Below are 56,511 nucleotides of genomic sequence, written 5' to 3'. Positions count from 1 at the left end.
ACCTCCCACCACCGCTTGCATTGCAGACCGGCAGCAGTACAGAACCTCCGGTCGGTATACACGTGCCCCGTGCTGCTCAGCGAGCGTATCGATCACACGGAGCGCTTGCCCCAATGTTGGCGCTGCTACGAAATCGATCGCCGCAGCCTCGGCCGCGGTCGGAGGCGTTCGGGCCCTTCCTGCACGCAGCGACTCCACGCGCGTTCGCAGGTTTGCTGCACCTACCCCCGTCATTACGCTGGAAGCAAACTCCACAAGTTGTGCCAGAGCATTGGCACCCTGCAAGTCAAAGTTCCTGGCGAAGTTGACGAGATCTCTCAGGTCGACGGCTTCTACGGCCATGGCACCGGGTGTCTGGCTCGTGAGCTGATGGCGACCTTGCACGTTGATGGAGTCCCCGATGATGAGGACGCTACCCTGAGCGTTGGGAGCTTCGGTTCTCGCGGCCACCAGTCGCTGCTGAACTTCGGTTCCGGCGTTTAGCTGCACCCAACGCACTTCTGCTGGAGCCGTGCGCAGATCCACCGGCTGACCAGCTTGAAGTTGTTGCCTTATGGCGAGCAGCCACTGCCCGAGGTTCTCAGCTCCAGCCAGCCGCCAGCGCCACGGTATCCTCAACTCTCCCGCTGCGGGAAACAGGGGTTGCACCTCATTCGCCCAATGCACCAGTCGATTGCCACGGAAGCTGAATATGGCTTGCATCGGGTCACCGAGCACGCAGGTCGGAAGCACCTGGGCCAAACCAGACACGATGGCGTGCTGGACGACGTTGCAGTCTTGGTACTCGTCGACAAGCAACCGTGCATAGGTGGCGCGAAGGGGCTGAGCGAGGTGACCGGCCTGCAACAACTGCATGGCGGCCTCCCGAATTGCCGGGTAGTCAGTATTGGGTTGATGCAGCTGTAGGATCTGCGGGTTATGGCCGCTTCGCGCTGGGAACTTAGCGATCAGGCGCATCGAGAATCCGTCAATGGTGGAGACTCGATATGCGGAGTTAGGAACACCGGCTCGTCTCAGGCGCGCCCGTAAGGCCGCAACGCCGGCGTTCGTATGTGTCAAGACGAGGATGGGTTTGCTCTGCGTATGCGCGATGAGCGTCTCGGCAATCAATTGCGTTTTTCCACAACCTGCGGGGGCCGTTATGGAGCCACGCTCGATAGCGAAAAGATCAATCTCAGGGGGCACTTGTAAACGTCCAGAGCTGATTCGTGACTGCCATGAAGCCCGGTTCGGCGTTCTGTAAAGACGGACCGACGATGTCCCTTGCAACCTCCTGATAGGTTGTCAGCGACTTGAACCAGCCGCTGTTGCGGATACGGGATGCGGTTCCCAGCAGCTCTCGTCTCTCAGGTGAGTACCCATCCACGAGTCGCTTGGCTCGGATATCGTTCAGCGTCACGCGGCCTTGGGACTTCGTCTGAATGTGTGCGTTCATCAGCTCTGCACCCACTATTGTTTCGGCTTTCGCCAGAAGTGCATCGAGTGCTTGCTCACTGAGATGGCGGAAGATCTCGTCCTCCAACGTGAGGCCTGGTCGCCATGTAAGAATTTGCCCGCCGGCGGCCAAGAATGCTTCAGCGAGCCCCGCGGTCGAAGGCTTGTCGGCATCTACAAAAACCATCACGCGGTAACCCAAGTTCAGAAGTGCTGTTCCCCGGATAAGACTGTTATCGGGGCTTCCCCCGCCGGCGTCCACATACGCGCCGCCATGGGCCAGGAATGAGGTAGCGCCAAGACTGACCCACCATTGGTCAAGGCCACGCGCGAAGCCAACCTCGCTGGCCCCCTCGCAAACGATGATGGATTTGGCGAGGAATGCTTCGGGGTCCTTCCGAAGGGTACTTTGTACCTCGTTGGCTTCCCCAGCTGGCATAACACTGTGGCGCTGAGGTGCTGACCGAACAACGAATAACTGGCTGCCGGACAGCTCGCGCAGCGCGACCGGCGAGTGCGTCGTCATGAACACTTGCAACGGAGCGGCAGCGTCCTTTGCACCCAGCGAGTCCAGGAATCGCATGAGCCGATGAGGTTCAAGCCCGTATTCCACCTCATCAACCAGGGCAATTGGCGCGGCGCTGGCCGCAGCCCTTTGAAGCCCTGCCACTAGCAAGCGTGACGAGCCCGTGCCAAGGGAGCGCAGCGGAATACCTGTTTCACTGTGCAGCGCGATCGCCCCCTCGCCAATCGACACAGAATGTGCGTCAAGGAGCGCCTGAGGCATAGCCCCGACCGAAACGCCAAGATGCTGTGCTGTGCGTTGCACGACCTCAAGCGTCTGGGTCAGATGTTCGGCTGCTTGATTGCCAAAGTTCGCTCTTGCTTGCCTAGCGGCGCGCGCCAGTTCAGCACCAAGCTCGGCGCGCTCATCGGTAAGTCGATTGAGCACTGAGCCACGACTCCACGACAAGTTCGAACTCGCAAAGCTGCCGATACGGGCGGGTGCTAGTGCCGCTCGTTCCTTCCAGGGAAGAGTGCGTTCGAGTTGCTGCTGCTCCGCACGCTCAGAAAAAAGTGTCCAGGTAGGTTCCAAATCGGCACCAACTTGCAGGAGCAAGGTGATAACGGTCTCCAGCCCCGCTCGCGGTTCGTCTTCGACTTCTCCCGTTCCTGGATTGAATCCACGCAAGAACTCGCCGTAAACATCGATATCCATCAGCGATACCGGCAAATCGCCAAGCGTCACACTGATGGTGATGGGTGTTTCGACGTTCAGAGCGAAGAAGTCCATGTCGCCGAACGTGCCGCCCCGGCGGGCACCGACGCAAAGGTCAATCGCATCTAGAATGCTGGACTTTCCACTATCGCCAGGACCTATGAGGCAGTTAATTCCTGGGGCCGGCACCCAGTCGAGCGCCTGGATAGATCGGAAGTTGCTGATAATCAGTCTGCGAATGCGGGCCACGGAGAGTCCTCATGGGTTAACGACGACCAGTCTCCTACCCGCAGCGGCAACAGTCCATCGAACGTCACCTCGTCACTATGTGTTGCGACAGATAGGTCGGACCGGAAACTACCGTACGGCATTTTCCGGTCAGATGCGCTTCTGAATAATCACCTGGTCGGTGGTATGGAAGCCTATCCGATGTCCGTTGATTTCAACCTCAGAGCATTGAAGACCACCGACGCCGAGCTGACACTCATCGCCAGCGCAGCAATCAAGGGCGACAGAAGATGCCCCGTCAGCGGGTACAGCAGCCCCGCTGCTAGCGGGATTCCCATCGCGTTGTAGAGGAACGCAAAGGCGAGGTTCTGCCTCATGTTTTTCACGGTTGCCACTGACAGGGTGCGCGCTCGCAGGATGCCCATCAGATCTCCCTTGACCAGCGTCACTTGGGCGCTGTTCATCGCCACATCGGTACCGGTGCCCATGGCGATACCTACGTCAGACCTGGCCAGGGCGGGCGCATCGTTGATGCCGTCACCCGCCATGGCGACACGACGGCCATAGCCCTGCAAATCGGCGACCAGTTTCTCCTTATCCTGCGGTTTGACCTCACCATGCACTTCCTCGATTCCGAGCTGCTTCGCCACGGCTCTTGCTGTGGTGAGGCCATCACCAGTGGCCATGATGACCTTTACGTCTTCGCTTTGAAGCTTGGAGACAGCCTGTTGAGAAGTAGGCTTGATCGGATCGGAAACGGCCAGGAGTCCCGCCAGGCGACCATCAACGGCCAAATAGATGATGCTGATGCCTTCCAGACGCAGTTGCTCGGCGCGATTGCGCAGCGGGGTAATATCGACGCCCGCCTCGTCCATCAGTGCGGTGTTGCCGAGCTGCAGCTGATGGTCATCGACCTGGCCGCGCACACCAATACCCGAGCCAGATTCGAAAGTGTCCGGTTTGACCAGTGCAATGCCCTGACCGCGCGCATGATCGACGATGGCATGAGCCAGCGGGTGCTCACTACCCTGGTCGAGACTAGCAGCCAGGCGCAGCACTTCATTGGAGTCGTAACCGCCTGTCCCTTCCGCACTATGAAATACGGGACGCCCCTCAGTCAGGGTTCCAGTCTTGTCGACGATGAGCGTGTCGATCTTGCATAGATTTTCGATGGCGCTGGCATCGCGGAACAACACACCGCTGCTAGCGGCCTTGCCAGTCGCAACCATGACGGACATCGGGGTTGCCAGACCCAGAGCGCAGGGACACGCAATGATTAGCACCGCCACCGCATTGATCAGGCCAAATACCCAGCCTGATTCCGGCCCTAATAGCCCCCAGCCGAAGAAGGTCAGAATCGCGATCAGGATCACCCCGACCACGAAATACCCTGCCACCGCATCAGCCATACGCTGCATGGGGGCCTTGGAACGTTGGGCTCTGGCCACCATCTGAACGATCTGCGACAGCATGGTCTCGGCACCGACCTTCTGCGCCTCCATCACCAGGCTGCCGTGGGTGTTCAGGGTGGCACCGATAAGGGCATCCCCTACCCGCTTGGTCACGGGTAACGGTTCTCCGGTAAGCATCGACTCGTCGACGGCGCTCTCCCCCTCTAGAACCGTACCGTCCACCGGGACTTTCTCTCCCGGCCGGACACGTAGGTGGTCGCCCTGATGGACATGTGTCAGCGGAATATCTTCTTCCTGGCCATCGGGCTTGATGCGACGCGCAGTCTTTGGTGCCAGCCTCAGCAGTGACTTGATGGCTGCCGAAGTCTGCGAGCGGGCCTTGAGTTCGAGCATTTGGCCCAACAGCGTGAGTGAGATAATCACCGCGGCTGCTTCAAAATAGACGCCGATACGTCCGTCCTGGGCAAAAGCCGCCGGAAACCACTGCGGAACCAAGGTAGCGGCCACGCTGTAGAGGTAGGCAGCGGCCGTTCCCAAACCGATCAGGGTCCACATGTTGGGGCTGCGGTGGCGGATGGAGTCAATGCCGCGGGTGAAGAATACCCAGCCACCCCATAGCGTCACGGGCGTCGCCAGAGCCAGCTCGACCCAGTTCTGGGTCGTGCCATGAAACAGTTGCAAGGAATGGCCGGCCATCGCCAATACGGTCACGATGACGGTCAACGGTAGGGTCCACCAGAACCGCAGCGAGAAGTCCTTCAGCTCTGGATTTTCCTCCTCTTCCAGCTCCGGGATGACAGGTTCCAGCGTCATCCCGCAGATCGGGCAGTTTCCGGGAGCCGGTTGACGGATTTCTGGATGCATCGGGCAGGTGTATTCAGCACCTACAGGTGTCGATGTGGGTGCTGGAGTCGCGTGCTGGTGATGCTCCCCATGAGACTGATGGCTCATGTACTGATGAGGATCTGCTTGGAATTTCTCTAGGCACTTCGCACTGCAGAAATGATAGGCCTTCCCTTCAAAGCTCTCGCGATAAGGGCCATCAGGTTTGACCTCCATGCCACACACCGGGTCGCGCTGGCTCTCGGAGTGGGCGTGCGAGTTATGTGAATGATCCTGGTCATGATGGCAGGAGGTCTTTTGCATGCGATCTATGTCCTTTCTTCGTCCTTGGAAACAGCGGTGCTGCTGGAGTGGGAGTGCCCGCCGTGATTGTGGCCAAACAGATGCATCAGCGGGCATAGCAGCAGGATGAGGTACGGCAGGGCCTGCGAAAGATGACCGTAATGCTCACGCGCTACATAGAAGATGCCGATTACGGCCAGCATGATCAGCGCAATGCCAATCTTGCTCTTCCAAAAAGGCGGCTCAGTGGTACTGGTGTGATGGGTATGGTCCACGACAATAGCCTCGTTTCAATGGCGGCCGGATCACTATAGGTGTCTCAGACTGGACGGAGTTGGCGAGTATCAATAAACGTCAGCGTACGGTCACCTTACCGACCATTCCCGACTGATAATGTCCTGGAATATTGCAGGCGAACTCCAGTTCGGTGGCGGCGGAGAAGGTCCAGATCAACTCTTCGCGTGCTCCAGGTTCGACAAGAACACTGTTGGGGTCATCGTGTTCCATACCGACCATCTTCATGCCGCCCATGGCATGGCCCATATTGCTCATGTCATGTGCACCTGTAGGGGACAGCGTGCCGTTCTGAAACATCGCGGCCATCTCTTTCTGGTGCGCGGCATGGGATGCCGCTTTGCCAAGATTGAATTCGTGTAGCAGTGCACCGTCATTTTTCAGGACGAAGCGAACTGTCTCGCCTGCTTTGATCTCCATTGCTTTGGGTTCGAAGAAGATGTCCCCCATCCGGACTTCGATGGTGCGATCTACTGCCTGACCGTCTCCCGGTTGCCCAATACTGTCTTTCTTGTGGCCCGGGCTGGCCAGCGCATTGGCAGCACTGAGCAGCAAGCCAAGGGTGGTGATTATGAAAGCGGGTCTGAGTTTCATGGTGTGCCTCTGAGGTGTTGAGGAGGGATGAGTCCCGATGCTAATGAGGTGCAGCTGGCGGTACGCTGACGTGAAAACTACATCGCAGTAAGGTTCGTCAGATCGGTGCTACCCAGCTCGCGGCCAACGGGTAGCACCGATGCCGGACTAACGCAGAGCAAACTCACCGACCATCCCCGCCTGGTAATGCCCAGGCAATGTACAGGCGAAGCTCAAACTGCCCGCCTTAGGGAAGGTCCACACGAACTCTTTGGTTGTGCCGGGCTCGACGAGAACCGCGTTCGGGTCGTCATGCTTGGCTTTGATGACTTCCGGATAGCCTGGAGGGTTGGAGTCTCCCATGCCATAACGCTCATGCCAGACAATGCGCTCGGCCATGCCGGTCGGGGTCAGTGTGCCGTCCTTGAACAAGGACGCCATCTTGCGCTGGTGCTCCAGCTGGGACGCTGCCTGCCCGATGTTGAACTCGTGCATCAACGCGCCCTCGTTCTTCAGAACGAAGCGCACGGTTTCACCTGGCTTCACATCGATCGTTTTCTGGCTGTAGTTGATGTCGTCCATCTTTACCAAGATGGTACGAGTCGCTGGCGTCGCCTGGGCCTGCTGCCCAATGCCATTGCTACTGCCGCCGACCTCGGCAAATGCCGGAAAGGTGGTGCTGATGAACAGAGTGCTGATCAGCAGTTTAAGGGGTAAGCGTTTCATGGTGAGACCTCGAGATGGGTGCTGGAAATCTCATGCTATTCCCCGCTTGCTGCCAGGCCGCTGACCCCAAAACTACAATTGCGTCAGCTGGGAAAAAGCACGGCGCCATAAAGGCGCCGCTAGGCCAAAGGAGCAATCACGGAAGGCCTGGAAGATGGGAAAATCCTTATCGATGGCACTCTTTGTCGGCCATCATTAGCTTGTGCTCGCGGATCATTTGAGCCAGCACGTCGTCTACCAGCTTGTCATGCTTTTCCATCCAGGCCAGATGCTCTTCGGCAGACATGTTTGGCGCGGGATGTTCGTTGTGCAGCTGGCTCATGATGTCTTCGAGCATGTTCATATGCTCCTTCATGTGCACATGCCGCTCGCCGACCGGGGCCTTCTCCGCCTGGATCAGCACGGCTTCTGCTTTGTCGCGCATCTGCTGGATGCGCTCGAATACACGGTCGCTGCCCCCTTCGGCCCAAGCCATGGAAGACAGCAGTAGCGAACCAACCAGAAGCAAAGGTTTCAGCGATTTCATGGGCAGTCTCCATCAGTGCAAACTATGGCCGGCACCTCTGCTTTTGGTCTGTCGAGGGCCGAGAGCACAACCTAGTACTCATGCTTGCACCCTAGACAAGCCACCCTGTCAGTGAGCTGAAGTCAGAATTACATTTTCGTAAGCTTCTGGTTGGGGCCGCGGTTTACCTGCAAACTCAGGCCACCCGACTTTTGGAGTCTGCACACATGAAACTACTGGTAGCTGAAGACGAACCCAAAACCGGTACGTACCTCCAGCAAGGTCTCACCGAGGCTGGGTTCAATGTCGACCGGGTTATGACCGGTACAGATGCCCTTCAGCATGCACTTAGCGAAGCCTATGACCTGCTAATTCTGGATGTAATGATGCCTGGGCTGGACGGTTGGGAAGTGCTGCGCATGTTGCGCGCAGCAGGAAAAGACGTCCCCGTACTGTTCTTGACGGCACGCGATGGTGTGGAAGACCGCGTAAAAGGGTTGGAGCTGGGTGCGGACGACTACCTGATCAAGCCATTTGCTTTCTCAGAGCTTCTGGCCAGGGTCAGAACGCTGTTGCGCAGAGGTAATGGTTCGCCGACGCAGACCACCATGAAAATTGCCGATCTGGAAGTCGATCTGATGAAGCGGCGTGCGATCCGTGGCGGGAAAAGAATTGACCTGACCGCGAAGGAGTTTTCACTGCTGGAACTGCTACTGCGCCGGCGCGGCGAGGTGCTCCCGAAGTCGCTGATTGCCTCTCAGGTTTGGGACATGAATTTCGACAGCGACACCAATGTTATTGAGGTTGCGGTACGCCGGCTACGCGCAAAAATCGATGACGATTTCGATCTCAAGCTGATTCATACCGCCCGCGGCATGGGATACATGATGGATGCTCCGGAGTGAATATGAAGCACCTTTCGCTGACCGCACGCATGAGCCTGATGTTCATGTCCGCGGTAATTGCAGTCCTGACGGTAGCAGGGCTGAGTTTCAATATGCTCAGCCAGCACCACTTCAAGATGCTGGATCGGCAGGCCCTGGTGGAGAAACTCGAATCCGCCAAACATATCCTCAACAATGCTCGCGGTGAAGCGAGCCTTTCGGAAGAATTACCGCAGTTGCGAGCTTTGCTGGGAGCCCATCAGGATCTGGCCGCCACTATCCTGGCCAGTGACGGTTCTGTACTGTTTTCCGACCCCAGAGCAGTCGAAGTACCTGAGCGTTTCAGACGTGCAAATGAGCAGAGCATGTGGGAGTGGCAGAACGGCCAACACATGTACCGTGGCATGACGGAGCAAATCTCGGTAGCCGATCAGGCTGAGCCGCTCACTGCGTTGCTGATTCTTGACGTCACCGATCACACACACTTTTTCGACACGCTGCAACGATGGTTTTGGATTGGATTGGTCATCAGCGCCCTGTTCAGTGCCACACTCGGCTGGGTGGTTGCTCGCAGCGGCCTTAGGCCTCTGCGGCAAGTCACTCATGTGGCCTCCGGGATGTCCGCTCGCTCGTTACAGGAACGAATCCCTCTCGAACCAGTGCCGCGGGAACTTCAGCAACTGGTTCTATCCTTCAATGCGATGTTGGCTCGGCTAGAGGATGCCTTCGTTAGGCTCTCCAATTTTTCGGCCGACATTGCCCACGAGCTACGCACGCCCGTTAGCAACCTGATGACCCACACCGAGGTCGTGCTGAGCAAGAAACGCGATATCAATGCCTATGAAGAGAATCTCTACTCCAACCTGGAGGACTTGAAGCGCATGTCTCGGATGATTGATGACATGCTGTTCCTGGCCAAGGCTGATAATGGCCTGATCATCCCCGAGCAGGCCAGGATCGAACTGGCTGACGTAGTCTTCAAGCTGTTTGACTACTACCACCTTCTGGCCGAAGAACATGGCATTGAACTATCGCTCACAGGCACAGGCCAAGTGCTGGGAGATCGGCTGATGCTTGATCGTGCACTCTCCAACTTGCTGTCCAATGCACTGCGCTACACGCCGGCGGGACATACAATTTCGGTTTTGATCCGCGAGACAGCGGGCTCCACAACCTTCAGCATTGAGAACCCAGGGGACACAATCAGCTCAGAGCATCTAGAGAAGCTCTTCGACCGCTTTTACCGGGTAGACCCTGCTCGACGCGAAGGTAGCCCGAGCAATGCCGGGCTCGGGCTTGCCATCACCCGATCCATAATCGAGGCTCACAAAGGCCGCATTTGGTGTACTTCAGTGGCTGGCCTCACGGGCTTTCACATTGAACTTCCCCATCCCAGCTGATGTCGGTCTGCCGGTAAGTAGACTACAGCAGACAGCTAGCCCAACTTGACAGAGCGAGCTCAGGTGCAATTCGACCGAGCGCATATGGCTTTCGCCATCCAGGCAGGCAATGAGCGGTGAGCTGACACTAGAGCCCGCCATTCGCTCTCGGGTAGTAGTTTATGAAGCTTTGAAACGGCATCACCTACGCTTGCCTTGCCCAGCCAATCCAATGCTCGAATGGCATCCCCCGCTCCAGTAGCGCCAAGAGCCATCAGCCATCGAGGCGCATGCCGAATCGATACGGTGGTCTTGCCAACCTGAAGCACCCTAGAACGTCCGGTGGTTAGGAAGACATACCGAACAGGAACCTGTGTTGTCAGCCCCCATTTATTGGAGACGCTAGCCCCAGTGGCGACTATCAGCTCACTCTGCACATTTGCCAATGAGCGGATGATCATCTCCGGTGCCAGTTTGCGCGCGCCGAACCGAGTTTCGACTGCAGCAATATAAAAGCCCCGAGCAACACGAAACAGCTTTCCACCTTCGACCAGGCGAGAGAGCCCTCGCTGCACAGCATGGCGAGGTCCCTGATGCACGAATCTGCCAGGTGTCAGAACTTCGCCTTCTGGAAGCTGTTGAATAATGTCTAGGATTTTCTCGGGAAGAGCCTTCATTGGCCGGCCAAATGCAGTGAGTGGCCCCTACCGAGAACCGAGAGAGCCTGCGCCCATCTTATGCGGGACAGATCATCGAACAATAGACCTGGCGCTTGGCTCCGTCCTGTGAGTACTGGCAGTCCCTGTGCGAGTAGGTCTGGCCTGATGCCGTTTTGAAGTCGTAGCCCAAGACTCGTTCGTCTGGATCATAGACCCTTACCAGCTCGGTCAGCCTCTCCATTGTCCAATCATTGGACCCATTTATCCTTGCGGGCAGCACAACCTGGACTGCCTCGACTAGCGTCCCCTCGGCGCGCTTTTCTAGCATGTGCTCCAGCTCTTCTTCAGTCGGAATCAGAAGCATCGTCCGCCATGAGGTGGTCTTCCGGCGGCGATTGATCACCACGTAAAACCAAGGGCGATGCTCCTCGAGCTCGACGAATCGCCACATTTGGAAGTCATCTCCAAACAACGGCGGATACGCGATTTCAGCGCGCTTGTACGTGAGAAACATCAGTACACCCCTTTTTAAGCTATATATAGCATAGCCCAAGAGACGCTAAAAAGGCTTCATCGTTCCTTTTGCGAGACAGCAAATGGAACTCAATGAAGCGCTTGGTCTGGTGATCAAGAATCTGAGAAATTTGAAGGATCTCCCCCAGGAAGGGCTGGGCCCCAGCCAGAGCTATATCAGTGCAATCGAGCGCGGCAAGTGGAAGCCATCGATTGAAAAGGTTGAGCAGATTGCCGAGGTTGTCGGCATTCATCCTTTGACGCTGCTGGTTCTGGCGTACCAACGGCAGACGCCTGGACTGAAGCCAGATGAGCTGCTGAAAAAGATCCAGCGAGAAATCATGAGTCTTCAGAGCAGCCTGTCACCTGAGTAGGTATGTGCAGATGAAATCGATGCAGGTGGTAATCGAAGACTGGGATGGTGACGGAGCTATTCGCATTCCCGACGAGGTGCTCCAAGAGCTTGGGGTCGACGTCGGGGACAGCCTTTACCTCATTGAAGAGTATGTCGGTACCGCCCGCTGTCTTGTGCTCAGTAAATCGCCACAGATCCCTGATAGGGTTGATGAGCTGGTGAGCACCTGGGAAGCCTCCGCTCCAAAGCCCTCTTCAAAATAATCTGGTTTCGCAATCCCCCTGCAGCTATTCTGTGTGTGCAGCCCAAGAGCTTCCTCTCCCGGGCGCTGTACCGGTGATGAAACTTGGTTCGAGGCGGCCCCTGAGGCCGCCTTTATCATTTCTGCGGGATGAGAACCTAGTCTGTAATTGAGGAGCTGAAAACTGGCCCCATTGCGCCCAGTGGCAAGGTCTCCGACTGCTCTTCTATTCGCCCCGCCAGGAACACATCGTCCTGCGTAGGGAAGTGCCGCAAAAGGAACTTGGCATCTCGCCGTACCTTTTCAGGCAGGCTGCTATCTCGGGACAGTTCAACGAGAAAATCTCGCGTCTTTATCACAGCGCGAGAGCGCTCATTCGGCATTGTCATTTCCGTCTCCATGAATACCAGGACTCCTCTGGCAGCATACGCTTGGAGTCATGACAGGTGGCCGATGCTGACGCAACTGGGCGGCAAGCCAACGCCTAAGATCTCTTGACCGAGAGCAAAAGCAGCGAGTCAGTCAAACCGGTAGTCCGTACTCAATAGAGAGCAACACCTGGTGTACAGCTCGGCCACCGAACTCGGTGCTCAACAGGGAAACGGGCTGCACGTTTCCTAGCGCAATATTTGGCGACGTGAGCCAGCGAGTCGCTGCGGCTTGATCTGCCTCCAAGACGTTCCGAAGCATGTCGACAAGATTCGCGAGCCGACAGAAGGCCTCGCCCTCCGCAGGCGTCATGAGGGAAGCCGCTGGAGTGATGCCGATCCAGCCTGCCACGAGGCAAGAACCAATACCCAGCTCTTCCGCCAAACGCGTGGTTAGCTCAACCGGGAGTCCTGCCATGGTCGCCTGATGCAGGCTCTTATGGCTTTGGGGCAGCCCAAGTCGCTCGATAAGACTTTTCATCATGGCAACCTCTGGTTGTATGTTGGCACCAGCCCGACATCGGCGCTGGTTAATTAATGGACCGTCCAGCACTTTATGTGGAGGTTCATTCGTGCGCTGAGACCGCTCGCGGACCGCAGGTTTTTTTTGCGACACTGCCTCACAGCTCAATCTCTTCGGACAGTATGCTGGGCGGAGAATAAGGCGAATACCCACAACCCATGGAGAAGTAAGCGTGATGGACAACGCTCGTGATCGTGTTACACAGGAAATTGTAGAGGCCGAAGACCTCAAGCTGTTGGCGTCAGTTAACTCGGATGGGTACCTGTGCAGCGGGTGCAATACCCAAGTGTTCCCGCGCTCTTACCGGCCGGAGAATCTATATCGTGCCCACTTTTTTATTCTCGACCCTCACGGCCAGGGTTGTGGGGTCGAGGTAGAAAAGAAGGTCATTGCTCGCGGCAAGCGTGGAAGTGTCCAACACGAGTTGGAGACCTCCCCTGGTTTGTCCCCCGCCCGCTTACAACTGATTGATGCTCGAACGATCGTAGACCCCGCCTTGCCTCGCACGGAACAACGAACGCAGAGCGTTAGTCAGCAGGACGCAACGGGCAACACAGCTCGCAGAGAGGGACGGCGCGCAGCCAACAGTATTCGCCCGATCTGCCGTGCATTTTTGCGCTTCCCCTACGATAGGCATCTCTCGCTTGAAGTCCCCGGCGTCGCCCCGACGACCTATCAAACCGCCTTCAAAAAACTTCGTTCTAAAGGTTTTGAGCGGTTTGCCCAAGCGCGTGTGTTCTATGGCGAGTTGGCATGGTCACAGGCCATCGAGTCACCCGAGCACCTGACCATCTCGCTCAATGCGGGGGAATGGGTAGAAGGAGAGCTTTCGCCTTACCAAGTGCTCGTCCACTGGCGCGAGTGGTCAGCGGTAGCATGCGCGCGCCTCAGGAATGAGCTAGAAGTAGCCCGCAAGGAGGGCATGGACGCCAAGAAAGCCAAGCAAACATCGCGCAGCTATCTCTTCTTTGTTGGTGACCAAGACGATAAGAACCCTGCATTGTTCCATGTGCTAGACCATCGGCTTGTCTGTACCCTGCACGGTGACCTGATGTTCCCTCCGCGAAAGTAATCGCAGCAGGAAGATCGCTGGCGGTGTAGCTACGGCAACTTCTCTGGGCCAGCCAATATTGCACCTCGATGGGCTTGTACCATTGCTCTAACGCATGAAGACAGGCATGGTGCCACTAGTGCAGCTGGTCGACGGGCAAGGAAGGAGTGGTAAGTGGGAAAACCATATCATGCGGAGCTTGATGCTATTCATGCGACCTATGTGTGGGCAACGCAGCAAGTCGTGTTACCCCTCCATCGGTACTTGAGTAGATGGACCGGTGAATACGCCTGCTTCATTGGTTCCGGAGGCTCATATTCAGCAGCGTTCGCAGCAGCTGAGTTACGAGAGATCGCACATGGTTCTCCTACCCGTGCGCTGACCCCGATGGAACTGTCGGCCAAAGCCAGGTTCACTCCTACCTCAAAAGTCATGTTGCTTTCTGCAGAGGGCCGCAATCCAGATGTTCTGGCCGCAGCGACGTACGCAATGCAGTCGGACATGACGTGTGCGGCGCTCACTCTCACCAAAGACAATCCGCTGACCAGGCGCGCTGTTGAGAACCGGGCAACACGAATCTTTTCGCATGAGATGCCCTGGGGCAAAGATGGCTATTTAGCAACGAACAGTCTGATCGCAACAGTCTTGCTTTTGCACAGGGCGCTCTTCCCTGAGGATACCAGTCGTGAGTTTCTAGCGCAGCTGTTTAATGTAGACCGATTGCAGTGGTACCGGGATCAGTGGCGTAGCGATGTGACAGTCAAAGCGATGGGCGGACGTAACTTCATCGTTCTGCACGATCCAATGACTAAGTCTTTTGCTATCGATTTAGAATCTAAGCTCTCCGAGTCCGCAGTGGCCAAGGTCGAGATCGCAGACTATCGTCAATTCGCTCATGGCCGCCATTTACAGTTGGCGGATGGTGCTGACGGTACAGCCGTCATTGCCGCTTATAGTGCAGACTCTAAGGAACTGGCTGAAGCGACTCTAGCTCTTTTCCCCACGGACATATTGACGTTTAAGCTTGAGATTCCTGGTGTCGAACCGAATGAATTGGTTGTTTCTGGGCTAGTTATGGCCACTCTTCTAACCGAAGCCATCGCCCGAGCGGTAGACCGCGATCCAGGGCAACCCACGGTTCCTACTTTTGGCCGGGAAATTTACCGACTGGATAGCAGTCAATATTTCAAGGGATGGAGCCAAGCGGAGAACCGCTACTCGCTTGCGGCTCGCCGAAAGTTCGACCATCGAAGCGTTTCATCAGAAGAGATGGTTCAAGCTGAGGTAGCGGCAAAGATCTATGAAGGCAAGCTGGAAGGAGCCGTCTACAAAGCAATCATCAGTGATTTCGACGGCACATTATGTAATGCAGAGGATCGTTTTAGCGGCATGTGCCCGCGCATAGCAAAGCGGATCCTCCAACTGATCGATGATGGCCTCATCTTCTCAATCGCATCAGGTCGAGGTGGATCGCTTCGGGACGACCTTATTAAGGCTTTCCCTACGGAGTATCACAAAGCAATTTGGGTTGGTTATTACGGTGGTTCGCTACTTCAACCACTTGAAGTAAAAGTCGAGCACCCAACACCGAACACAGATTTTCTGAGCCTTTTGGGCTGGCTAAAAACAACTGCTTACTACCCTCGCTTGAAAAGCTTTGAGGATACTGTAAGAGGCGGACAACTGACCATAAAAGTATCCAGTCCAGAGGAGTCCAGAAAACTCCGCTTGGCACTGCGTACACGTCTCAATGCCGAAGGACTCGGAGACTGGAGAGTTTTTTGCTCTGGCCATTCGATCGACGTATTGGATAGCCGTACCAGTAAGAACAACGTGGTACGGGCGATTGCAGAACGGTTTGGTTTTGACCCACTTACCCAAGCCTTGCGTCTAGGAGACAGTGGCGATGAAGAAGGTAACGACTACGAGTTACTTAGCAAGGGCTGCAGCCTTAGCGCTGACCGTGTTTCTGCATCGTTGACCTCGTGCTGGAACCTCGCGTCTCCGGGCGCTAGTCAAGCAGGGGCCACTCAACAATATTTAGATTTCCTGCAGAAAACTGACAAAGGTTTTGAGCTTCGGTTTTCCAAGGAGGGTGTTGCTTGAAGAGTAAGATTGCCCTGAGGTTGTTAGCTGAACAGCTGGACTGGAGTGACGAGGAGGCAACGGAAGAGTTCTCCGCTCTTCAGTTGATGATCACCCATAAGTACGATGGCTACCAAGGGTTTCAGCCAGCCTCTCGATTCCATGTTGCCTTATTGAACTGGCTTAGTCAGTTCCGGCAGGTTGCCCAGCGTCGTGTTGCCTTCAGCATTATTAAAAAGCAACTGGTGTACATCACTCAGCGCGAGATGCATCACCTCGTAAGCTTGATGATGCCTGAACTGGACAGGCTCATGCGCAAGCAAGTTGCGAAGGAGCTGGGCGTCCAGTTTTACGAGACCTGGACGGATGCTGCCGCAGAACGTCGACTACTGCTTCTCCGTCGCCGAACTATCTTCGTAGGGTTGAGCGATGGTGCGCGCATCGATGTCTTCCGCCGTTATAACGAAGGAAAGATATCCAATGAGCAAGTCGTGCCCTTCAGTGAGATGTCGGACCTGAAATGGGAAAACCTTACAAAAGAGCTCACGGAGTGGTTGATAGAAAAAGAATATAAAGACGAGACACCACATTTTGAGGCCGTATGCTTGGTAGACGACTTTGCTGGCTCAGGTGATTCTCTGCTCCGCCTCGATGAGGAAAAAGGAGAGTGGAAGGGGAAAATAAGCAAATTTTACAATACTAACAAAGCAAAAGTAGGCCAGATCCTCGCCAAAAATTGCCACCTGTATACTCACCATTATTTAGCCTCGTCCCAAGCCGAAAAAACGATCAACGATCGACTTGCGCGCTTTAGCGAGAGCCATGAGGAATTCAGCTACAGCGCCACATATTCCTATGTGCTTCCAGAGTCCATTGTCGTTAATGACAACACGCCCCCTCCAGAGCTAATAGATCTCATCAAAGCTCATTACGACAAGGGTATTGAAGATAAGCATGTGGGGAACGACATCTGGTTTGGGTATAGAAATTGCGGGCTCCCTTTAGTCCTTGAACACAATACGCCAAACAATTCAATTGCCTTGCTATGGGCTGATTCGCCTAATAGCGGCTCTGAAGGCCAACACAAAATGAAGCCCCTTTTCGCTCGACGCAAACGGCACTCGACTAATGGATAATCCATTTAAAAAGCGCGCCACTGAGTATGTGGCCGAGCCAAACACCCTACTCCCTCTTGTCAGCCATGCTCCGCTGGTGGAGTTCTTCACACAAGACGGTACGGAGTTACTGGAAAAGCTCAGCATTGTCGTTGGGACTCCTGGGTGCGGGAAGACCACAATTGCCCGAATCATTGAGTTCGACTCTTTGGCCACGCTTGCGCGCGACCCAGTGGAGATCAATAAGGAATTAGCAATAGCACTTGCTCAGCTCAAAATTTTGCGAGATGGAGCACCGTCGCTGCTGGCCTATCGATTGCCGATGACCACTAACTTCCGAAGCATTTGGGATCTGCCCTATTCGGACTCTATTCGGGCAACGCTTCTGCGGGCCTATGTGCAGTCCAAGGCAGTGCTGGGGTGGTTTAGGCAACTCGAAAGCGTCGAGGAAATAGACCTCGAGCAAATTGTGATTGTGACGCGTAGCGACTCGGAATCTGCGCGAAAAGTCCTTAAGGCCGACTCGCCAAGAGAGTTTCGTGAACATGCGCGGCGAATAGAGCTCGCAGTCTTCAAGGTGATAACCGCGCTAGTAGCACCCAGCGAGCAAGATTTGGCTGAAATCATAAACGAGACATATGACGTTTTTGAATATATAGAGCTTTTCAGGATAAAAGGCTGGCTAACTGGAAAGTCGGATGAATATGTAGACTTACTGCCTATGGCAATAGTCGATGACGCGCATGAGCTTCACCCGCTTCAGTTTGCACAACTCCGCGATTGGCTTAAGCGGCGCAACATAAAAATTGGCCGCTGGGTAATGTGCCGTCCTGATGTTGTGTCGCCTGAAGACTACCGGGATGCTATGGCTAAAGACGTGATAGAGGAAGGCGAACACCGACCGGGCACAACTGGTGGGCGGGACTACATCCTCAAATTGATGCAGCCAAGCCATCGCAATAAGCGATTTATAGGTGTGGCCCGAGATATCAGTACTCGGTATCTGAGTGGAATAAATGACCTTTCGCGTCGCTCTGTTAAAACCCTATCCAGTGTCCTTGATCACAACAGCGTGACCTTGACTGCCTCCCAACTTGAGCAGCTTCGTAAATCTGTAGATAGCCTCCAGCGGGAGTCGAAGCTTTCTGAGTCTGTGATTAGTTCTTTGCGCGCGCGCGTTCCAGAAAAGACACCGCCCGACGAGGCGCTTGCTGCATTTCGAATTTTACTCAAGCGTGAATGGAATAGAACCCCCCAACTTGGCCTGCTGGATGATGAGCCAGCGGAAGAGCCGATTACAGGTGATCGCACTGTAAGCCCCTCTCTGCTCGAAGGTGCCCGCCTGCAATTATTTCATGAGTTTGGGCGGCCTTATTACTTTGGGATGGACAAGCTCGCAGACGCAAGCAACAACAACATTGAACAATTCATCCGCCTATCCGGCTCCCTTATCGACGAGCTTATTATGCGAGTCGTTAGAAATAAAAAGCCAGAACTGTCGGCGAAGCTGCAACATGATGCTTTGCGCAAGCTTTCAACGAAGATCATGGACGAATGGGATTTCCCATATCATGCCTTGGTCAAAGATCTCATACACGGAATGGCGTCTCGCTGTGTGGAGCGTACGCTACTGCCCAATGCCCCTCTTGACCATGGCGCCAATGCTATTGGTATTCCTCAGGAAGAAATGGACAAGGTGCTTGCTCGCTCTGAACGCCTTACTCGTGTTCTGCATTTCGCATTTGCCTATAAGGCCTTAGTCTTCGTCCCTCAATATAAATGTAAAGGGCGTGTTTGGTGCCTTTTGGAAATCGGAGCAATTCCAAGCATCGCCTATGGTTTGACTTTGCGCCGCGGTGGCTTCATTGAGGACACTCTCTCTGGCCTGCAGTCTCTGCTTAAGGAGTAAGCATTGTGAAGTTGATTACTCATAAGGACTCTGAGGAGTGTCTCGGCTTTTTCAATGGCTACTTCACCTTGGCCAAAAAAGCGCTTTTTGTGGGCACGCTCGGTTTCAACGACGCGTGCTTGTACTTCCCCAGGATGATCTGCGACCTGCAGTGTTTTGACTTTCTCTTCCTGATCGAAAAGCGCCCCGAAGTTTCGCCGATCCTTGAGCAGTCTGCGGATCAGATCCGAGAAGAGCTGGAGAAGATCCTGAGCCAGCACAGCCTTAGCTTTGAAGCCGTGACCATTATCGCCGAAGACACAGCCAGCATTGCCGGCAGAAACGCAGCGTCGACCTTCGCCAAATGGCTGGCAAACGATTACACCGATGTAATTGTGGACGCAACAACCATGTCCCGAGGCGTATGTTTTCCCTTGGTGAAACAGGCGTACGAGAGCAAGACAAATGCTCATGTAGTGATTGCTGATCGCGCCGTCTCCCCCCTCAAGACAACCGCAATGTACACGGACTCTCCGCAGTACATGCATGGTTTCCAGGCGGACATGGATACCGATGAGGTGATCCAAGCAATCAAGCTTTGGATTCCTCAACTTTCCGAAAAAAACCGGGATTCATTGGACCGCATTTTTCGTAAAGAACGGCCGCAGGAGGTCGCACCAATCCTGCCCTTTCCTGCCTTAGATCCTCGCCGCGGAGATGAGCTGATGCGGGAGTTCCATGACTTGATCCTTACAGATTGGGACGTGAACCTCCTAGACATTATTTATGCCCACGAGTCGGACCCGACGGACGTTTTTGCGACGATTGAGCGCATTCACAATGGGCGGGAGTCCGCCCTCAAGAGCTTTGGTGAAACGCCTCCACGCACCATTTTGTCGCCCAGCGGCAGCAAGATGGGGAGTCTCGGCATGCTGTTTGCCGCCATATCGCTAGATTTGCCAGTGGTATACTCTGAGACGATGGGTTACCGATGTGAACAGCAGACGGTTCCGCAGGTCTCAAAAGACAAGCCAGACCGTATGTGGCACGCTTGGTTACGCCGTCCGTAAGGGTTCTCCAGGATGGGGAGGAGAAAATATGTGGCAGCAGAATCGAATTGTCGGTACTGGGCTCTTTGCCCTGGACGTGATTTTAGGAGCGGACTCTCGCCGCTTGGGTTCTGCACTGGGTGGGTCGACAGGTAACGTTTTGTCCATCCTGGGATCCTTGGGTTGGGCCGCTACGCCTGTTGCAAGCTTTGGCCAGGACCCTGCCGGCGAACGACTCTGCAATGAGCTTCAAGCCATTGGGGCAGATCTACGATTCGTGGATATCTCCAGTTCCCAACGCACGAACGTGATCTACCAGCATCAGCTAGCGCCTCAAAGCAGTAGCTCTCCAACACACCGTTTCAGCTTCAGCTGCCCCTGCTGTGGGAAGAAGCATTACCCCATAGTCGAGTGTGACGACCGCATCGTCAACAAAGCTTTGCAGGGGCAATCAAAGACCGATGTCTTCTATCTCGATCGGCCTACCAAGGCAGGTTATGAGCTAGCAAAGTCCTATTACGAATCTGGAGCCTTGGTCGTATTCGAGCCTTCTACTGCCGGCGACGATGAAGATCTTTTCTCCGCAATTCTGCAGAACGTCCACATCATCAAATACGCGGATGAGCGCTTCCATTCGTTTTCTCGACCACTCCCCAGCTCCATTCTGGTTGAGATCCAGACTCTAGGCCCACGCGGGCTGCGCTTCCGTAGTCCGGTCTCCGGCAGCGAGTGGCGCCAGCTATCAGCCTTTCCCCTACCAGAGGTTGCAGACACTGCAGGAGCAGGTGACTGGTGCACCGCTGGACTGGTGTACTCCCTACAGCAAAACCGAGTGCACGACTGGAGTGACCTCAAGGAAAGCGAGCTGGAACACGCGCTGTCGTTTGGTCAGGCGCTTTCCTCAATGAACTGTCTAACCCGTGGCGCTCGAGGGTTGCTGAGGGTTCTTACACCCGACGAGATTCTTTCGTTCGCCCAGCAGCTGTGCACTGGCCGCGACAATCAGGCAAGCGAAACAGCGACAGCCTCGCAACTCGGGAAGCTTGCCCGGCAGAAGACACACGCCATCGCGGTCAGTAGCACGGACCCACTTGAAGTGTGCTGTCAGGCCCGCTGATCTAGTCGACTGACACAGCAGCTTTCCGCGGCTTTTTAACAGCCCTTACGGGCTTTGCTTCTGCCTTGCGAAGCTCGTCGCGAACCTCCATCAGCAGCACTCCGAGCATATTCTTGCCCTTGCCATTGACCTCGCCCCAAGTCCTGTTAACCTCGTTATCAACAGTGGCCGACTCGACGAGCCGGGCCTCACCGGTAGAAAGCAGGAGCGCTTTCAGATCCTCGTGTTGAGTGAACTTGGCCAAGAGAATAGCGCGCATGCGCTCAAATTTAACTTTCGACCAGCCCGGGCGAATGTCCCACCAGTAAAGACCGTGAGCAGCCATTGCCACTAGCGCTGGCGATGGAGCCGCAAGGATCCAATCCCGCACGGCTTCCTTGCGAGGCTTGCCCGCTTGGTAAGCGTGCTCGGAGGTGGGATACACGACATCCTCAAACAACACTTCGCGCTTATACAGGTTACTTAAGGCCCCATAAGGCTTTTCATTTGCACGGTAGAACCGAATTTCCTGCATTACTGCTCCTCACCTAATGACTATCGGCCTGAGGCCAAGCATATGGGTTGCCAAAGCGGCACGCTAGAACGCAAACGTTGTTTTTCAAGTCCGCACCGCTGGACCATCTAACTCCGGATTCTCGGCGCTGAGAATGAGCTGTGGCGTACTCAGCTGTCCCGGGAACACCCCGACGCTCTCGACATAGCGCAAGGCCGACTGGCCATCGCTCCAGCCGACGTATTGCATCAGCGCCTTGAGGTCCCAGCTATTACGCGTGGCCCAGGTGGCAAAGCCACGGCGCAACGAATGGCTGCTGTACAGCTCCCCTGGCAGCCCTGCCGCCTGTAGGACGGCGCGCAGGAGCGGAACGACACTGTTCGGGTGCAGGCCTTCTTCACCCAGATGGCCCCAGCGATCGATACTGCGGAACACCGGCCCCCTCGCGATACCTGCCACGCTTATCCAGTCGACGTAGGCCTGTACGGGACACAACTTGGCCAGCGCCGGCGCGCTGAAGGTTTGGCCATGGCTGTCCCGGTCGCCTTTGCTCCACGGCAGAAAGAGCTGCATCCCCTCCCCGCTCCGCACCTGGATGTGCTCGACCTGCAGGCGGCAGAGCTCATCGCTGCGAAACGCCCGCCAGAAACCAATCAGAATCAGCGCGCGGTCGCGGCAACAGCGCAGCAACCGCGGCCAGTCATCTTCCGCTCGTGCCCTCCCCTCGGCCTGCTCCAGCCACTGCACGCACTGCTCAAGTTGGAGGAGCTGCAACGGCTCGGCCTGCTTCTCCTGCCGTGGGTGCAGCGTCCGAATGCCCTTGAGGATCTGGCGGACCAGCGGGGTCTTGGTCGGATCGGGAAAACCTTGGCTGGTGTGCCACTGCGCCAACGCTGCCAGACGCAGCTTGAGGGTGTTGCTGGACAGCGTGGCGGCGTGATCGACCAGGTAACGCACGATGGCATCGCTGGTCGCCGGCAGAAAGCCGCCCCAGGTCACCTCGAAGTGCTCGAGCGCTTGCTGGTAGCTGCGCCGCGTGTTGGCGCGAGTGCCGGCCTGCAGGTACCGCTCGATGTCCTGGCTCATCTGGGCCTATCCCCCTGGTGTACCGGTGAGCGACTGGCAAACGACGAAAAAGCCGCTTCACCTTGGATAATTCGTGATTATCCAATTTTAATTCAGCTTCCTTCTAGTGCAAACTTTCGCTGAAACATAGAATGTAAATACAGGGTATGTAATACAGTACGTAATTGTAGGAGGCCAACATGGCGCGTGGCGGTATCAACAAGGCGGTGGTACAGAAGGCTCGCACCGCCCTCCTCGCCCGCGGCGAGCACCCGAGCATCGATGCGATACGGGTTGAACTGGGCAATACCGGTTCGAAGACCACCATTCACCGCTACCTGAAAGAGCTGGAACCCGCCGACCGCAGCCGCGGGGCGGTGCCGCTTTCGCTGAGCGAGCAATTAGCCAACCTGGTGAGCCAACTGGCCGACCAGTTGCAGGAGGAGGCGCAAGCCGCCGTCGCCGGCGAGCGGGAACAGTTGGGCCGCGAACGGATCGACTACCAGCAGCGGATTCAACAGGCCGAAAGCCGCATCCAACAGCTGGAAGGTCAGGCTGCCCTCGACGCCGAACGACTTCAGGCGACTCATCACGAGCTGCAGCAAGCACGCGAGCAGCGGCAGCAGACCGAGGTCGAGAACGCCCGCCTGCAGCAGGCCAATCGCGATCTGGAGGAGCGGCTACAGGATCGCGACGCACAGATCCATTCGCTAGAGGAAAAGCACCAACATGCACGCGACACCCTGGAGCACTACCGGCAGGCCAGCAAGGAACAGCGCGAACAGGAACAGCGTCGACACGAGTCGCAGGTGCAGCAGTTGCAACTGGAAACGCGTCAGCTGCAGCAGACGTTAATCGTCAAGCAGGACGAACTGACCCAGCTGAATCGCGACAACGCGCGCCTTCTCACCGAAGCAAGGCAGCTGCACAAGGATCAGCAGGCCCAGCAACGTCTGCTGGATCAGAAAGCTCTGGCCCTTGAAGCTCTGCAGAGCCAACTCAGCGCGATAGAAGCCATCAAGCTGGTCCTGGAGCAGCGCAATCAGGATCTACAGGGCGAACTGGACCGCTTGAGCAAGTCCAAGGCCAGGCAAGGCACCCGCCGACAGCCACGGAATGCCGAGCGCGCAACCGTGGCAGTAGATAAATCGGCTCCGCCAGCAAAAAGCAAAGCTGGCCGAGACGACTAGATCGACAAACCAATACTCGAGGACGTGGATCACTTGCCACGCCGCGCGGCGGTCAGCTGCGACTTTCAACCCAGGATCATTCAGGTTGGTTTCAGTTCGGACAGTTTAGGTAGCAGATAGGCCGGGTCACAGGCGAGCTGGCGTGCAATTCGATACAGCTTCTCTACGGTGATGCTTACTTCACCCCGCTCAATCCGCCCCATATAGCTGCGGTCGATGCTGCAGGCCAGCGCCAGGGCATCCTGAGAAATCCGGCAGGCCTTTCTCTGCGCTCGGATGCGTTCGCCCAACGCTTTCGCCAACTTATCCATGACCGTCTCAATTCCGCTGAGACGGCAATATCATGCGTTTACGGACGCACAGGCCACGGACTATAATCCGTATTTTTCGCGCTATCCTCTCTGGTGCCGCAATGAAATCAGCCTCGTTCACCTTCGACAGGCGGCTGTATGAGCTGCTTCAGGAGGAAGGCCGCACACGATTCACGATTCGTGAACTGCGCGATGCCTACGCCAAGCGCCTCGAAGGCATGACCTATCGCATCGGCGATGTGCGCCGCTATGTGTATGAACAGATACGCCGAATGTTACGCATAGGTTGGCTCGTGCATGACGAAGAGCGCCGCGTACGGGGACAGGTCTACCACCTCCTATCCATCCCGACACATCTGCAGCTAGAGTTGATTGACAACGGGTTCGAGAACAGCCGTAAGACTGCTGGTGAGCCAGACCGGGCACCATCAACTTCCGATAATGCAGCAGTGTCGCCTGAACCCTCACCCGGTATGGATCAGCATCTGGAGACGCTTCTCAAAGAGGTCCGATTGGACTTCCTGGCATCGATGGGCGAGGCGGAGCGATATAAGCTGCTTCTTGAGGATATGCCGCATCTCCGCGACAAGGTCGAAAGCGAGTATCTGGAGGCCAGAGACCGAAGCTCACGCCTGCTGGGCCATCTCCGCGCCATCGAAAAGACGCTCAAGACACTTGCCTCCGCACGATGACCACACAACTGCGAAACTGGCAGCGCCGCTGCATCGACAAAGCGCTTGAACGATTTGAATCCACACCCCACTTCTTCTGCCAAGCGACGCCAGGCGCCGGCAAGACGCGCATGGCGGCTGAACTGGCCAGCAGGCTACTTGGTCAGGGCAAAATCGATCTGGTGCTCTGCTTCGCGCCATCTTGCCAGGTGGTCGAGGGCTTTCGCGCATCCTTTGCTGCCGTTCTCGGTAGACGCTTTGACGGCCAACTCGGCGCAGCAGGCGCAGCGTTCACCTATCAGGCCATGGAGTACCGAGATGAGGCGTTCTGGCAACTCCTCACTGACTATCGAGTGTTTGCGGTGTTTGACGAGATTCACCACTGCGCCGGCCACGATCTATCACTAAGCAACTCTTGGGGCCAGCAAATTCTTCAGCGAATACAAGACAGGGCCACTTTCACCTTGGCGCTATCTGGTACGCCTTGGCGTTCAGACGACCGGCCCATTGCTCTGGCTCGCTATTCGAGCCCCGAAGGGCATCTGATCTGCGACTACCGCTACGGACTGAAAGAAGCCATCACTGATCAGGTATGCCGCGCTCCCCGCATTGTCCTGCTCGACAATCAAAAGGTGAAACTTACCGAAGAGCTGGACACAGAGTGCACTGTCAGGATGTTTCCGAGCATCGCCAAACTATTGGGCGAATCCCCTGTCACCTACGAAGAGCTGCTGCGCCATGACGAAGTGATCGATCAGTTGCTCAGTCGTGGGTGCAGCAAGCTGGATGAGCTTCGCCTGATCAAGCTTGATGCAGCAGGTTTGGTGGTTGCCACCGATATCGAACACGCCCAGCAAATTGCCCGGGCCCTGGAAGCCCGGGGTGACGATTGCCGCATCGTGACCAACATAACTCCCGCCGCACAACAAGTGATCAATGAGTTCAGACACAGCAACTGCCGCTGGATTATCGCTGTGGGAATGATCAGTGAAGGTACGGACATCCCACGCCTTCAGGTATGTTGCTACCTGAGCCGCATCCGCACCGAGCTGCATTACCGACAAGTACTAGGGCGAGTGCTTCGACGCACAGGCGAGCCCGATGATCAAGCGTGGCTATTCATGTTGGCGGAGCCGGCATTGAAGTGCATGGCGGAAAGAATTGCAGATGATCTGCCGGATGACCTGGCGGTGCTTAACGAGGTCCAGATGCCAACCTATACCTCAAGCTCCATTTCCGGCTTGATTGGGTCTGCCGACAATGTCGACAGAGTGGATGGCAGTACTGAAAATAGCAACGCACAGGTATTTGGAGCCGTCGCTACGTCCCGCATCTCTCTGGAAGACTCTGCCCCCGAACCAAGCTACCAGGTCAGCTTTTCCAAGCACTATCGTCAGCAGTTGCTGGCTTGCTTTTGATTTCTTATGTAGATATCAGAGCTCAGACGTCGGCTTTTGTGGTTGGCTGAATCAGGAGGCAACGCATTGACCCTTCCCCACGAGAGAACCCGCAGCGTCATCAAGACCGAAGAGTTCCTACGAGAACTCTCTCGCAACACTGAGCTGCCCCAGGACATCCGCAGCTATGCAAAAAGCCTGCTCAGGCATTACCCGTCAGCTAACCAAATTTTCTCGTTAGGGCGCCTCGAAGAGTGCCTGGTGATTGATGCGCAAGATGATGAATATCGACGAAGGGTAATTGCTTTCCATCAGCCGCTCTTCAGTTCGTCATTAAACTACACGCTATAGCCATAGGGTAAGTAATGATCCGCGCTGATAGAGTCCTTTCGGTAACTGCCCGCGTTGCTCAACGAGTCAAGCTGACTCCCAAAGGACAGCCATTCAGTATCCGGCGATTCGCGGAATTTGGAACGAGAAGAGCCGTATCTAAAGCAATAAATCGACTGGTCAACCGAGGTGAACTTGAGCGGGTGTATCGAGGAATCTACATGCGACCGAAACCCGGTCAATACACAGCATGGGTTCGCCCAAACGTATGGCAAGTGACAAATTTGATTGCCAGCCAGAACCACCAGGTTCTGCAGCTTCATGGCGCAGATGCGGTCAGATTGTTTGGACTGAGCACCCAAATGCCGCTTATTCCGATCTATTACACAAGCGGCCCCAGTCGATCAATTTTTATAGGGAAAGCTGAAATCCGTTTGGTTCATGCTCCGCCAATGGTCATGCAGCACTGCGGAACCGAGGTAGGCACCGCCATCAGCGCATTATTTTACCTCGGTAAAGACAACTCTACCCCGGAGTGTATTGTCACAATTAAAAAGGCGCTTAGACCTGAAGACCTAGCGAAACTAATGACATCCAAAATGCCAAAATGGATGCGCGTTGCGTTGGAGGCATAACCTGCCCCAATGAAAAAACGCCCTAGTACAGCGCCCCTTGATGCCCAATGCGATCGGTATCGACCGATCATTGATGGATTTTGAGTTGACAAGTAAGGATAGGAATTACTTGCTTCAGCTTGTCAATTTTCCGCAGTACCAAAATACCTTTTCATAGGCAGAAACAAGATTCACGATTTGTCATATTTATGCACGAACAGAGTTGCGTAGACTAACAACCGCTAGTCAAGAACTGTTCCGAACAAATGCAGGCCGAGCACACCCTCACGAGCATATCTGACCTCTTGGAGTTGAAGGTGGCGATCCAATAACGGAAAGTCCTTCCTGGGAAAACCACCCAAATAACGATGCAGTGCTCTATACCCGGCCCCATCGACATAAGGAAAGGCTGCAGCCCGATGTAAGTCCCTAGATATTAGTAGACCAATCTTTGCATCCTCACACGCTTCAATGAACATCAAAAATCTTGAATAAGGAATAATATCTAGCAATGAAGCAGCAAATATCATGCTTCCAAATCTACTTGGCGGGTCCGCGATGGAAGCCCCCTTGAATATGCTTTGCTCAAAGGAGGTCGGATCAGAAAACCGCATACCTCTCTCTGTCTGAAAATGGATTCTCGCAGATCCACCTCGACCACCATGAAAAGGAGCTTGAAGAAAAATACAGAATAACTTATTGAATAAATCAACCACGATATATCTCCGACTAGCTCTGCTACCAGTAAGAAAGTGCTCAATCTTCATAAGAGTGGTAGAGCGGAAACGTGAAAACCATGGGTCTTCCGCCACATTACTTCTTGAGACCGAATTACATTCTTGGACAAAAGCATCCCACGCTTTCGAGTAACGAGACGCATCAGATAGCGCGACCAATTCCTTTTTATGCATACTGCAAATACATGAATGGGAATAGCACCAACTTTTTCGCCATATAGGTAAATGACCATTGGCTACGTCATTTCGCAAACAGTCCGGACAAAAGAAACGGCGATAACTCCATTCAACTGCAGTTCCATTACGTAAACCGAAATAAACACTCAACCATTCTGGATTAATGTCCTCACGCCCTTCCCCCAGGCGTTGAGACGCTGAAAAAAAATCAACATCTGGATCAGCGGACCTGAACTCTAGCCCTTCCCACCAATGCAACGGACGTTCGGCCAATTCCAGGCGCGTAAATTTTATTATATGCCGATTAAGGCTGCACCGAAAAAGCCATGACGATAGCGTCTCGTCAAAATTCGGCGTTAGTAGCGCACTTAATCTCACATCTAGTAGCCCCAGAGATTTTTGTTTGCACGCTGCAGCATATTCAGATCAATTTTCTCAACGCCTAGCTTTACTGCATAACATGCAGCACTTCTAATCAACTCGAGAGTCTTGTCCATTCGGCCATAGGTAATAGATAAAATCGACCTTACCATCTCCTCAGAATAGAGCTGCGATGGCATTCGCAATGGCAATGATTCCTCGACTTCTAGCAAGAACGATCTAAAACCCTCATCTTCACACCAATCCGTAAGCGTAACCTCATGAAATCGCCTTTTAAATTCATCATTGGACTGCAGGGCATTCCGCGCGCTAACGGTGCCAAAGCAAAATAACTTCAATCCATACTCGACCCCAAGTAATTTCTTGAGGATTGACATATTAACTCGCTGCTCTTGCTTAGGACGCAAAAGTGCATCATGAAATTCATCGATAACCAAGCCCCAAACTCTTCTAAGCCTGATAACCTCTCTAATTTCATTTGGGATAATATCCGAGCCGCTTTTAGGTCTCACCCCAGAGGCTAGAGGCAAACCGAGAGCCAAGGCGAGTTCGGCTTTAAGGCTTTTCTTGACGCTTATCTCAGGCGACTCGGCCATGGATATAACAACCAATCCTTCACTATTCTTAATTCGCTTCGGGATTTGTGATATTATGGCCGTTTTCCCCGAACCACCAGGGCCGATCACGAGCAGCGCGGGGGCATTAATGCGATCTGGGACTTCCGCAATATTATTCATCATTCTAAAAACTGCTTCGCTGGAATTATTATCAACCCAAAGCTCATTATGAATTGCGGCTATTCGAGTATCCACATCGGCGGATAAATACTTCTGTATGTCAGATCGAACGTGTTCGCTACTCATTTGCTCCCCCCAGATCTGAATCTTTCCGGAAGAGCTGAATAGTCAGGCTTGACTTTTTCGGGCTTAACTGCCGGATTGTCGCCAATAGGACCAGGGTAGGCATCAAGATAGGCTTTTTCCGCAGCTTTTCGGCGTCTTTGCTTACGCGTTAAGACGATGCTCTCTTTCTCGATGCCCTGCTTTTCCCTGTAGGCTTTAAGCCCTCCAGCACTATCAATTGCCCCGACTCGAACTGGCCGCCTATGTAACCTGCTTGCACGATATTCTTCATAATTTGGTGCTTGGATCGTTAAGTCGGATAGACGAATTGAGCAGAACTGTCCATTTAACTTAACCCACACCTCATTCAAATTAAACGGATCAAATTTAACAACCGCCTTATTAGTCCCAACAAAGGGCACTAAAATAGGATCCCAATACGTCTGACCGTGTAACTTTATACCTTCGGGGTTAATTTTTCGTACTTCTTGAGGCATAAACCAAAGCTTCAGCTGCTCCGGTTCTGAAATTTTCGGTGGATACGGAAGCCCACCGGAGGGAGCAAAATAGTCATACCAAGCTTGCCGCGGACTAACTTTCAACGCACTATGAATGGTCGAGTGATAAACAACCACTTCGCGTGCAAACCAACGAGAAAAGTCGAAGAATGTCATTGTGGCATTCTTTTCGCTGTCGAGATCTCTTCGTGCAACTGAGTTCGACATTGTTGTTCCTTTTAAGAGGTGGACTTTTGTCGTCATGAAAGTACCAATCAATCGTTCAACATGACCACCAAAGTGCTTTTCACCAACTGGTCGATATTCGGGATGTATTCCAAATGACTCGCATCCAGCTTTAAATTTGGGACTGGTGAACTCCGCAGCATTATCCATGTGCAAAACGTCTGGCTTACCATAATAGGGATAGTCTACGGGATCTATGCCCATGCTTTTGGCAAAACCTATTTTAGGAAGCACACTTTGACTAAGTGCACACGCCACAGAAACTGACGACGGAACGTGAAGGCTGAGGTAATAGCCGACAATCACTCTTGTATATATATCAATTATCACCGTCAACCAAGGGCGACCAATCACATTGATACGATCATCCGCTAAAAGGATAATGTCGACCAACGTGTGATCCATTTGCACCCATTGCAACGGCCTTTCGACTTTTTTCTTTCCCGGTCGCGCCGAGAACTGTTGTGCTGCGGCATCGGCCCCGGCTTTGATTTTGACTCTTTTTTTCTCTGAGAGAATTAACTTCACACGTCGTAAAACTGTAGCTTTACAAGGGGATGGTAACCCCTGCTCTTTACATGCGACATCTACCTCGAGCCACACTTTGCTATAGCTAGCACCTTTCGAATTGTAAACTTTATGAGTCGCATCAAAAACAATTACCTCTACAGCTTCATCTAATCTAGTAACTCCTTTCTTAACCCCACGCCGCTGAAGAACCAATGACAGAGGACCAATTTCCTCATCACACATCTTAGCCAAACGAAAAAAATAGCTCCGCGACAAATTCAGCTTCACACAAGCTTGAGCGGTTGTTACTTCCTTCACCCTCCACTGGCTAATAACGTTGTACCGCTCTACAGCTAGCGATAGCTCGTCTTCTCCATAATCATTCACATTCAAATTTATTACATTACCCCCAGCCACCCCTCCTGTGAGACCAACAATCCTCTCAATATCGCGCTGAGAAACCATCAAAGCTTCGCCAGTTGCCTTAACGACTACCCTAATGCTCTTTGCGCTAAGAATCTGTTGAATTGTGGCAAGCTTTCCCTTTGCGACTACTAGCTCCCCAACAATTAGTTGATCTGTCATATATAGTTTCGCTGCAAAATTTGGAGAGAAACATCTTTCGGCAACATATCGCCAAGGGTGATATTGCCTGTCACAACGCAGACGGCATTTAAAAAATAGACTATGAGATGTTATTTCGCCAATTTTGTCTTTTTTTTAAACTGAAACGAAGCTATGTCACTGATTTATATATGAAAAATCTAGTCTCTTTTTTGAGCAGGCATCACACCCCTCTCAAGACCTCTGACGAAGGACGTGTCGATGTTGCGTTCACCTCGAGCGCGACGGCTTCTTTATCGAGCCACGCCTACGCTCTGCAGGCATTCGATAAAGCCCGCCATGGCCGCCGAGCGGCTGATCCTGGGATACAGGGCGCCGATTTCGCGGTGGATCGGCGCTGGGCCAAGCTCGATGGCGCGAACGCTCCCCGGTAGCGGCAGGATGGTTTCCGTAAGCGGCACCACCGCCACACCGAGGCCGTTCTCGACCATCGACAGCATGGCTTGGATATCATCGACCTCTATCCATTCCTGCAGTGCTATCGAGTGATCGCGCAGGTACCGCTCCACCTGTCGTCCACCGAATGAGGATCGGTTGTAACGAATAAAGGGCTGCTCGCGAATCACTGAGCGCCAGTCTTCGCCAGGCACATTGCCTGCTGCCAGCAGGACATAGTTCTCGCATGCCAGCGGCGTCCATTCCAGTTCCCGTGGCGGTTCGAATGCCGGGCGGATGAGGATGGCCAGATCGAGTTCCCCTGCTTCTACTCGATCCATCAGTTGCAGGGAAACGCCTGGCGACAGATTCACTCGACAGTTGGCAAAGCGCCGGCGAAACGGCACCAACGCGCGCGTCAGGAGGGTCGCCTGCACCGAGGCAATCGCGCCGATCTCCAACGGCCGGGCCCACTCCTCGTCCTGGTTCGGCTCGCCCAATGCATCGAAACCGGCGACCAGCGCCTCGGCGCGGGCAAGCGTGCGCAGCCCGGCGGCATTCAGCGTGGCCGAGCGACCGGTGCGATCGAACAGGGTAAAACCCAGGGTTTCTTCCAGGCGCCGCATATGGCCGCTGACCGCAGCCTGCGTCAGGCCGACCCGGTCGCCCGCCGCACTGAAGGTGCCATAACGGGCGACGGCGATCAGGGTGCGTAATTCGGTGATCATGGCGATTGATAAGATTTCGTTTTGCTCATGATCAGAACATATAGTTTTTTATGAACATTGTCGCCGACTAGGATGATTCCATCACCCACAACGAGGGAACTCCAATGACTGCGCTATGCCCCTTCCACCTGGCCTTTCCTGTTGACGACCTAGCCGCCGCCCGCGCCTTCTACGGCAACCTGCTCGGTTGCAGCGAGGGTCGCAGCTCGCCGGAGTGGATCGACTTCAATTTCTATGGCCACCAGATCGTCGCGCACCTGGCTCCCGGTGAGGCCGGCGCCGGTCCGGCGAACGCGGTAGACGGCCACGGCGTGCCGGTACGTCATTTCGGTGTGGTGCTGTCGATGGCGCAGTGGCAGGCCGCCGCCGAACGCCTTACCGCAGCGGGCGTCGACTTCATCATCGAGCCCTATATCCGCTTCAAGGGCGAGCCGGGCGAACAGGCGACCATGTTCTTCAAGGATCCAAGCGGCAATGCCGTCGAAATGAAGGCCTTCGCCGACATCAACAACCTGTTCGCCCGCTGACCGCGAAAGGATCGAAGCCATGCAAACGCTCAAGGTGGCAATCGCCGGTTTCGGCGGTGTCGGCCGCGCCACGGCCAACCTGCTGTTGCAACGCCGCGAACGCTATCGCCAGTTCTACGGCGTGGACGTGCGCCTGGTTGCGGTGTGTGGCTCACGCACCGGCCTGGCCGAGGCCAATGGTCTGCAAGCGGATCAGTTGGACGCACTGCAGCCCGGCCTGACAGGGCCGGATTTCGTGACCGCGAGCGGCGCATCGGTGCTCATCGAAGCCGGCCCCAGCGATTTTCGCAGCGGCGGACCGGGCCTTGCCTACCTTCGGTCGGCGTTGTCGGCCGGGCAGGATTGCATCGTCATTTCCAAAGGCGCGCTGGTTCACAGCGGGCCGCAGCTGCGCGAACTGGCGCGCGCCTCCGGAGCGCAGCTGAAACTCAGCGGTGCAGCCGCGGCCGCCCTGCCCACGCTCGACCTACTCGAGCACAGCCTGGCCGGCTGCAAGGTGCTGGCCGTAGAGGGCATTCTCAATGCCACCACCAACTACCTGCTCGATGCCATGCGCACCCAGGGGCTCGGTTTCGATGCGGCGTTGCGCGAGGCGCAGGCCGGCGGCTTCGCCGAAGCGGACACGCGCAACGACACCGAAGGATGGGATACCGCCTGCAAACTCCTGCTGCTGGCCAACTTCGGCCTCGGCGCCAACCTAACGATGTCTGACGTCGAGGTCGAAGGCATCCACTCGGTTACGGCGCAGCGTATCGATGCCTGGCAGTCGCAGGGCCTGGTTCCGCGGCTGGTCGGCAGCCTTAGCCAGGTAGGCGGCACGATCCGCGCCAGCGTCGGGATCAAGACCTACCCGCTGTCCGACCCATTCGCCCAAGTGAACGGGAAGAACAAGGCGATCCGTATCAGCAGCGACGCCATGGGCGAGACCATTGCCATCGGCTGCGGCGTCGAACCGCTCGCCACGGCCGCCGCCGCGCTGAAGGACTTTGAACATATTCTCCAGGCCAGGGGCGCTCGCCCCGCCTCCATTACGGAACATTCAGCATGACCCGACGCATCCTGCACGCCATCCGTCATGTCGGATTCGAAGACCTTGGCAGCTTCGAGACGCCTCTGCGCACTGCCGGCTACCAGATCGAATACATCGATGCCGCGGAACGCGACCTCGGCCAACTCGAGCCACTCGCCGCAGACCTTCTGGTGATACTCGGCGGCCCCATCGGCGTCTACGACCACGACAGCTACCCACTTGTCGCCGACGAGCTGCAATTGCTACGCGCGCGTCTGGCAGCCGACCGGCCGACGCTGGGTATCTGCCTCGGCGCGCAATTGATGGCCGCTGCACTTGGTGCGCGCGTCTATCCCGGGCCGGCCAAGGAAATCGGCTGGTCGACGCTCGAACTAGCGCCTTCAGCCAAGTCTCAGCCTCTCGCCGCGCTGCGCGACGTTGCCGTGCTGCACTGGCACGGTGACACCTTCGATCTGCCGCAGGGCTGTACGCTCCTCGCCTCGACACCGCTGTGCCGCCATCAGGCCTTTGCCCGTGGCCCCAATTTGCTCGGCCTACAGTTCCACCCAGAGGTGCGCGGCGACCGCTTCGAACATTGGCTACTGGGACATGCAAGCGAATTGGCCACCTCGGGCCTGGACCCCGTCACCCTGCGCCACGATGCCAAGCGTTACGCCCGCACGCTGGAGCAAGCCGGCACCGTCATGCTCAACGATTGGCTGGCGAAGCTGAAATACTGAAGCTGTCAGAGAGCCCGAACCTGGTGGCAGGGCTGCCGTCAGGCATGGAGATGCGGCTACTTTATCGACATCTAACCCGTTAACGCGGGCAGTTTCGAGTCAGCTCACCTCCAGCCCTATCCAGGCGTCAGAGATAGGCGAGCAGAATTCGCTCCTGCTGGTGCCGGCTCTCCCACAAGAACGCCGCAACTGCTCAAGCAATTGCAGCGTTCTCAGGTGCCCAGCAGTGCGCCAGCTGGCTGTGAGCACTACACGCTGGTGCAGGGATCGGGCGCCCAGTCGCCCAGGTCGGGGTTATTGCAGGCGCTGCTGATCATGCCGGTGCCGCGGCTGCTGACCTGTTGCGCCTCGCTGCGCTTGGCGCTGGCTTTCTGGATCTTCTGTTCGGTGACCACCGCCTCTTGCGGCACGGGCTTGGCCGCCGGTGCCGGTTTGGCCGCGGGCGCGCTTTCCACCTTGGCGGCGACGGCGACCTGCTGGCGCTCGACGCCCACCTGTTGCAGGTCCTTCTCGTAGGCCTGGGTGTAGGTATCGATGTCTTCGCCGGTGCGGCCGTCGGCGGCGGCCAGCAAGGCGTTGGTTTCCTTCAGGCCGCTGAGGATCTCGGCGAAGCGACTGCGCCCTTCGCTGTCGCTCATGGTCTTGTTGCGATGGGCGGCGCGCAGGTTGTCGAATTCGCGCTGGTAGCAGTCCTGCGCCGCCTTGGCGTGGACGATGCTGCGATCCAGGTCCATGGTGCTGCGCTCGAAATCGCTGCCGTAGGAGGCGATGCGCTGGCGGTCGTCGCTGATCTGCTTCTGCCGCTCGGTGTAGTAGCCCGCCGCGCCACCGACCAGGGCGCCGGCCGCGGCGCCGATCAGGGCGTTGCGCCCGGCGTGGTCGCCACCGCTCAGGGCGCCGGCCAGGCCGCCGAGCAGACCGCCGGTGACCGCGCCGGTGGTCACCGATTTCTGCATCGCCGCGTCGGAGGCACGCAGGTGATTGACCGGCTCGTAACAGGCCGGGTAGTAGTTGGCCTGGGTGGTCTTGGCCACCTTGGCGCTGACCCCGCCACCGACGCTGGCGCAGCCGCCCAGCAACAGGACGGAAAAGGCGCCGGCGAACATCAGGGAGGAGCGTAGAAAGCGAATCTGCTGCGGATATTCCATGGTCTTGGCCTCATGCTTGAGTTGTCTGATTCCATCCCGGGCCGGCTCGAGCGTACAGCGCCCCTCACCCGCAGCCTGCTCTCCTACGTCAGGGTGCCAGCAGCTCCTTGAGAATCGCCGCCGGATCAGCCTTGCGTTGCAGGCGGTACTCGCCCACATGCTTCACAAACAGCGTAGCCCGTTTCACCAGACTCTTGCCCAGCACCGGCTGGCGCTCGAGCTCCTGACGGGTACGCTGGAACTGCGCCTGGATCACCGCATCGCTGTAGCGGGTGCCGGTGGCCAGGTTGTCGATATAGATGCTCACCGCGCCGTCCAGGGCGCTGCGGCCGTTGGCTATGGCCGACTCGTAGAGTTTCGCCGCGGTCTGATCCTGGGCCTGGCGCGCCTGGTTCAGGCTGTTCTGCAGGTTGGTCAGGCGGATGTTGTAGTTGTTGACCGTCTCGGCCACCAGCGCCGCGGACTGGATCAGGTTGGCCGCGGCCTCCTGGCGCTGCTGGGCGATCAGCGAGACATTGCGCTTGAGCTCCTCGTTGATCAGCGCCAGGCGCGCCTGCAGCTCCGGGTCTTCGCTGCCGGCGATGATGCTGTCGAGCAGCAGGGTCGGGTCGTCGGCATCCTCGATCTCGTCGGTCAGGCCGGCCAGGCGCCCTTCCCTCTGCCATTGCTCGAACAGCTCCTGATAACGCGAGCGCGGTGCAGACAGCGCGCCCAGGGCGACGCGAAAGCCAGTGGTCTCGTTGCGCTGTTCGCTGCCGTCGGAGGCGAACGAGGGGTATTCGCGGCGCATGCCGGTGAACAGGGTCAGCTCGCCTTCCAGGTAGTTGCCGCCCTTGACCACGAAACCGCCGTAGGTGCCCTGGCGGCGCCCGGCGTGAACCATCTGGAAGGGATCGTGGACCATCTCGGCGGCATTGCCGATCACGTCGTGCAGCCCCAGCGGGTTGGGCTTCTTGCTGCCCACCGGCAGCAGCCGCGCGCCCTGCCCCGTGCCGCCGGCGACCTGGGTGAACACCGCCCAGTCGGCCAAGGGGCCATCGCCGTCGACGCCCTCCTCGCGCCGTGGAAACAACCGCGCCTCCAGCTCCTGACGGCTGACTGCATGGCCGCCGCGGGCGGCGAACTCCCATTCCACCTCGGTGGGCAGGCGCACGAAGCCGACGCCGCCGTCTTCCAGGCTCTCGCCGCGGCCGCTGATCGGCAGGCGTTCGCGGTGGTGCCTGAGCAGCCAGGCGCTGTACACCGCGGCGAAGCGCTCGGCCTCGAAGCGCGACAGATTGACCTTGGGCCGGCGCGCCATCACCCCGCCGGCGACCGGCGTGCAGACCTCCTCGCCACCTTCGACCAGGGCCGGCGCCTGATCCATCACCTGCTGGTACTGGCGCTCGGTGACCTCGTACTTGCCGACGAAATACAGCATGGGCTTGAGCAGCTCGTCGTCCTGGCGGATCGGCAGGGTCGGGGCGATGCGCGATCGCCAGTCCTCGGGCAGGTCCTCGACGACGAACTGGCCGTTGATGAAATCGCGCCGGTAGCCGGAGATGAAGGACTGCTGGTAGCCCGGCTCGTCCTCGCTGAAGGGGTAGCCGAGGCTGATCTCGCGGTCGTCCAGGGTGCCGCGGGCGAGGATATAGACGTGGCGGAAGACCATCTCGCCGCCGCAGGGCAGCGGCAGGCTGACGTCGTCTTCCAGCGGCTTGGGGTTGTAGTCGGCCGGGCTGCCTGGCGCCGGCGCGGGTACCGCGGCGGCACTGGGCGGCGGCGCCTCGACTGGCGCTTCCGCCACGCTCACCGCGCTCGGCGCAGCTTCCTGCGCCGCCCCGACCTTGGCGGCAACGGGCTTGGCCTGTTCACCCTCGGAGCAGCCGAGCACCAACAACGCGGGCAACAGCAGAGGCCACTGACATCTAGACATCGCGCAATCCTTCAGAAGCTTCGATTCGCGCCGCCCGCCAGCCGCCGGAAGCGGCCGCCAGGCTGCTGCACAACAGGGTGACCAACAGGGCCAGCAGGTAATGCCCGGCCAGCAGGCGGCAGGCGTATTCGCCCGGGCTGTGCTGGAACAGCTGGTTCAGGCCGAGTTCCGCACCGGCATACAGCGCCCAGGCCAGCAGGGTGCTGAACAATCCGGTATAGAGCGCCTGCAGCACCACGAAGGCGACCAGCGCGGAAGACGAGAAACCCAGCAGGCGCAGCACCGACAGCGCGCGGCGCTTGCGCTCCACCGCGGCCAGGGCGCTGGCGGTCATCGCGGCGAAGGCGCCGCCCAGGGCCAGGCAGGCGATGATCCAGAACACCAGGGTCAGGTTGCGGCTGAGCGAGCGCACCTGGGCGATGGTGTCGGCCTGGGTCGCCACCTCCAGGTTGCGGCTGGCGAAGTGGCGGCGCAGCGCCTCGACGCTGTCCAAATCGGCGGCGTACAGGCGAAAGCCCGGGTAGACCCGCGCGTCGCGGGCATCCTGCAGACCCGGCCAGCCGAACGCCGGCACAGCGAGGCCGTCGCGATAGTCCTCGGCCGCCTCCAGCAGGCGCAGGTCGGCGAACAGCGCGTCGCGGGCGAAGGCGCTGAGCGGCAGCACCGCCTGCACGCGCAGACGGGTGCGCTGGAATTCGCTGCGCCCGCCGACCTGGCGGCCGAAGGCGGCCTGCAGTTCGTCGCCGGCGGCGACGCCGAGTTTCTCTGCCGCACGCTGGCTGAGCACCACGGCGTCCAGCGCCAGGGGCTGACCCTGCTGCGGCAACAGCGGGTCGCCCGGCGCGGTGGGAATCATCTCCACGGTGAGGCTGCCGGCGCCGGCGGACAGTTCGGCGGTGGCGGCGATCTGCCGGGTACGCGGCACGACGAAGGCCACGTCGGCCCGCGCGCGCAGTTCGGCGATGGCCTCATTGCCGAAGCGGCCGCCGCCCAGCGGGATCACCTCGCGAATGCCGGGATCGCGCTCCAGGCGTTCGGTCAGGGTGCTGATCAGGCCGAACTTGAGACCGAACAGCACCAGCAAGGGCGCCAATACGGCGACCAGGGCCAGCACCGCGCAGGCCGACAGCCGCCCTTCGCGGCGGTAGTCATGCCAGGCCAGTCGGCCCATCAGCCCCAGGCGCATCAGCCGGCCTCCCGCAGGGTGGCGAGCACCCCGCCCTGGCCGTCGCGCTCGACCGCCAGGCGCTGCAGGTCGAGGCCGACGCGGCGCGCCAGAGTCTCGTCGTGGGTGGCGATGAGGATGCAGGCGCCCTGCTCCTGCGCCCGCTCCACCAGCAGCTGCATGACCCGCTCGGCGTTGAGCGGGTCGAGCGAGGCGGTGGGTTCGTCGGCCAGCACCAGGGCCGGGCCATGGGCCAGGGCGCGGGCGATGCTGACGCGCTGGCGCTGGCCCACCGACAGCGCGGCCGGCAGTTTGTCGAGCTGGTCGGCGATTTCCAGGCGCTCGGCCAGGCGCTGCACCGTGGCATCGTCGGGCAGGCCGAGCAAGGCCCGCGACAGGCCGATATTGCTGCGCACGTCGAGAAAGCCGAGCAGCCCGCCGGTCTGCAGCACGTAGCCCATCAGCCGGCTGCGCAGCTCAGCCAGCTGATCCTGGCGGTCGTGGCGCCAGAGCCCGGCGATGTCGGTGCTGCGCCCGTCGCGGGTGAATTCCAGGGTGCCGCCCGGATCCGGGCTGAGCACCAGGGCCAGCAGGTCGAGCAAGGTGCTCTTGCCGCTGCCGCTGGGCCCGACCAGGGCCAGGCGCTGGCCAGGGCGCAGGTCCAGGCGCGGCACCTGCAGGCGGTAGCCCGGGCGGCTCTTGCCGATGTCGCGCAGGCGCAGCATCAGGGCAGCGTCGCCAGCGGCACGCGGTACAGCGCGTCGCCCGGTTGCGCATCGCCGAAGCGTACCCAGTGGGCGATGTCGTTATGGAAGGTCTCGTACAGGCGGATCTTCGACTCCAGCTCGTCGATGTAGTCCTGCTGTTCGGCGACGCTGAGCGACAGCCACAGCTCCTGGGTCATGTTCAGCGACTTGCTGCGGTACGGCAGCCCTTCCAGGTACTCGCCGAGGATGCCGGACTCGGCCAGGTTGCGGCCCTGGCTCAGGCCGCTGGGGTCGCGACTCATGTAGGCGCTGGCGCTGGCGATCTCCTGGAAGAAATCCTTGGGCGAGGACTGGGTGCGCCGCGCCGCGTCGACGATCAGCTTGAGCGACTGCTGCAGGTCGTTGAGCTGCAGCTTGGTCAGCAGCACGCAGACCTGGAAGGCCGGCAGCGAGGGGTTGGTCAGGTCGTGGTCGGCGGTCCAGGCGGTGACCAGCTGCGGTGCCTGGGCGGCGGCGCGGCGGCCGAGAAAATCCATCTGCATGGCGTAGCCGATGGCCGAGGTCTTCGCCGCAATGCTGCGGATCGATTGATGCTGATTCGGCGCCTGCACCTGGTTGTTCGCCACCTTGTTCACCAGTTCGGCGAAGATCAGTCCGATTTCCTTCACAGTCTGCCCGAACTTCTCCACCGCGCCATCGGCCACCGGGATGTACAGGTCGCCGATCTGCGGGTTGGCGTCGGCGGTCAGGCTGCGGTATTGCTGCTCGGCGAAGCCGTGGTTGTCGCGGCCGACCGGAGTGCGCAGGTGCAGGGCGTAGACCTTGATCTGCTTGCGCAACGCCGCCTCGCGCACCTCGGCCTCGTTCATCTGGGTGCGGCTCAGTGGGTCGTTCTTGCGCAGCGCGCCGGCATCGGTGACCAGCAGGATCAGCCGGCCGCTGTAGGGCGTCCAGTCCATGCCCTCGACCGCCTCCATCACCCCGGCGAAGGCGTCCTCGTTGAAGGCATGGCTGGAGACGTTGGTGGCGCGTACCTGGCGCGCCAGTTCGGCGAAGCGCTGCGGATCGCTGCCCTCCTCCAGGCTCACCAGGGTGCGGCTGACGTATTCCAGCCCCGGGGTCTTGTCGACGTTGCTGCGAAAACCCACCAGGCCGAAGCTGACGCTGTCCAGGTCGCCGCGGCTGGCGATCTGCCGGTGCAGTTCGTCGACCACCTGCGCCACCCGGTCGATATAGGGCTGCATCGACACCGAGGTGTCGACCACCAGGACGATGCCGGTGCGGAACTTGTCGTGCTGGATGCGCGGACTGCCATCGCCGACCACCCGTTCGGCGTCGCCCGGATCGATCGACGCCACGTTCAGCAGCTGCACCGGCGCGCCGTTGCCGTCGAAGGTCTCGTGCGACTCGAAGATCGGCAGCAGGTAGAACTGCTCCTGCGGGATGGCGCTGGCCGCCGGCTCCAGGGCGACGATCTGCGGCGCCACGCGCTCTTCGAACTGCGCCTGGTGCAGCGCCGTGCGCGCCTGCGCCGGATCGGCCAGGTACTGTTCCACCGCGCTGCGGCTGTCGAGAAACATCACCGGCGAGCGCCCGGAACGCTCGGTGAACTTCAGCACCAGGCTCTGCTTCCAGTCGCTGACGTCGGCGGCCGCCAGCCAGCCCTCGCGCGTGCCGTCGCTGGAGGCGCCGACCTCCAGCCAGGTCTGCCCGCCGTGCTCCTGGCGACGGTAGACGTAGAGCACCGAGAAGGCCGGCAGCTCGCTGCCCTGCCCCGCCTCGCCGGGCTGGCTGGCCAGACGCGCCTCGGGTTTGCTCAGCACGCGCTGGAACAGGCTCTTCTTGCCCGGCATCAGCAAGGGACGCTCGCCGCCGTCGCTGGCCAGCGCGCCCGGCGTGCCGTCGTTCGCCACCGGCGGCTTCGTCTTCTCAGGCGGCGGATCGCTCTGCGCCTGCTCCTGTGGCGGCTTGGGCGAACCACTGAACAACCAGTAACCGCCGCCGGCCAGCACCAGCAGGCCGACCAGGGCCAGCGCGACTATGGCCAGCATGGGGCTGCGCGAAGGTTCGGGCGGCGGGCTCGGTTTCGTCGGCGGCACGCGGGTGGGACGCTCGTCGGCCTGGCGTGGCGGCGGCTCGGCCTGCGCCGGCGGCATGTTGACGGAGACCGCCTGCAGGCCGCCGAGATCGGCCGCGCCGGAGCGCTGCGCCGGGGTTTCCGGCAGGCCCAACGGGCGGAACTGGGTAGCGTCGCTGTCGCCGCCATTTGCGGGGGCCGGGCTGGCGGATAGCGCGTCCAGCGCCTGGATCAGCGCGGCGGCATCGGGGTAGCGATCGGCCGGGTCCTTGGCCAGCAGGCGCGACAGAATCGGCTGGTAGCGGCCCTGGGCAATCGGCAGCTCAGGCAGCGGCTGAGTCAGGTGGGCCAGCGCGGTGGACAACGAGTCGGCGCCGACATAGGGCAGCTGGCCGGTGAGAATCTCGTAGAGCACCACGCCCAGCGCATAGAGGTCGGCGCGGCCGTCGACCTGCTGGCCGCGCGCCTGCTCCGGGCTCATGTAGCTGGGCGTGCCGACGGCGAAGCCGGCCTGGGTGAACTGGGTGCGATCTTCCAGCGACTTGGCGATGCCGAAGTCCGACAGCACCGCGGTACCGTCGGCGCGAAACAGGATGTTGGCCGGCTTGACGTCGCGGTGCACCAGGCCCTGGGCATGGGCATAGCCGAGCGCCGAGGCGATCTGGCGCAGGTACTGGATGCCTTGCTCGGCGCTCAGCCCGGCGGCGATGCGCTCCTTCAGCGTGCCATTGGGCAGGTACTCCATGGCCATGTAGTAATGGCTGCCGACGTTGCCGATGTCGTGGATGGTCACAGTATTGGGGTGGGACAGCCGCGCCAGGGTCTTGCCCTCGCGCAGGAAGCGCTCGCAGAAGCTGGGGTCGGCGGCCAGCGCCGCGGCCATCACCTTGAGCGCCACCTTGCGCTCCAGCGAGCGCTGGGTCGCCAGGTAGACCACGGCCATGGCGCCGTCGCCCAGCTCGCGCTCGATCTCGTACCCGGGGATGTCGATATCCATGAATTACTGCGTCCTTCAATAGGCTTTGACGACAATGGCGGTGATGTTGTCCGGCGCGCCGCGGGTCAGGCCCAGGTGCACCAGGCTGCGCACCATCTCGTAGGGGGCGACGTGGCCGAGCACCTCCTGCAGCTCGTGTTCCTCCACGGTGCGGGTCAGGCCGTCGCTGCACAGCAGGAAGCAGTCGCCGGGCAGCACCTCGAGCTGCACCTCGGCCAGTTCCAGGCGCTCCTGGGCGCCGACGGCGCGGGTGACGATATTGCCCATGGGGTGTTCGCGCGCCTCGGCCTCGCTGAGCAGGCTGCTGTCGATCAGTTCCTGCACGTAGCTGTGGTCGTGGCTGATGGCCTGCAGCGCGCCGTCGCGCAGGCGGTACAGGCGGCTGTCGCCGGCCCACAGGCAGGCGGCCTGGCTGCCGCGGGCGACCAGCAGCACCAGGGTGCTGCCCATCATGCTCACGCCGCGGCGCCGGGCCTCCTCGCGCACCGCCTGGTTGACCTCGTCGAGGCTGTCGCGCAGCGCCTGCACATAGTCATCGAGCCGCTGCGCCGGCGCCACCCGGCGCAGGCTGTCGACGATCAGGCTGCTGACGAAATCGCCGGCGGCGTGGCCGCCCATGCCGTCGGCCACCGCCCACAGGCCGACCTCCTGGGCGTCCAGGCAGGCGTCCTCGTTGACCTGGCGGACCATGCCGACATGGCTGTGGCTGGCGGACTGGTACTGCTCCACTGCGGCTGCGCTCATCATCGGCCCTCGCTCTGCAACTGCGCGGCCAGGCCGGGCGCAGGCGAGACGTCCGCCCCCAGCAGCAGGCCGCTGAACGCCTGCGCGGCCGGCATCCCGGCGCAGCACAGCAGGCCGGCGGCGACATGCTCCGAGCCGCGCCCCCACCATAGACTGGCGCCTTCGCAGGTGAGCTGGGCCAGCACGGCCAGGCGCTCGCCCGGGCTGGCCACGCAGAAATGCATCTGCCGAAACCCCGGCGTGCGCGGCATGCGCCGGCCGTAGGACGGCGTGTCGAGGGCGGCCACCGCCGCCTCGAAGGCCTCGAACTCGCTGCCCTCCTCCAGCGTCGCCAGCAGCAGGTTCTCGACCTGCTCGTACCAGGCGTCCGGGCCGCCGAGCAGCGAACCCAGGTCGGCGTCGGCGTCCAGCAGGCAGGCGACGGTCAGCGGGAAGTAGCGGCCGACCCGGTCGACGCTGGGCATCATCACCCCGGTGACCGCCTCGTTGCCGATCAGGCCCGGGGCCAGGGCGAAGCGCCACAGCGGGCTGACCAGGTAGGCATCCAGCCAGGCCGGGCCCAGCTCCTGCTGGCTGGTGGCAATACCGCTGGCCAGCCAGGCGTCCCAGGGCTCGATAAAGCTGCTCGGCAGGCCGCGGTGAAGAAAGTCGCCGCGACTGGCCAGCTTGCCGTAAAAGCCCGCCGTCATAGCCGCTCCGGCAGGCTGAAGCCGGTCAGCACGCGGCTCTTGAACGGGTTGAAGGCGCTGCTGGCGCGCAGTTCGCAGGCCACGCTGGCGTTGTCCACGCGCAGGCGTAGGGTGAAACGGTCCGGCGAGGCGCCCGGGGTCAGGTCGGACTGTTCCAGCAGGCGGAACCAGGCCCAGGGCCCGTCCAGGGTCAGGCCGGAGCGGCCGGCGCTGGTCGGCGGGGTGATTGACAGGCGCACCACGCCCAGGCTGTTGGGGCTCGGCCACTGCATGGCCACCGGCCGGCTGGGGCCGTGGTCGTAGGTCATCTGCTGGCCGTCCAGATCGAGGATGAACTGGCTGATCGCCGCGTCCATGGCCACCGGCTTGAGCTCGAAACGCACGGTGGGCTGCACGCCGCCGGAGCGGAAGAAGGCATCGCGGATCGCCGCCGCGCGCTGGAAGGTTTGCAGCACGCCGCCGCCTATGCCTAAGCGTTCGGCCGCCCCCGGCTGCCAGCGCCAGGTGGTCGCCGAGGTGTCGACGTAGGGCTGCAGGTATTTGCGGAAGTAGCTGTCCATCACCCCGCCGACGCCGAAGAAGTTGCCGAAATCCTCCAGGGTGGCGTCGCGCGTGCTGCCGCTGTCCAGCGGGTAGCGGCCGGCCAGCGACTGGCGATAGACGTTGACCACCTCGGCCACCCAGGCCGCGTTGAGCTGGCTGCGGATACCGCCCATCATGCTGTTGGTGGTGGCGTTGACCACCGAGTTGACCAGGTTCTGCACCAGCGGCGGCTGGCGTTCGCCGGCCAGCTTGACCCGCTGCGCCGAGGCCACCGCCTGATTCTTCGCCTCGCCCAGCAGGGCATCACCGCTGGCGCCGCTCATGGCGCTGAGCTGCACGTAGAGCTCGTTGAACTGGGCCAGCAGGTCGTCGATGGGCGCGCTGTTGCTGCCCTCGGGCTTGCGCACCAGGCTGTTCAGCTCGTTGAAACGGGCGGTGATCGGGTCCACCTGCGGCGCGGCCTGTGCCTGGTTCTGCGGCGTCTGCCCGACCAGCGAGCCGAGCTGCTGCTTGAGCTTGTCCACCGTGCCGTCGGCGGCCTTGAGCTTGTCGGCGAGCAGGCGGTCTTCCTGCTGCAGGTCGGTCTCCCGCGCCACCGCCTCGAGCAGTTGCTTGAGCGGCGAATTGGGCCCGGACAGCACGCGCATCACGTCGGCGGCCTGGGCGACGCTGGTGATGGCGACGAAATCGACATCGCCGAGCAGGCTTTCCCACTGGCCGAGGAAGTCCTGGAAGTACAGGTTGCGCACCTCCAGGGCCAGGCTGGCGGCGTCCTGGTTGTCGCTCAGCGGCCGGCCCAATACCCACTGTTCCTCGGCCAGTGCGCCGGACTGGCTGAGGCTGGCGACCATGAACACCTGGCGATAGCCGCGGTAGGTGTAGAAGCCGCTGAGCGGATCGTTCAGCGGCTTGCCGCTCTTGCGGGTGAACACCAGGGCCGCGTCGCGCCCGGCCGCTTCGCTGATACGAAAATCCGCCAGGCCGTCGGGCAGCGGTTGCCGCTTGACTCGGTTGTACACCCGCTGCGCCACCGACATCTGCTGCAGCTGACGGCGCAGGTCCTCGATCAGGTTTTCGTCCAGGCGCGCCGGTGGTGGCTTGCGCGCGAACAGCGCATCGAGGTGCTCAGCGAGCGCCAGGCGCTGTTCGGGGGCCAGGTCGCGCGGCAGGCTCTGGTCCCAGTCCAGGTTGATCCAGGCCTTGATGAAGTCCGCGTCGTACTGCTCGGCGCTGGCCAGCATCAGGTAGGCCTTGAGCCCTTCGTAGAGGAAGTCGGAGTTGCCGCCGCTGCGCAGCTGTTCCTCGATGCGGGTCAGCAACCGCGGCGCCATCACCGCGATCAGCAGCTTGCGGTAGACGCTGCTGGCCTCGGCGCCGAGCATGTCGCCCTGGTACAGGCCGAAGCCCTCGGCCCAGGACGGCGGATTGTCTGCCACGTGGCGAATGGCGTTGAGCAGCGGCAGCACCGCCAGCACCTCGCGCTGCGCCGGGCTCAGGGCCTCCAGCTGGCCCTTGAGCGGCGCCACGCGGGCGTCGACCTCGGCGATATAGGCCTGGTTGGCGTTGTAGCTGGCCAGCCAGACGCCGGCGACCGCGACGAACAGCAGCACCGAGGCGGCCAGGGCGCCACGGGTGATCCACTTGCGCCGACGCTCCACCTTGGGGTTGGCGCCGACCAGCCCGCGCTCGCCGAAGGCCACCTCGCGGAACAGCCGCTCGATGAAGTAGCTGCGCCCGGTGCCGGTCTGCCGCGCCAGCTGCTGACGATCCAGGTTCATGCTCTGCGCCATGGCGCCGATCAGGCGGTCGATGGGGCTGCCTTCCTGGGTGCCGCTGGTGAAATAGACGCCGCGCAGCAGCACCCGCTCTTCATAGGGATTGGGTTTGAACACGCCGTCGAGGAAGCTGGCGAGGTTGTCGCGCAGGGCGGCGAACTGCTGCGGGAAGCCGTAGATCAGGTCGCGCCGGTTGGGGTCGCGCTCCTGCTGCAGGCGCTCGACCAGGCGCTGGGTCAGGCGCTCCTCCAGGGCGGCGAACTCCTGCCTGAAGCCGGCCAAGGGCCCTTCCCCGCTCTTGCCGTCGTCCAGGGCGAAGGTACAGCCCCAGACCTGGCCGCGCTCCTCCTTGCTGAGGCCGTCGAAGAACTCCATGAAGCCCGGCACCAGGTCGAACTTGGTCAGCATCACGTAGATCGGGAAACGCACGCCGAGCTGGGCATACAGCTCCTGCACGCGCGCCTTGATGGCGCGGGCATGGGCGGCGCGCTCGCTCTCGCTACCGAGCAGCAGGTCGGACAGGCTGATGGCGATGAAGGCGCCGTCGATGGGACGGCGCTTGCGCTGGCTCTTCAGCAGATCGAGAAAGCCCAGCCAGGCAGCCTTGTCCACCTCGGCGTGGCTGTCCTGGGTGGTGTAGCGGCCGGCGGTGTCCAGCAGCACCGCCTCGTCGGTGAACCACCAATCGCAGTTGCGCGTGCCGCCGACGCCGCGGATGGCGCCGCCGCCCATGTGCTCGGCCAGTGGGAAGTTGAGCCCGGAATTGACCAGCGCAGTGGTCTTGCCCGAACCGGGCGGGCCGATGATCACGTACCAGGGCAGCTCATAGAGGTTGCGCCGCTCCTGGCCGCCGAGCTTGGCCTTCTTCAGCAGCTGCAGGGCTTCGTCCATGCGCTGCTTGAGGGTCGCCAGCTCCTCGGCGGTGGCCACGCTGGCGGCATCCGGCGCCACTGCCACCAGCCCCTGCATGACCTTGGCGGCGTTGCGCCGGGCCTGGATCAGGCGCAGGACGCGAAAGCCGATCCAGGTCAGGAACAGCAGCGCGATGAGGATCCAGCGCACCGTCGCCGAGGCCAGCGGCTCGTAGCTGCCGATGGCGATCAGCGGGCCGACGAACCAGATCACCAGGCTCAGGGCAAGCAGGCCGAGCAGCGGCACCAGCCAGCGCACGCAGAAATTGAAGAAGGCCTTCACAGGTTGCCCTCCGCGAATACGGTGATCTCCACCCGGCGATTGCGCGCGCGGCCGGCGGCGGTCTCGTTGGAGGCCACCGGCTCGGTGTCGCTGCGCCCTTCGGCGGTGAAGCGCTCGGGCTGGCCGCTGCGCGCAGCCAGCACATCCATGACCTGCTGCGCGCGGTCCTGCGACAGCTTCCAGTTGGAGGGATAACGCAGGGTGGCGATGGGCCGGTCGTCGCTGTGGCCGGTGACCAGCACGTTGCCCTTGACCTGGCGGATGGCCTCGGCGATGCGCAGCAACAGCGGCTGCAGGGCGTCGGAAATGCTGGCGCTGCCGGAGGCGAACAGCTCGTCGCCGCGGATGGTCACCACCGAGCGATCCACCGCGTCCTCCACGGCGACGCGCTGGGCGCGGATGTCCTCTTCGAGAAAACGCGCCAGGCGCGGCCGCTCGATCAGCTTGGGCTGCAGCGGCGGGCGATCGATGGTCTGCACCGGGATCTCGCCCAGGGCATGGATGTTGCGAAACACCGGCTCGGCGTCACTGGCCAGCTTCAGGCGCAAGCCGAACAGCAAGAGCAGCAGCAGCGCCAGGCAGATGGCCGCGCCGACCCAGGGTGGGACGAACTGCGACAGCCGATCGCGCACCGCGCTGACCCCGCGCCAACGCGGCGACAGCTCGCGCTCGAACTCGCCGCGCACACTGCGGATGGTCGCCGCGGTGCGCTCGCGCAGGGCTTCGAGCTGGCTGCGGCCGTCGTTCATCACCCGGTAGCGGCCCTCGAAACCCAGGCACAGGCACAGATACAGCAGCTCGAGAAGGTTCAGCTTCTGCCGGGCGTTTTGCAGGCAATGCTCGAGCAGCTGGAACACCTTCTCGCCGCCCCAGGCCTCGTTGTGCAGGGTGATCAGCAGGCTCTGCTTGCCCCAGTCGCTGCCGCTGCCCCAGGGCGTGCTGAGCACCGCTTCGTCCAGCGCGGTACAGAGCACGTAGCGGCTGAGCATCACCTCGTCCTGCGGCACGCCGGCGCCCTTGGCCTGTTCCTCGAACTGGCGCAGATAGGCCAGCAGCTGCGCGCGCAGGCTGGCCGGCATCGGGTGGGAAATGGTGTTGCGCAGCCGCGTCAGCAACGCCAGCAGCGGTGCCGCCGCGCGCTCCAGCGGGTTGAGGCCCTGGGCCAGGCTGCTGGGCAAGGGCGCGCCAGGCATGGCCGGGGCTGGCCCGGCTGCGGGCGCCGGGCGAGGCTGCCCGCCGGGCGGCTCAGGTGCCCGGCCACCGGGGCGCGGCATGATCATGGTGCGGTCGCTGCCGCCGCCCGAGCCGCCGCCACCGTTGCCGGGTGGGCCGCCGAAGGGATCGTCGATCGGATGCATGGCGAACTATCCTCGGATGGCCCAGAAGGCCAGGTTCAAACCGGGGAACTGGCCGGCGATATGGAAGGCGAAGCCCCCCGAGTTGGCCAACTGCTTCCAATGGTCGCTGCCGCGATCCAGCTCGAAGTAGCTGGAGCCGGCGTGATAGGGAATCTGCCGTGGCGCCACCGGCATCGGCAGCAAGGCGATGCCCGGCAGCTGCAGGTTGACCAGGTCGCGGATGTGTTCCACCGAGCCGACCTTGGCCTGCTGCGGGAACAGGCTGCGCAGGTTTTCCGCCGGCACGTCGGCGCGCACCACCAGGACGAAGCTGGCGCCCTGCAGCAGGTTCTTGTCGGCCAGCATGGCCACGTGCACGCCGTAGGATTTCTCGACTATCGGGATCGGCGTGGCGCGGCTGTCGATGACCATCGACAGTGCCTGGCGCAGCTCGCGGATCACCGGGGCGAAACTGGCCGCCAGGTCGTCGTGCTCGTAGGCCGGGTACTCGGCCGGGCGCCGGCCGCTACTGGAAAAGGTGGCGAATTCGCCGGCCAGCGCCACCGCCTCGCGGTAGAAGGCCTCCGGGTGCAGCGGGCTGAGCCGGGCCAGGTGGCTGATCAGCGGCTCAGCGCGGTTGACCAGCTGCAGCAGCAGGAAATCGGCGATCTCCGAGGCGCCGCCGGCGCCGGAGGCCACCACCCTGCCCGCCAGCGCCTCGCCACGCTGGTGCAGCAGGCCCTGCAGTTCGCTGCGAAAGGCCGCCAGCGGCGGCGAGGCGGCGACGTCCAGCAATGGCGGGATGTAGTTCTCGTCGAGCAGCAAGGCATTGTCGGCGCGTTTTTCCACCACCCGCACCACGCCGATGCAGGCGTACTCGCCGAGGCCGTCGCGCTCGGTGAGCAGGCGCAGTGCCTTGCCGCCGATGGCCAGCGGCGCGCGACTCTCGAACGGCGCGTTGTCGTCGCGCACCTCGCGCACCTGGCTGACGTAGCGAGCGCCGCCAAGGGCTTCGCCCTCCTCCACGGTGTCGCGGGTGCCGGCGCGCTTGAGCGGCAGGCCGAGGTAGATCAGCTGGTCGCGCATCTGCGGGTCGACGATCAGCGGCGTCGGCGCCACGTCGTCGCCGGGAATGTCGAACGGCGTGCCGTCGGGCAGCACGCCGCGGGCGCCGAGAATGGCCAGCTTGCCCTGGGTCAGCAGCGCCGTGTCCAGCTGCAGTTCGGAGAACCCCCAGCCGCCGGCGAACATTGGCCGGCAGCGGCTGTCGACCAGGGTTTCCAGATAACGGTCATGCTGTTGCAGGTGTTGCGGGCGCAGGAACATCCCCTCGGACCACACCACTCGGTTATTCCAGGACATGAGCGAATCTCCCGAGTGGTTTATTTGGTCGGCGGCGCGGGCACGGCGCTGACCGCGCGCGCGCTGAGGCTGACGTTGAGCACGCTGGTCTGGTGCGGCGGGATGTTGACCAGCTGCCGCCACACCGAGTCGTCCAGGTCGCGGAAGGCGACCACAAAACCGAGCAGACGGCTCTGTTCGTCCAGGGTGCGGTCGAGGATCAGTTGCTCGCCGGGCTGGATCAGCAACTCGTCCTGGGCCACCAGATCGCTGCTCAGGGTGGCGTTGGCCGACTCGACCAGGGAGAAGTAGTCGGCCCGGCTGAACACCGCCCCGCTCTTCAGTTCGTACAGGCGTACCCGCACCGGTGCCGGCTGCCCGCCCGGCGCAGGATTGAGGTCGGCCGAGGCCTGGATCTGCAGACGCACCACGGTGGGCGCAGGCGGTGGCGGCTCCGATGCGCAGGCGGTCAGCAACAGTGCCAGCACTCCCCACAATATCCTTGGCATCTTTGGCGTCCTCTAGAAGTTTTATTATTTCAATTCAGAATTAACAGCCCGCCGCTCCATAACAAACACTAAGTTCTACGCAGTTTGGCGCTGTGCTCTTCATAGGCGCGACTGAACTCGCGGCCGAACAGGTCCTGGAAGTCGTCCTCCGCTTCCCGGGATATGGCGGCATAGGTTTCGGTGAACAGTTCCCAGTACTTGGCTTGGCGCCCCCCCGACAATAATCCGCCAATACCCGAAGGTTTGTTCAGACGCGCCTCCAGAGTGGCCGGCTCGAAGCGCTTCAACAGATGTTTGATGGCCGCCTGTACCCCCGCCATGACCGCCAGTTGGTGCGCGCGCAGGTCATCGAAACTTTCCGCGATGGCCTGGTCGGCCGGCATGAAGGCCTGGTTGCCGGAACGTAGCAACAGCAGCAGTGCCTCCTCGACGTTCGGCGCGAATTTCAGCGGGTTGTTCTCTACCGGCTGAATCATGGTCTGCGCCATGCGGAACTCGCCCTTGAGACTGGCGCGGGCGCGCAGCACGTCCACCAGGCCTTCGACCATCTGCCGGTAGCTGCGGCCGATGGCCTCCATCTGCGCCAGCGCCTCGCCCCGTTCGATGCGCAGCTGCGCCACCCCGGCGCCGCGCAGAAAGGCTTCCAGGGCGTCGTCGGTAGGCGCCGCCGCGCCAGGCTGCGGCGTGCCGACAGCCGGCGGAACGGCCGCGGCGACGGGCGCCGTTGGGGCGGCCGGCAGCGGCGCGGCCACTGGCACAGGCTGGGCAGCCGGCACCGCTGGCGGCGCCGACGGTGCGGCGGGCGGGGCCTGCGGCGTCGCCGCGGCGATGCCCAGTTCGGCGAAGGGATCCCAGTCCGCCGGAATCGCATGCGCCGCTGCCGGGCTGGCCTCGACCGGCGGCGCGGGCACCTGCGCCTGCGGCGGGCGGAAATCGTGGCGTTCGGCGGGAATATGATCGGGCGCGCTCGGCGGCGGTACCGCCGGTGTGGCGAGGAAGTCGAACAGGTCGGGCTTGGTGTCCAGCGGCGAGCCGCCCGCCTGCATCTGCGCCGGGGCGGCGGGCGGCGGCGCGGGCATGCTCGGCGCGCCGGCGCCTTGACGGTTCATCAGCGCATCGAAGCCGGTGAAGGGATCGCTGGCGGCGGGCAGCCCCGGCGACGATATGTCGGCGCCGGTAATCTGTACCAGGATGTCGTACTCGCCCAGGCGCACCAGCTCGCCGTCCCGCAGCGGCTCGCTATTGCCGCGGTGCAGGCGCACCCCGGCGTTGACCAGTTGCACGCCGTTGGTGCTGGTGTCGGTCAGGTAATAGGTGCCGTCGCGGAACTGGATCACGCAGTGCTGGCCCGATACCAGGCGCTCCGGGTCGGGCAATACCCAGTCGTTCTCCGGGTTGCGCCCGATGCGCAGCTCGCCGCGGTCGAGCTCCATGTCCGCACGCTGCCCGGGCGTCAGCTTGTGATAACTGGTGATGGTCAAACGCAGCGGCATTCAAACTCCTTACAAAACTTCGCTCATCGACCGCATGAGTCCCCAACCGGTGCCCTGAGTATAGGCATCACAAAGTTGACCAGTGTTGTTCAGGAGTAACACTTTGAATCTGCTTTTTTGTAATTAGCGATATAGCGAAAGACACTAAATAAAGAATTTCGGCTCGCCTATCTTAATCCGCTCGACAGTTCGTCCAGGCGCCTGGCCAATTTCTTGACAAGCCTAAAACAACGCCAAGACTTGCTCTAACAACTCGATCGGAGTGGCCATGCCCCGCTCCGAATAGAACGTAATCCACAGGATGTGGATTGAAGTCCAACGTTCGCTCTGACGGTATGCCTGCCCGCAGCAGGTTGGATATGGAGATCACCCATTGTGGTGGACGTACAGCAGCTGTTGACCGCGGTATCCCCCGACTCCCCGAGTGGCGCCGATCTCGAATACGACTCGGCGTTCCTCGAACTCGAGCGCGTCGCCCAGGGCCAACCCGAGCGCCAGATGGGCGATTCGGTATTGCCCGCCGAGCCGCCGGAATGGCGCCAGGTGCGCGATCTGTGCGTCGAGCTGTTCGCGCGCAGCAAGGATCTGCGCATCGCCAACTATTACCTGCAAAGCAGCATCGCCCTCGATGGCCTGCCCGGCCTGGCCCAGGCGCTGCAGCTGATCCAGGCGCTACTGCAGCAGTACTGGGACAGCCTCTACCCGATGCTAGACGTCGAGGACGACAACGACCCCACCTTCCGCATCAACGCCCTGGCCGGCATCGGCGCCGAGCCGGTGGTGCGGCTGTTGTGGGAGATGCCGTTGATCCGCTCGCGCGCCTTCGGCACCGTGACCTTGCGTGCCGCGCTCAATGCCAGCGGCTTGCAGCGCTTCGCCAGCGAAAGCCTGGGCCTGGAACAGGTCGCGGCGGCCTTTCGCGACAGCGACGCCGAGCAGGTCGAGGCCTGCCGCGCCGCGGTCGGTGCCGCCCAGGCGGCGCTGCAGGGGATAGAACGGGAGGTCAACGAGCGCGTCGGCTCGGACCGCGGCGCCGATCTGGGCGCCATCAAGCAACTGCTGCGGTATGCCGTGCAGATCGTTGCCGAACAGGCACCCGCCGCGACCGCGGACGAAGTTGCCGAGACGGCGCCTGCCGCAGAGGGCACCAGCGCGGCAACGCCGGGCGCGCCCGCCGCGCCGCACGTCAGTGGCGAGATCGGCAATCGCGACGACGTGCTCAAGACCCTCGACCGCATCCTCGCCTACTACGCCCGGCACGAGCCCTCCAGCCCGGTGCCGGTGCTGCTGAGCCGGGCCAAGACGCTGGTCAGCGCCGACTTCGCCACCATCGTGCGCAACCTGATCCCCGACGGCTTCTCCCAGTTCGAAAAGCTCAGGGGGCCCGACGGCGAATAGCGCCGGGTCACCTCATTCACAGCCCATAGCCGCATACGCAGCGCAGGAGGAACAAGATGGCCAACCCCAGCAGCCAGAAATTCATCGCTCGCAACCGAGCTCCACGGGTGCAGATCGAGTACGACGTGGAGCTCTACGGCGCGGAGAAGAAAGTCCAGTTGCCCTTCGTCATGGGGGTGATGGCCGACCTCGCCGGCAAACCCGCCGAACCGCTGCCGGCGGTGGCCGACCGCAAGTTCCTCGAGATCGACGTGGACAACTTCGACTCCCGGCTCAAGGCGATGAAACCGCGGGTGGCCTTCAACGTGCCCAACACCCTGACCGGCGAGGGCAACCTCAGCCTCGACATCACCTTCGAGAGCATGGACGACTTCAGCCCCGCCGCCGTGGCACGCAAGGTCGACGCCCTCAACCAGTTGCTCGAAGCCCGCACCCAGCTGGCCAACCTGCTCACCTACATGGACGGCAAGACGGGTGCCGAGGAAATGATCATGAAGGCGATCAAGGATCCGGCCCTGCTGCAGGCATTGGCCAGCGCGCCGAAACCGACCGACTCCGAGCCGCAAAGCTGATTAGAGGACGCAGACCATGGCCGAAACCATGACCGAACAGCAGGCCCAGGCCGGGACTGCTACCGAACAGACCAGCGATTTCGCTGCCCTGCTGTTGCAGGAGTTCAAACCCAAGACCGAGCGCGCCCGCGAGGCGGTGGAAACCGCGGTGCGCACCCTGGCCGAACATGCGCTGGAAAAGACCGACCTGATCTCCAACGATGCGATCAAGTCCATCGAGTCGATCATCGCCGCCATCGACGCCAAGCTCACCGAGCAGATCAACCTGATCATGCACCACCAGGATTTCCAGCAGCTGGAAAGCGCCTGGCGTGGCCTGAGCTACCTGGTCAACAACACCGAGACCGACGAGCAGTTGAAGATCCGCGTGATGAGCATCTCCAAGGGCGAGCTGCACAAGACCCTGAAGAAGTTCAAGGGCACCGCCTGGGACCAGAGCCCGATCTTCAAGAAGATGTACGAGGAGGAGTACGGCCAGTTCGGCGGCGAGCCGTACGGCTGCCTGGTCGGCGACTACTACTTCGACCAGTCGCCGCCGGATGTCGAGCTGCTCGGCGAGTTGTCCAAGGTCTGCGCGGCCATGCACGCCCCCTTCATTTCCGCGGCGTCGCCGACGGTGATGGGCATGGGCTCCTGGCAGGAGCTGTCCAACCCGCGCGACCTGACCAAGATTTTCACCACCCCCGAGTACGCCGCCTGGCGCTCGCTGCGCGAGTCCGAGGATGCGCGCTATATCGGCCTGACCATGCCGCGCTTCCTCGCCCGCCTGCCCTACGGCGCCAAGACCGATCCGGTGGATGCCTTCGCCTTCGAGGAGGACACCGCCGGCGCCGACAGCGCCAAGTACACCTGGGCCAACTCGGCCTATGCCATGGCGGTCAACATCAACCGCTCGTTCAAGCTCTATGGCTGGTGCTCGCGTATCCGCGGCGTGGAGTCCGGCGGCGAAGTGCCGAACCTGCCGGCGCACACCTTCCCCACCGACGACGGCGGCGTGGACATGAAGTGCCCGACCGAAATCGCCATCTCCGACCGGCGCGAGGCCGAGCTGGCGAAGAACGGCTTCATGCCCCTGCTGCACAAGAAGAACACCGACCTGGCGGCTTTCATCGGCGCGCAGTCGCTGCAGAAGCCGGCCGAGTACGACGACCCCGACGCCACCGCCAACGCCAACCTGGCGGCGCGCCTGCCCTACCTGTTCGCCACCTGCCGTTTCGCCCATTACCTCAAATGCATCGTGCGCGACAAGATCGGCTCGTTCAAGGAGAAGGACGACATGCAGCGCTGGCTGCAGAACTGGATCCTCAACTACGTCGACGGCGACCCGGCGCACTCCACCGAAACCACCAAGGCCCAGCACCCGCTGGCGGCCGCCGAGGTGGTGGTCGAGGAAGTCGAGGGCAACCCCGGCTACTACAGCTCGAAGTTCTTCCTGCGCCCGCACTACCAGCTCGAAGGCCTGACGGTGTCCCTGCGCCTGGTTTCCAAGCTGCCCTCGGCCAAAGGCGCCTGATCCACCCTCACATTGGTATCCGCCAAGGCGGCGGATACCGCACCACGTAGCGTGGCGCGAGCCACCAAGGAGGCATGATGGCTGTTGATATGTTCATCAAGATCGGCGATGTGGAAGGTGAGTCCGCCGACAAGTCCCATGGCAAGGAAATCGACGTGCTGGCCTGGAGCTGGGGCATGTCCCAGTCCGGCAGCATGCACGTGGGCGGCGGCGGCGGTGCCGGCAAGGTCAGTATCCAGGACATTTCCCTGACCAAGTGGATCGACAAGTCCTCGCCCAACCTGATGATGGCCTGTTCCAGCGGCAAACATTATCCCGAGGCCAAGCTGACCATTCGCAAGGCCGGCGGCGAGGATCCGGTGGAGTACCTGATCATCACCCTCAAGGAAGTGCTGGTGTCGTCGATCAGCACCGGCGGCAGCGGCGGCGAGGATCGCCTGACCGAGAACGTCACCCTCAACTTCGGCCAGGTTCAGGTCGACTATCAACCGCAGAAGCAGGACGGCAGCAAGGACGGCGGCCCGGTCAAGTACGGCTGGAACATCCGCGAGAACGTCAAGATCTGAAGCGTGACCGCCCGGCGCCGCTGCGGCGTCGGGCACTCGTTTCGCCGGTCAAGGCACCGGCGCTCGGCACGCACGCCGAGCATCGGCGCCTACGGCCAGGACACCCGCCGCACTTAGCGTCACTGCTGCGCGGCACACGAACGGAAGGACGCAGCGATGAATGCCGATGAACTTGTGCGTGCCGGTCAGCTGAACGAGGCCCTGAACGCCCTGCAGGATCAAGTGCGCAGCCAGCCGTCCAACCCCGCCCTACGCGTCTTTCTCTTTCAACTGCTGGCCGTGCTGGGCCAGTGGGGCCGCGCGCAGAACCAGCTCAAGGTCGCCGGCGAGCTGGATGCCGGCGCCCTGGCCATGGTGCAGACCTACCGCTCGGCGCTGGAATGCGAGGCGCTGCGCGGCGAAGTCTTCGCCGGGCGCCTGACCCCGGTGTTGCTGGGCCAGCCAGCGGACTGGCTGGCGCCGCTGATCCAGGCCCTCAAACTCGACGCCGAAGGCCATGCCGAGGCCGCGCAGCGCTTGCGCGAGCAGGCCTTCGACGCCGCCCCGGCCATCGCCGGCGAA

The 56,511-nt window shown here is 60.4% G+C and carries 53 protein-coding genes (2 of these 53 running past the window's edge); 23 read left to right on the top strand and 30 right to left on the bottom strand.

Annotated features, from left to right (window positions below; all coding sequences use genetic code 11):
• The 7 genes from ACIGFL_RS22810 to ACIGFL_RS22780 all read right to left on the bottom strand — a co-directional run.
• Positions 1 to 1,185, bottom strand: partial view of a UvrD-helicase domain-containing protein gene (locus ACIGFL_RS22810; RefSeq protein WP_033725463.1) — the 5' portion only. The gene continues 243 nt to the left of window position 1, outside the view; only the first 1,185 of its 1,428 coding nucleotides appear in the window; the start codon lies at positions 1,183 to 1,185; the stop codon falls past the left edge of the window.
• Positions 1,175 to 2,902 (bottom strand): ATP-dependent endonuclease, encoded by a 1,728-nt coding sequence (locus tag ACIGFL_RS22805; RefSeq protein ID WP_013715609.1) that lies wholly within the window; start codon positions 2,900 to 2,902, stop codon positions 1,175 to 1,177. The genes ACIGFL_RS22810 and ACIGFL_RS22805 overlap by 11 nt, the downstream gene beginning before the upstream one ends.
• A gap of 173 nt (positions 2,903 to 3,075) precedes the next feature.
• A complete protein-coding gene (locus tag ACIGFL_RS22800) occupies positions 3,076 to 5,439 on the bottom strand; it encodes a heavy metal translocating P-type ATPase (RefSeq protein ID WP_012018611.1) in 2,364 nt (787 codons plus the stop codon).
• A gap of 5 nt (positions 5,440 to 5,444) precedes the next feature.
• Complete coding sequence (locus ACIGFL_RS22795) at positions 5,445 to 5,693, bottom strand: DUF2933 domain-containing protein (RefSeq protein WP_003246761.1); 249 nt, start codon at positions 5,691 to 5,693, stop codon at positions 5,445 to 5,447.
• 79 nt (positions 5,694 to 5,772) lie between these two features.
• Positions 5,773 to 6,306 carry a plastocyanin/azurin family copper-binding protein gene (locus ACIGFL_RS22790; protein WP_003246762.1) on the bottom strand — a complete coding sequence of 178 codons (534 nt, stop codon included), beginning with the start codon at positions 6,304 to 6,306 and terminating at the stop codon, positions 5,773 to 5,775.
• A gap of 147 nt (positions 6,307 to 6,453) precedes the next feature.
• A complete protein-coding gene (locus ACIGFL_RS22785) occupies positions 6,454 to 7,011 on the bottom strand; it encodes a plastocyanin/azurin family copper-binding protein (protein WP_003139550.1) in 558 nt (185 codons plus the stop codon).
• Between the two features lie 166 nt (positions 7,012 to 7,177).
• A complete protein-coding gene (locus ACIGFL_RS22780; RefSeq protein ID WP_003246763.1) occupies positions 7,178 to 7,537 on the bottom strand; it encodes a co-regulatory protein PtrA N-terminal domain-containing protein in 360 nt (119 codons plus the stop codon).
• Between the two features lie 206 nt (positions 7,538 to 7,743).
• Here ACIGFL_RS22780 and ACIGFL_RS22775 point away from each other — a divergent pair, with 206 nt between their 5' ends.
• Both ACIGFL_RS22775 and ACIGFL_RS22770 read left to right on the top strand, forming a co-directional pair.
• Positions 7,744 to 8,421: a heavy metal response regulator transcription factor gene (locus ACIGFL_RS22775; RefSeq protein WP_004374688.1), complete on the top strand. Its 678-nt coding sequence runs from the start codon at positions 7,744 to 7,746 to the stop codon at positions 8,419 to 8,421.
• 2 nt (positions 8,422 to 8,423) lie between these two features.
• Entirely contained in the window at positions 8,424 to 9,800 is a 1,377-nt protein-coding gene (locus ACIGFL_RS22770; RefSeq protein WP_397498660.1) for a heavy metal sensor histidine kinase, read from the top strand.
• Between the two features lie 59 nt (positions 9,801 to 9,859).
• Here ACIGFL_RS22770 and ACIGFL_RS22765 read toward each other — a convergent pair whose 3' ends face one another.
• Both ACIGFL_RS22765 and ACIGFL_RS22760 read right to left on the bottom strand, forming a co-directional pair.
• Positions 9,860 to 10,456: a DUF6088 family protein gene (locus tag ACIGFL_RS22765; RefSeq protein ID WP_080558749.1), complete on the bottom strand. Its 597-nt coding sequence runs from the start codon at positions 10,454 to 10,456 to the stop codon at positions 9,860 to 9,862.
• A 58-nt stretch (positions 10,457 to 10,514) separates the two neighbouring features.
• On the bottom strand, positions 10,515 to 10,952 hold the full coding sequence (locus ACIGFL_RS22760; protein ID WP_174237170.1) for a hypothetical protein: 438 nt from the start codon (positions 10,950 to 10,952) through the stop codon (positions 10,515 to 10,517).
• An 82-nt stretch (positions 10,953 to 11,034) separates the two neighbouring features.
• On the opposite strand from ACIGFL_RS22760, the gene ACIGFL_RS22755 reads away from it, so the two are divergent.
• Both ACIGFL_RS22755 and ACIGFL_RS22750 read left to right on the top strand, forming a co-directional pair.
• Positions 11,035 to 11,325 (top strand): helix-turn-helix domain-containing protein, encoded by a 291-nt coding sequence (locus ACIGFL_RS22755; protein ID WP_013715607.1) that lies wholly within the window; start codon positions 11,035 to 11,037, stop codon positions 11,323 to 11,325.
• Positions 11,326 to 11,335: 10 nt separating this feature from the next.
• Positions 11,336 to 11,569 (top strand): AbrB/MazE/SpoVT family DNA-binding domain-containing protein, encoded by a 234-nt coding sequence (locus ACIGFL_RS22750; RefSeq protein ID WP_041769753.1) that lies wholly within the window; start codon positions 11,336 to 11,338, stop codon positions 11,567 to 11,569.
• Between the two features lie 136 nt (positions 11,570 to 11,705).
• Here ACIGFL_RS22750 and ACIGFL_RS22745 read toward each other — a convergent pair whose 3' ends face one another.
• Positions 11,706 to 11,930, bottom strand: a complete 225-nt coding sequence (locus ACIGFL_RS22745; protein WP_273253145.1) for a BPSL0761 family protein — start codon at positions 11,928 to 11,930, stop codon at positions 11,706 to 11,708.
• A 139-nt stretch (positions 11,931 to 12,069) separates the two neighbouring features.
• On the bottom strand, positions 12,070 to 12,456 hold the full coding sequence (locus tag ACIGFL_RS22740) for an antitoxin Xre/MbcA/ParS toxin-binding domain-containing protein (protein ID WP_041769752.1): 387 nt from the start codon (positions 12,454 to 12,456) through the stop codon (positions 12,070 to 12,072).
• Between the two features lie 214 nt (positions 12,457 to 12,670).
• On the opposite strand from ACIGFL_RS22740, the gene ACIGFL_RS22735 reads away from it, so the two are divergent.
• The 6 genes from ACIGFL_RS22735 to ACIGFL_RS22710 all read left to right on the top strand — a co-directional run bounded on the left by ACIGFL_RS22735 (position 12,671) and on the right by ACIGFL_RS22710 (position 20,803).
• Positions 12,671 to 13,570, top strand: a complete 900-nt coding sequence (locus ACIGFL_RS22735; RefSeq protein ID WP_236214158.1) for a hypothetical protein — start codon at positions 12,671 to 12,673, stop codon at positions 13,568 to 13,570.
• A 153-nt stretch (positions 13,571 to 13,723) separates the two neighbouring features.
• Positions 13,724 to 15,655, top strand: coding sequence for an HAD family hydrolase (locus tag ACIGFL_RS22730; RefSeq protein WP_013715606.1), 1,932 nt, complete (start codon positions 13,724 to 13,726; stop codon positions 15,653 to 15,655).
• Positions 15,652 to 16,770, top strand: coding sequence for a hypothetical protein (locus tag ACIGFL_RS22725; RefSeq protein ID WP_041769453.1), 1,119 nt, complete (start codon positions 15,652 to 15,654; stop codon positions 16,768 to 16,770). The genes ACIGFL_RS22730 and ACIGFL_RS22725 overlap by 4 nt, the downstream gene beginning before the upstream one ends.
• The gene (locus ACIGFL_RS22720; RefSeq protein WP_013715605.1) at positions 16,763 to 18,658 is read left to right on the top strand and encodes a hypothetical protein; all 1,896 of its coding nucleotides are present in this window, start codon (positions 16,763 to 16,765) and stop codon (positions 18,656 to 18,658) included. The genes ACIGFL_RS22725 and ACIGFL_RS22720 overlap by 8 nt, the downstream gene beginning before the upstream one ends.
• 5 nt (positions 18,659 to 18,663) lie before the next feature.
• Positions 18,664 to 19,707, top strand: a complete 1,044-nt coding sequence (locus ACIGFL_RS22715) for a hypothetical protein (protein ID WP_041769452.1) — start codon at positions 18,664 to 18,666, stop codon at positions 19,705 to 19,707.
• Between the two features lie 28 nt (positions 19,708 to 19,735).
• On the top strand, positions 19,736 to 20,803 hold the full coding sequence (locus tag ACIGFL_RS22710) for a PfkB family carbohydrate kinase (protein WP_013715604.1): 1,068 nt from the start codon (positions 19,736 to 19,738) through the stop codon (positions 20,801 to 20,803).
• A gap of 1 nt (position 20,804) precedes the next feature.
• Here the strand turns inward: ACIGFL_RS22710 and ACIGFL_RS22705 are convergent, their stop codons facing one another.
• Together ACIGFL_RS22705 and ACIGFL_RS22700 are read right to left on the bottom strand one after the other, a co-directional pair.
• The gene (locus tag ACIGFL_RS22705) at positions 20,805 to 21,317 is read right to left on the bottom strand and encodes an NADAR family protein (RefSeq protein ID WP_041769451.1); all 513 of its coding nucleotides are present in this window, start codon (positions 21,315 to 21,317) and stop codon (positions 20,805 to 20,807) included.
• Positions 21,318 to 21,401: 84 nt separating this feature from the next.
• A complete protein-coding gene (locus ACIGFL_RS22700) occupies positions 21,402 to 22,382 on the bottom strand; it encodes a site-specific integrase (protein WP_013715603.1) in 981 nt (326 codons plus the stop codon).
• Between the two features lie 179 nt (positions 22,383 to 22,561).
• On the opposite strand from ACIGFL_RS22700, the gene ACIGFL_RS22695 reads away from it, so the two are divergent.
• On the top strand, positions 22,562 to 23,551 hold the full coding sequence (locus ACIGFL_RS22695) for a DNA-binding protein (RefSeq protein WP_048329180.1): 990 nt from the start codon (positions 22,562 to 22,564) through the stop codon (positions 23,549 to 23,551).
• Positions 23,552 to 23,631: 80 nt separating this feature from the next.
• On the opposite strand, the gene ACIGFL_RS22690 is transcribed toward ACIGFL_RS22695, so the two are convergent.
• Complete coding sequence (locus ACIGFL_RS22690; RefSeq protein WP_048329181.1) at positions 23,632 to 23,862, bottom strand: helix-turn-helix domain-containing protein; 231 nt, start codon at positions 23,860 to 23,862, stop codon at positions 23,632 to 23,634.
• Between the two features lie 101 nt (positions 23,863 to 23,963).
• Between ACIGFL_RS22690 and ACIGFL_RS22685 the strand changes: the two genes are divergently transcribed.
• The 4 genes from ACIGFL_RS22685 to ACIGFL_RS22670 all read left to right on the top strand — a co-directional run bounded on the left by ACIGFL_RS22685 (position 23,964) and on the right by ACIGFL_RS22670 (position 26,895).
• Positions 23,964 to 24,554, top strand: coding sequence for a hypothetical protein (locus ACIGFL_RS22685; protein WP_048329182.1), 591 nt, complete (start codon positions 23,964 to 23,966; stop codon positions 24,552 to 24,554).
• Positions 24,551 to 25,951 (top strand): DEAD/DEAH box helicase, encoded by a 1,401-nt coding sequence (locus ACIGFL_RS22680; RefSeq protein WP_395764786.1) that lies wholly within the window; start codon positions 24,551 to 24,553, stop codon positions 25,949 to 25,951. The genes ACIGFL_RS22685 and ACIGFL_RS22680 overlap by 4 nt, the downstream gene beginning before the upstream one ends.
• Positions 25,952 to 26,017: 66 nt before the next feature.
• Entirely contained in the window at positions 26,018 to 26,281 is a 264-nt protein-coding gene (locus ACIGFL_RS22675) for a BPSL0761 family protein (RefSeq protein WP_048329185.1), read from the top strand.
• A 14-nt stretch (positions 26,282 to 26,295) separates the two neighbouring features.
• Positions 26,296 to 26,895, top strand: a complete 600-nt coding sequence (locus tag ACIGFL_RS22670) for a DUF6088 family protein (protein ID WP_397498659.1) — start codon at positions 26,296 to 26,298, stop codon at positions 26,893 to 26,895.
• A 221-nt stretch (positions 26,896 to 27,116) separates the two neighbouring features.
• On the opposite strand, the gene ACIGFL_RS22665 is transcribed toward ACIGFL_RS22670, so the two are convergent.
• From ACIGFL_RS22665 to ACIGFL_RS22650, 4 genes are all read right to left on the bottom strand, one after another.
• Positions 27,117 to 28,061, bottom strand: coding sequence for a hypothetical protein (locus ACIGFL_RS22665; protein ID WP_138412860.1), 945 nt, complete (start codon positions 28,059 to 28,061; stop codon positions 27,117 to 27,119).
• 107 nt (positions 28,062 to 28,168) lie between these two features.
• Positions 28,169 to 29,032, bottom strand: coding sequence for a TniB family NTP-binding protein (locus ACIGFL_RS22660; RefSeq protein ID WP_053069166.1), 864 nt, complete (start codon positions 29,030 to 29,032; stop codon positions 28,169 to 28,171).
• Positions 29,029 to 30,849: a Mu transposase C-terminal domain-containing protein gene (locus tag ACIGFL_RS22655; protein WP_080965150.1), complete on the bottom strand. Its 1,821-nt coding sequence runs from the start codon at positions 30,847 to 30,849 to the stop codon at positions 29,029 to 29,031. Before ACIGFL_RS22655 ends, ACIGFL_RS22660 begins: the two co-directional genes overlap by 4 nt.
• A gap of 272 nt (positions 30,850 to 31,121) precedes the next feature.
• Positions 31,122 to 31,991 carry a LysR family transcriptional regulator gene (locus ACIGFL_RS22650; RefSeq protein WP_397498658.1) on the bottom strand — a complete coding sequence of 290 codons (870 nt, stop codon included), beginning with the start codon at positions 31,989 to 31,991 and terminating at the stop codon, positions 31,122 to 31,124.
• A 104-nt stretch (positions 31,992 to 32,095) separates the two neighbouring features.
• Between ACIGFL_RS22650 and ACIGFL_RS22645 the strand changes: the two genes are divergently transcribed.
• Genes ACIGFL_RS22645 through ACIGFL_RS22635 form a run of 3 tightly spaced genes read left to right on the top strand, consistent with a single transcriptional unit; the run spans position 32,096 to position 34,267 of the window.
• Positions 32,096 to 32,518: a VOC family protein gene (locus ACIGFL_RS22645; protein WP_397498657.1), complete on the top strand. Its 423-nt coding sequence runs from the start codon at positions 32,096 to 32,098 to the stop codon at positions 32,516 to 32,518.
• A gap of 19 nt (positions 32,519 to 32,537) precedes the next feature.
• Entirely contained in the window at positions 32,538 to 33,566 is a 1,029-nt protein-coding gene (locus tag ACIGFL_RS22640; RefSeq protein WP_397498656.1) for a homoserine dehydrogenase, read from the top strand.
• A complete protein-coding gene (locus ACIGFL_RS22635) occupies positions 33,563 to 34,267 on the top strand; it encodes a glutamine amidotransferase (protein ID WP_397498655.1) in 705 nt (234 codons plus the stop codon). Before ACIGFL_RS22640 ends, ACIGFL_RS22635 begins: the two co-directional genes overlap by 4 nt.
• Before the next feature lie 248 nt (positions 34,268 to 34,515).
• Here the strand turns inward: ACIGFL_RS22635 and tagQ are convergent, their stop codons facing one another.
• The 12 genes from tagQ to tagH all read right to left on the bottom strand — a co-directional run bounded on the left by tagQ (position 34,516) and on the right by tagH (position 51,901).
• Positions 34,516 to 35,415: a type VI secretion system-associated lipoprotein TagQ gene (gene tagQ, locus ACIGFL_RS22630; RefSeq protein WP_397498654.1), complete on the bottom strand. Its 900-nt coding sequence runs from the start codon at positions 35,413 to 35,415 to the stop codon at positions 34,516 to 34,518.
• 88 nt (positions 35,416 to 35,503) lie between these two features.
• Entirely contained in the window at positions 35,504 to 37,330 is a 1,827-nt protein-coding gene (locus ACIGFL_RS22625) for an SUMF1/EgtB/PvdO family nonheme iron enzyme (protein WP_397498653.1), read from the bottom strand.
• Positions 37,323 to 38,516 (bottom strand): ABC transporter permease, encoded by a 1,194-nt coding sequence (locus tag ACIGFL_RS22620; protein ID WP_397498652.1) that lies wholly within the window; start codon positions 38,514 to 38,516, stop codon positions 37,323 to 37,325. The genes ACIGFL_RS22625 and ACIGFL_RS22620 overlap by 8 nt, the downstream gene beginning before the upstream one ends.
• Positions 38,516 to 39,220: an ABC transporter ATP-binding protein gene (locus ACIGFL_RS22615; protein WP_397498651.1), complete on the bottom strand. Its 705-nt coding sequence runs from the start codon at positions 39,218 to 39,220 to the stop codon at positions 38,516 to 38,518. The genes ACIGFL_RS22620 and ACIGFL_RS22615 overlap by 1 nt, the downstream gene beginning before the upstream one ends.
• Positions 39,220 to 42,276: a protein kinase gene (locus ACIGFL_RS22610; RefSeq protein ID WP_397498650.1), complete on the bottom strand. Its 3,057-nt coding sequence runs from the start codon at positions 42,274 to 42,276 to the stop codon at positions 39,220 to 39,222. The genes ACIGFL_RS22615 and ACIGFL_RS22610 overlap by 1 nt, the downstream gene beginning before the upstream one ends.
• 15 nt (positions 42,277 to 42,291) lie before the next feature.
• On the bottom strand, positions 42,292 to 43,020 hold the full coding sequence (locus ACIGFL_RS22605; RefSeq protein WP_021443435.1) for a PP2C family serine/threonine-protein phosphatase: 729 nt from the start codon (positions 43,018 to 43,020) through the stop codon (positions 42,292 to 42,294).
• A complete protein-coding gene (tagF, locus tag ACIGFL_RS22600; RefSeq protein WP_021443434.1) occupies positions 43,020 to 43,709 on the bottom strand; it encodes a type VI secretion system-associated protein TagF in 690 nt (229 codons plus the stop codon). The genes ACIGFL_RS22605 and tagF overlap by 1 nt, the downstream gene beginning before the upstream one ends.
• Positions 43,706 to 47,221 carry a type VI secretion system membrane subunit TssM gene (gene tssM / locus ACIGFL_RS22595; RefSeq protein ID WP_397498648.1) on the bottom strand — a complete coding sequence of 1,172 codons (3,516 nt, stop codon included), beginning with the start codon at positions 47,219 to 47,221 and terminating at the stop codon, positions 43,706 to 43,708. The genes tagF and tssM overlap by 4 nt, the downstream gene beginning before the upstream one ends.
• Positions 47,218 to 48,579, bottom strand: a complete 1,362-nt coding sequence (locus ACIGFL_RS22590) for a DotU family type VI secretion system protein (protein ID WP_122107896.1) — start codon at positions 48,577 to 48,579, stop codon at positions 47,218 to 47,220. Before ACIGFL_RS22590 ends, tssM begins: the two co-directional genes overlap by 4 nt.
• A 6-nt stretch (positions 48,580 to 48,585) precedes the next feature.
• Positions 48,586 to 49,920, bottom strand: a complete 1,335-nt coding sequence (gene tssK / locus ACIGFL_RS22585) for a type VI secretion system baseplate subunit TssK (protein ID WP_031303387.1) — start codon at positions 49,918 to 49,920, stop codon at positions 48,586 to 48,588.
• A 20-nt stretch (positions 49,921 to 49,940) separates the two neighbouring features.
• A complete protein-coding gene (gene tssJ, locus ACIGFL_RS22580; RefSeq protein ID WP_031303386.1) occupies positions 49,941 to 50,408 on the bottom strand; it encodes a type VI secretion system lipoprotein TssJ in 468 nt (155 codons plus the stop codon).
• A 68-nt stretch (positions 50,409 to 50,476) separates the two neighbouring features.
• On the bottom strand, positions 50,477 to 51,901 hold the full coding sequence (gene tagH, locus ACIGFL_RS22575; protein WP_122107894.1) for a type VI secretion system-associated FHA domain protein TagH: 1,425 nt from the start codon (positions 51,899 to 51,901) through the stop codon (positions 50,477 to 50,479).
• 375 nt (positions 51,902 to 52,276) lie between these two features.
• Between tagH and tssA the strand changes: the two genes are divergently transcribed.
• The 5 genes from tssA to ACIGFL_RS22550 all read left to right on the top strand — a co-directional run.
• Positions 52,277 to 53,299: a type VI secretion system protein TssA gene (gene tssA, locus ACIGFL_RS22570; RefSeq protein WP_397498647.1), complete on the top strand. Its 1,023-nt coding sequence runs from the start codon at positions 52,277 to 52,279 to the stop codon at positions 53,297 to 53,299.
• A gap of 56 nt (positions 53,300 to 53,355) precedes the next feature.
• Positions 53,356 to 53,871 (top strand): type VI secretion system contractile sheath small subunit, encoded by a 516-nt coding sequence (tssB, locus tag ACIGFL_RS22565; protein ID WP_003245007.1) that lies wholly within the window; start codon positions 53,356 to 53,358, stop codon positions 53,869 to 53,871.
• 16 nt (positions 53,872 to 53,887) lie between these two features.
• Positions 53,888 to 55,384 carry a type VI secretion system contractile sheath large subunit gene (gene tssC / locus ACIGFL_RS22560; RefSeq protein WP_397498646.1) on the top strand — a complete coding sequence of 499 codons (1,497 nt, stop codon included), beginning with the start codon at positions 53,888 to 53,890 and terminating at the stop codon, positions 55,382 to 55,384.
• A 77-nt stretch (positions 55,385 to 55,461) separates the two neighbouring features.
• On the top strand, positions 55,462 to 55,950 hold the full coding sequence (locus ACIGFL_RS22555) for an Hcp family type VI secretion system effector (RefSeq protein WP_397498645.1): 489 nt from the start codon (positions 55,462 to 55,464) through the stop codon (positions 55,948 to 55,950).
• 156 nt (positions 55,951 to 56,106) lie between these two features.
• Positions 56,107 to 56,511, top strand: the 5' portion of a protein-coding gene (locus ACIGFL_RS22550) for a type VI secretion system accessory protein TagJ (RefSeq protein WP_397498644.1). It continues 381 nt past the right edge of the window; only the first 405 of its 786 coding nucleotides appear in the window; its start codon is at positions 56,107 to 56,109; the stop codon falls past the right edge of the window.

The organism is Pseudomonas sp. NPDC077649 (assembly GCF_044542855.1).
Classification (GTDB): Bacteria; Pseudomonadota; Gammaproteobacteria; order Pseudomonadales; family Pseudomonadaceae; genus Aquipseudomonas.
Note: the sequence above shows the minus strand (reverse complement) of the source record. Positions and strands in the feature narration are given on the sequence as shown.

Bases quoted from the DNA above. Each gene is read 5' to 3' on its own strand.
- ACIGFL_RS22590 (WP_122107896.1), bottom strand. From the start codon at position 48,579: ATGCATCCGATCGACGATCCCTTCGGCGGCCCACCCGGCAACGGTGGC.
- tagF (WP_021443434.1), bottom strand. From the start codon at position 43,709: ATGACGGCGGGCTTTTACGGCAAGCTGGCCAGTCGCGGCGACTTTCTT.
- ACIGFL_RS22785 (WP_003139550.1), bottom strand. From the start codon at position 7,011: ATGAAACGCTTACCCCTTAAACTGCTGATCAGCACTCTGTTCATCAGC.
- ACIGFL_RS22755 (WP_013715607.1), top strand. From the start codon at position 11,035: ATGGAACTCAATGAAGCGCTTGGTCTGGTGATCAAGAATCTGAGAAAT.
- ACIGFL_RS22770 (WP_397498660.1), top strand. From the start codon at position 8,424: ATGAAGCACCTTTCGCTGACCGCACGCATGAGCCTGATGTTCATGTCC.
- ACIGFL_RS22620 (WP_397498652.1), bottom strand. From the start codon at position 38,516: ATGCGCCTGGGGCTGATGGGCCGACTGGCCTGGCATGACTACCGCCGC.
- ACIGFL_RS22710 (WP_013715604.1), top strand. From the start codon at position 19,736: ATGTGGCAGCAGAATCGAATTGTCGGTACTGGGCTCTTTGCCCTGGAC.
- ACIGFL_RS22605 (WP_021443435.1), bottom strand. From the start codon at position 43,020: ATGAGCGCAGCCGCAGTGGAGCAGTACCAGTCCGCCAGCCACAGCCAT.
- ACIGFL_RS22650 (WP_397498658.1), bottom strand. From the start codon at position 31,991: ATGATCACCGAATTACGCACCCTGATCGCCGTCGCCCGTTATGGCACC.
- tssK (WP_031303387.1), bottom strand. From the start codon at position 49,920: ATGTCCTGGAATAACCGAGTGGTGTGGTCCGAGGGGATGTTCCTGCGC.
- ACIGFL_RS22680 (WP_395764786.1), top strand. From the start codon at position 24,551: ATGACCACACAACTGCGAAACTGGCAGCGCCGCTGCATCGACAAAGCG.
- ACIGFL_RS22655 (WP_080965150.1), bottom strand. From the start codon at position 30,849: ATGACAGATCAACTAATTGTTGGGGAGCTAGTAGTCGCAAAGGGAAAG.
- tagQ (WP_397498654.1), bottom strand. From the start codon at position 35,415: ATGGAATATCCGCAGCAGATTCGCTTTCTACGCTCCTCCCTGATGTTC.
- ACIGFL_RS22705 (WP_041769451.1), bottom strand. From the start codon at position 21,317: ATGCAGGAAATTCGGTTCTACCGTGCAAATGAAAAGCCTTATGGGGCC.
- ACIGFL_RS22610 (WP_397498650.1), bottom strand. From the start codon at position 42,276: ATGGATATCGACATCCCCGGGTACGAGATCGAGCGCGAGCTGGGCGAC.
- ACIGFL_RS22625 (WP_397498653.1), bottom strand. From the start codon at position 37,330: ATGTCTAGATGTCAGTGGCCTCTGCTGTTGCCCGCGTTGTTGGTGCTC.
- ACIGFL_RS22685 (WP_048329182.1), top strand. From the start codon at position 23,964: ATGAAATCAGCCTCGTTCACCTTCGACAGGCGGCTGTATGAGCTGCTT.
- ACIGFL_RS22660 (WP_053069166.1), bottom strand. From the start codon at position 29,032: ATGAGTAGCGAACACGTTCGATCTGACATACAGAAGTATTTATCCGCC.
- ACIGFL_RS22775 (WP_004374688.1), top strand. From the start codon at position 7,744: ATGAAACTACTGGTAGCTGAAGACGAACCCAAAACCGGTACGTACCTC.
- tssB (WP_003245007.1), top strand. From the start codon at position 53,356: ATGGCCAACCCCAGCAGCCAGAAATTCATCGCTCGCAACCGAGCTCCA.
- ACIGFL_RS22750 (WP_041769753.1), top strand. From the start codon at position 11,336: ATGAAATCGATGCAGGTGGTAATCGAAGACTGGGATGGTGACGGAGCT.
- ACIGFL_RS22790 (WP_003246762.1), bottom strand. From the start codon at position 6,306: ATGAAACTCAGACCCGCTTTCATAATCACCACCCTTGGCTTGCTGCTC.
- ACIGFL_RS22695 (WP_048329180.1), top strand. From the start codon at position 22,562: ATGGCGCGTGGCGGTATCAACAAGGCGGTGGTACAGAAGGCTCGCACC.
- ACIGFL_RS22760 (WP_174237170.1), bottom strand. From the start codon at position 10,952: ATGTTTCTCACGTACAAGCGCGCTGAAATCGCGTATCCGCCGTTGTTT.
- ACIGFL_RS22640 (WP_397498656.1), top strand. From the start codon at position 32,538: ATGCAAACGCTCAAGGTGGCAATCGCCGGTTTCGGCGGTGTCGGCCGC.
- ACIGFL_RS22645 (WP_397498657.1), top strand. From the start codon at position 32,096: ATGACTGCGCTATGCCCCTTCCACCTGGCCTTTCCTGTTGACGACCTA.
- ACIGFL_RS22615 (WP_397498651.1), bottom strand. From the start codon at position 39,220: ATGCTGCGCCTGCGCGACATCGGCAAGAGCCGCCCGGGCTACCGCCTG.
- ACIGFL_RS22800 (WP_012018611.1), bottom strand. From the start codon at position 5,439: ATGCAAAAGACCTCCTGCCATCATGACCAGGATCATTCACATAACTCG.
- ACIGFL_RS22740 (WP_041769752.1), bottom strand. From the start codon at position 12,456: ATGAAAAGTCTTATCGAGCGACTTGGGCTGCCCCAAAGCCATAAGAGC.
- ACIGFL_RS22635 (WP_397498655.1), top strand. From the start codon at position 33,563: ATGACCCGACGCATCCTGCACGCCATCCGTCATGTCGGATTCGAAGAC.
- ACIGFL_RS22670 (WP_397498659.1), top strand. From the start codon at position 26,296: ATGATCCGCGCTGATAGAGTCCTTTCGGTAACTGCCCGCGTTGCTCAA.
- ACIGFL_RS22720 (WP_013715605.1), top strand. From the start codon at position 16,763: ATGGATAATCCATTTAAAAAGCGCGCCACTGAGTATGTGGCCGAGCCA.
- tssJ (WP_031303386.1), bottom strand. From the start codon at position 50,408: ATGCCAAGGATATTGTGGGGAGTGCTGGCACTGTTGCTGACCGCCTGC.
- tssC (WP_397498646.1), top strand. From the start codon at position 53,888: ATGGCCGAAACCATGACCGAACAGCAGGCCCAGGCCGGGACTGCTACC.
- ACIGFL_RS22780 (WP_003246763.1), bottom strand. From the start codon at position 7,537: ATGAAATCGCTGAAACCTTTGCTTCTGGTTGGTTCGCTACTGCTGTCT.
- ACIGFL_RS22555 (WP_397498645.1), top strand. From the start codon at position 55,462: ATGGCTGTTGATATGTTCATCAAGATCGGCGATGTGGAAGGTGAGTCC.
- ACIGFL_RS22690 (WP_048329181.1), bottom strand. From the start codon at position 23,862: ATGGATAAGTTGGCGAAAGCGTTGGGCGAACGCATCCGAGCGCAGAGA.
- tagH (WP_122107894.1), bottom strand. From the start codon at position 51,901: ATGCCGCTGCGTTTGACCATCACCAGTTATCACAAGCTGACGCCCGGG.
- ACIGFL_RS22745 (WP_273253145.1), bottom strand. From the start codon at position 11,930: ATGCCGAATGAGCGCTCTCGCGCTGTGATAAAGACGCGAGATTTTCTC.
- ACIGFL_RS22700 (WP_013715603.1), bottom strand. From the start codon at position 22,382: ATGAGCCAGGACATCGAGCGGTACCTGCAGGCCGGCACTCGCGCCAAC.
- ACIGFL_RS22765 (WP_080558749.1), bottom strand. From the start codon at position 10,456: ATGAAGGCTCTTCCCGAGAAAATCCTAGACATTATTCAACAGCTTCCA.